Origin of the sequence: Myxococcus sp. AB036A, from assembly GCF_006547355.1 — a bacterium.
In the GTDB taxonomy this organism is placed as follows: domain Bacteria; phylum Myxococcota; class Myxococcia; order Myxococcales; family Myxococcaceae; genus Myxococcus; species Myxococcus virescens.
The window spans coordinates 1-51,335 of record NZ_VHLC01000062.1 but is presented as its reverse complement, the minus strand read 5'-3'; the positions used below and the strand labels follow the sequence as shown (position 1 = coordinate 51,335).

The 51,335-nt window shown below is 66.9% G+C and carries 60 protein-coding genes and 2 pseudogenes; 37 read left to right on the top strand and 25 right to left on the bottom strand.

Annotated elements, in window-relative coordinates; translation table 11 throughout:
• A partial coding sequence (locus FL344_RS38635) for a hypothetical protein (protein ID WP_305021770.1) occupies positions 1-406 on the top strand: 406 nt, incomplete at its 5' end.
• Between the two features lie 48 nt (positions 407-454).
• Here the strand turns inward: FL344_RS38635 and FL344_RS39295 are convergent.
• The gene (locus FL344_RS39295) at positions 455-628 is read right to left on the bottom strand and encodes a hypothetical protein (protein ID WP_228565312.1); all 174 of its coding nucleotides are present in this window, start codon (positions 626-628) and stop codon (positions 455-457) included.
• On the opposite strand from FL344_RS39295, the gene FL344_RS40095 reads away from it, so the two are divergent.
• The gene (locus tag FL344_RS40095; protein ID WP_368667448.1) at positions 565-1,023 is read left to right on the top strand and encodes a hypothetical protein; all 459 of its coding nucleotides are present in this window, start codon (positions 565-567) and stop codon (positions 1,021-1,023) included. The genes FL344_RS39295 and FL344_RS40095 overlap by 64 nt on opposite strands.
• A gap of 75 nt (positions 1,024-1,098) precedes the next feature.
• Here the strand turns inward: FL344_RS40095 and FL344_RS23935 are convergent, their stop codons facing one another.
• Positions 1,099-3,243, bottom strand: coding sequence for a patatin-like phospholipase family protein (locus FL344_RS23935; protein WP_141620138.1), 2,145 nt, complete (start codon positions 3,241-3,243; stop codon positions 1,099-1,101).
• A gap of 509 nt (positions 3,244-3,752) precedes the next feature.
• On the bottom strand, positions 3,753-4,613 hold the full coding sequence (locus tag FL344_RS23930) for a hypothetical protein (protein WP_141620137.1): 861 nt from the start codon (positions 4,611-4,613) through the stop codon (positions 3,753-3,755).
• Between the two features lie 378 nt (positions 4,614-4,991).
• Here FL344_RS23930 and FL344_RS23925 point away from each other — a divergent pair, with 378 nt between their 5' ends.
• From FL344_RS23925 to FL344_RS23915, 3 genes are all read left to right on the top strand, one after another.
• Positions 4,992-6,245, top strand: coding sequence for a hypothetical protein (locus FL344_RS23925; RefSeq protein ID WP_141620136.1), 1,254 nt, complete (start codon positions 4,992-4,994; stop codon positions 6,243-6,245).
• A 72-nt stretch (positions 6,246-6,317) separates the two neighbouring features.
• Positions 6,318-6,623, top strand: coding sequence for a transposase (locus tag FL344_RS40090; protein ID WP_141620135.1), 306 nt, complete (start codon positions 6,318-6,320; stop codon positions 6,621-6,623).
• 340 nt (positions 6,624-6,963) lie between these two features.
• The gene (locus FL344_RS23915; protein ID WP_228565311.1) at positions 6,964-7,131 is read left to right on the top strand and encodes a hypothetical protein; all 168 of its coding nucleotides are present in this window, start codon (positions 6,964-6,966) and stop codon (positions 7,129-7,131) included.
• Between the two features lie 55 nt (positions 7,132-7,186).
• Here FL344_RS23915 and FL344_RS23910 read toward each other — a convergent pair whose 3' ends face one another.
• On the bottom strand, positions 7,187-9,025 hold the full coding sequence (locus FL344_RS23910; RefSeq protein ID WP_141620134.1) for an Ig-like domain-containing protein: 1,839 nt from the start codon (positions 9,023-9,025) through the stop codon (positions 7,187-7,189).
• Positions 9,026-9,392: 367 nt separating this feature from the next.
• Positions 9,393-9,596 (bottom strand): hypothetical protein, encoded by a 204-nt coding sequence (locus FL344_RS38625; protein WP_194863228.1) that lies wholly within the window; start codon positions 9,594-9,596, stop codon positions 9,393-9,395.
• Positions 9,597-9,740: 144 nt separating this feature from the next.
• On the opposite strand from FL344_RS38625, the pseudogene FL344_RS40085 reads away from it, so the two are divergent.
• The 3 genes and pseudogenes from FL344_RS40085 to FL344_RS23890 form a co-directional block, all read left to right on the top strand.
• A pseudogene (locus FL344_RS40085) lies at positions 9,741-9,959 on the top strand (transposase); the annotation flags it as partial.
• Complete coding sequence (locus FL344_RS23895; protein WP_141620131.1) at positions 9,925-10,419, top strand: IS5 family transposase; 495 nt, start codon at positions 9,925-9,927, stop codon at positions 10,417-10,419. The pseudogene FL344_RS40085 and the gene FL344_RS23895, both read left to right, overlap by 35 nt.
• A gap of 445 nt (positions 10,420-10,864) precedes the next feature.
• On the top strand, positions 10,865-11,224 hold the full coding sequence (locus FL344_RS23890) for a YciI family protein (protein ID WP_141593266.1): 360 nt from the start codon (positions 10,865-10,867) through the stop codon (positions 11,222-11,224).
• A 60-nt stretch (positions 11,225-11,284) separates the two neighbouring features.
• On the opposite strand, the gene FL344_RS23885 is transcribed toward FL344_RS23890, so the two are convergent.
• Positions 11,285-11,872 carry an SRPBCC family protein gene (locus FL344_RS23885; RefSeq protein WP_194863226.1) on the bottom strand — a complete coding sequence of 196 codons (588 nt, stop codon included), beginning with the start codon at positions 11,870-11,872 and terminating at the stop codon, positions 11,285-11,287.
• Positions 11,873-12,369: 497 nt separating this feature from the next.
• On the opposite strand from FL344_RS23885, the gene FL344_RS23880 reads away from it, so the two are divergent.
• Entirely contained in the window at positions 12,370-12,663 is a 294-nt protein-coding gene (locus tag FL344_RS23880) for a hypothetical protein (protein WP_228565310.1), read from the top strand.
• A gap of 241 nt (positions 12,664-12,904) precedes the next feature.
• On the opposite strand, the gene FL344_RS23875 is transcribed toward FL344_RS23880, so the two are convergent.
• From FL344_RS23875 to FL344_RS23865, 3 genes and pseudogenes are all read right to left on the bottom strand, one after another.
• Positions 12,905-14,023 carry an aldo/keto reductase gene (locus tag FL344_RS23875; RefSeq protein ID WP_141620129.1) on the bottom strand — a complete coding sequence of 373 codons (1,119 nt, stop codon included), beginning with the start codon at positions 14,021-14,023 and terminating at the stop codon, positions 12,905-12,907.
• 218 nt (positions 14,024-14,241) lie between these two features.
• Positions 14,242-14,613: a hypothetical protein gene (locus FL344_RS39290; protein WP_228565309.1), complete on the bottom strand. Its 372-nt coding sequence runs from the start codon at positions 14,611-14,613 to the stop codon at positions 14,242-14,244.
• Positions 14,614-14,794: 181 nt separating this feature from the next.
• A pseudogene (locus FL344_RS23865) lies at positions 14,795-14,929 on the bottom strand (transposase); the annotation flags it as partial.
• 506 nt (positions 14,930-15,435) lie between these two features.
• Between FL344_RS23865 and FL344_RS23860 the strand changes: the two are divergent.
• The 9 genes from FL344_RS23860 (at position 15,436) to FL344_RS23820 (ending at position 21,854) form a co-directional block, all read left to right on the top strand.
• Positions 15,436-15,675 (top strand): hypothetical protein, encoded by a 240-nt coding sequence (locus FL344_RS23860; protein WP_141620128.1) that lies wholly within the window; start codon positions 15,436-15,438, stop codon positions 15,673-15,675.
• A gap of 87 nt (positions 15,676-15,762) precedes the next feature.
• Entirely contained in the window at positions 15,763-16,428 is a 666-nt protein-coding gene (locus FL344_RS23855) for a hypothetical protein (RefSeq protein WP_141620127.1), read from the top strand.
• A gap of 113 nt (positions 16,429-16,541) precedes the next feature.
• Positions 16,542-16,937 (top strand): hypothetical protein, encoded by a 396-nt coding sequence (locus FL344_RS23850; RefSeq protein ID WP_141620126.1) that lies wholly within the window; start codon positions 16,542-16,544, stop codon positions 16,935-16,937.
• Positions 16,934-18,898 (top strand): DNA cytosine methyltransferase, encoded by a 1,965-nt coding sequence (locus tag FL344_RS23845; protein WP_141620125.1) that lies wholly within the window; start codon positions 16,934-16,936, stop codon positions 18,896-18,898. The genes FL344_RS23850 and FL344_RS23845 overlap by 4 nt, the downstream gene beginning before the upstream one ends.
• Positions 18,895-19,617, top strand: coding sequence for a hypothetical protein (locus FL344_RS23840; RefSeq protein WP_141620124.1), 723 nt, complete (start codon positions 18,895-18,897; stop codon positions 19,615-19,617). Before FL344_RS23845 ends, FL344_RS23840 begins: the two co-directional genes overlap by 4 nt.
• Positions 19,618-19,905: 288 nt before the next feature.
• The gene (locus FL344_RS23835; protein WP_141620123.1) at positions 19,906-21,063 is read left to right on the top strand and encodes a hypothetical protein; all 1,158 of its coding nucleotides are present in this window, start codon (positions 19,906-19,908) and stop codon (positions 21,061-21,063) included.
• 70 nt (positions 21,064-21,133) lie between these two features.
• Positions 21,134-21,463 (top strand): hypothetical protein, encoded by a 330-nt coding sequence (locus tag FL344_RS23830; RefSeq protein WP_228565308.1) that lies wholly within the window; start codon positions 21,134-21,136, stop codon positions 21,461-21,463.
• The gene (locus tag FL344_RS23825) at positions 21,460-21,666 is read left to right on the top strand and encodes a hypothetical protein (protein WP_141620122.1); all 207 of its coding nucleotides are present in this window, start codon (positions 21,460-21,462) and stop codon (positions 21,664-21,666) included. The genes FL344_RS23830 and FL344_RS23825 overlap by 4 nt, the downstream gene beginning before the upstream one ends.
• The gene (locus FL344_RS23820; protein ID WP_141620121.1) at positions 21,663-21,854 is read left to right on the top strand and encodes a hypothetical protein; all 192 of its coding nucleotides are present in this window, start codon (positions 21,663-21,665) and stop codon (positions 21,852-21,854) included. The genes FL344_RS23825 and FL344_RS23820 overlap by 4 nt, the downstream gene beginning before the upstream one ends.
• 61 nt (positions 21,855-21,915) lie before the next feature.
• Here FL344_RS23820 and FL344_RS23815 read toward each other — a convergent pair whose 3' ends face one another.
• From FL344_RS23815 to FL344_RS23805, 3 genes are all read right to left on the bottom strand, one after another.
• Positions 21,916-22,212 carry a hypothetical protein gene (locus FL344_RS23815; RefSeq protein ID WP_141620120.1) on the bottom strand — a complete coding sequence of 99 codons (297 nt, stop codon included), beginning with the start codon at positions 22,210-22,212 and terminating at the stop codon, positions 21,916-21,918.
• Between the two features lie 350 nt (positions 22,213-22,562).
• Entirely contained in the window at positions 22,563-23,540 is a 978-nt protein-coding gene (locus FL344_RS23810; RefSeq protein WP_194863225.1) for a sigma factor, read from the bottom strand.
• Positions 23,537-24,085, bottom strand: coding sequence for a RusA family crossover junction endodeoxyribonuclease (locus FL344_RS23805; RefSeq protein ID WP_141620118.1), 549 nt, complete (start codon positions 24,083-24,085; stop codon positions 23,537-23,539). Before FL344_RS23805 ends, FL344_RS23810 begins: the two co-directional genes overlap by 4 nt.
• A 251-nt stretch (positions 24,086-24,336) precedes the next feature.
• Between FL344_RS23805 and FL344_RS23800 the strand changes: the two genes are divergently transcribed.
• From FL344_RS23800 to FL344_RS23790, 4 genes are all read left to right on the top strand, one after another.
• Positions 24,337-24,681 carry a hypothetical protein gene (locus tag FL344_RS23800; protein ID WP_141620117.1) on the top strand — a complete coding sequence of 115 codons (345 nt, stop codon included), beginning with the start codon at positions 24,337-24,339 and terminating at the stop codon, positions 24,679-24,681.
• A 21-nt stretch (positions 24,682-24,702) separates the two neighbouring features.
• The gene (locus FL344_RS38620; protein ID WP_194863224.1) at positions 24,703-24,915 is read left to right on the top strand and encodes a hypothetical protein; all 213 of its coding nucleotides are present in this window, start codon (positions 24,703-24,705) and stop codon (positions 24,913-24,915) included.
• A 308-nt stretch (positions 24,916-25,223) separates the two neighbouring features.
• A complete protein-coding gene (locus tag FL344_RS23795; RefSeq protein ID WP_141620116.1) occupies positions 25,224-25,853 on the top strand; it encodes a hypothetical protein in 630 nt (209 codons plus the stop codon).
• Between the two features lie 47 nt (positions 25,854-25,900).
• Entirely contained in the window at positions 25,901-26,320 is a 420-nt protein-coding gene (locus tag FL344_RS23790; protein ID WP_141620115.1) for a hypothetical protein, read from the top strand.
• Positions 26,321-26,396: 76 nt separating this feature from the next.
• On the opposite strand, the gene FL344_RS23785 is transcribed toward FL344_RS23790, so the two are convergent.
• The 5 genes from FL344_RS23785 to FL344_RS23765 all read right to left on the bottom strand — a co-directional run bounded on the left by FL344_RS23785 (position 26,397) and on the right by FL344_RS23765 (position 29,166).
• Positions 26,397-27,104 (bottom strand): site-specific DNA-methyltransferase, encoded by a 708-nt coding sequence (locus FL344_RS23785; protein WP_141620114.1) that lies wholly within the window; start codon positions 27,102-27,104, stop codon positions 26,397-26,399.
• Between the two features lie 352 nt (positions 27,105-27,456).
• Positions 27,457-27,630 carry a hypothetical protein gene (locus tag FL344_RS23780; RefSeq protein ID WP_228565307.1) on the bottom strand — a complete coding sequence of 58 codons (174 nt, stop codon included), beginning with the start codon at positions 27,628-27,630 and terminating at the stop codon, positions 27,457-27,459.
• A 56-nt stretch (positions 27,631-27,686) separates the two neighbouring features.
• Positions 27,687-28,211, bottom strand: coding sequence for a TrbC/VirB2 family protein (locus FL344_RS23775; RefSeq protein WP_141620112.1), 525 nt, complete (start codon positions 28,209-28,211; stop codon positions 27,687-27,689).
• 53 nt (positions 28,212-28,264) lie between these two features.
• Positions 28,265-28,732 carry an NlpC/P60 family protein gene (locus tag FL344_RS23770; protein ID WP_141620111.1) on the bottom strand — a complete coding sequence of 156 codons (468 nt, stop codon included), beginning with the start codon at positions 28,730-28,732 and terminating at the stop codon, positions 28,265-28,267.
• A 44-nt stretch (positions 28,733-28,776) separates the two neighbouring features.
• Positions 28,777-29,166 carry a hypothetical protein gene (locus tag FL344_RS23765; RefSeq protein WP_141620110.1) on the bottom strand — a complete coding sequence of 130 codons (390 nt, stop codon included), beginning with the start codon at positions 29,164-29,166 and terminating at the stop codon, positions 28,777-28,779.
• 153 nt (positions 29,167-29,319) lie between these two features.
• On the opposite strand from FL344_RS23765, the gene FL344_RS23760 reads away from it, so the two are divergent.
• The gene (locus tag FL344_RS23760; protein WP_141620109.1) at positions 29,320-30,564 is read left to right on the top strand and encodes a DUF4062 domain-containing protein; all 1,245 of its coding nucleotides are present in this window, start codon (positions 29,320-29,322) and stop codon (positions 30,562-30,564) included.
• A gap of 418 nt (positions 30,565-30,982) precedes the next feature.
• On the opposite strand, the gene FL344_RS38615 is transcribed toward FL344_RS23760, so the two are convergent.
• A complete protein-coding gene (locus FL344_RS38615) occupies positions 30,983-31,246 on the bottom strand; it encodes a hypothetical protein (RefSeq protein WP_194863223.1) in 264 nt (87 codons plus the stop codon).
• A gap of 416 nt (positions 31,247-31,662) precedes the next feature.
• Between FL344_RS38615 and FL344_RS39950 the strand changes: the two genes are divergently transcribed.
• The 7 genes from FL344_RS39950 (at position 31,663) to FL344_RS23730 (ending at position 39,738) form a co-directional block, all read left to right on the top strand.
• Positions 31,663-34,794, top strand: coding sequence for a tetratricopeptide repeat protein (locus tag FL344_RS39950; RefSeq protein ID WP_305021769.1), 3,132 nt, complete (start codon positions 31,663-31,665; stop codon positions 34,792-34,794).
• 247 nt (positions 34,795-35,041) lie between these two features.
• The gene (locus FL344_RS23750) at positions 35,042-35,206 is read left to right on the top strand and encodes a hypothetical protein (RefSeq protein WP_153881184.1); all 165 of its coding nucleotides are present in this window, start codon (positions 35,042-35,044) and stop codon (positions 35,204-35,206) included.
• Between the two features lie 655 nt (positions 35,207-35,861).
• Entirely contained in the window at positions 35,862-36,698 is an 837-nt protein-coding gene (locus FL344_RS23745) for a hypothetical protein (protein WP_141620107.1), read from the top strand.
• A 2-nt stretch (positions 36,699-36,700) separates the two neighbouring features.
• Positions 36,701-37,111: a hypothetical protein gene (locus FL344_RS23740; RefSeq protein WP_141620106.1), complete on the top strand. Its 411-nt coding sequence runs from the start codon at positions 36,701-36,703 to the stop codon at positions 37,109-37,111.
• A gap of 1,561 nt (positions 37,112-38,672) precedes the next feature.
• A complete protein-coding gene (locus FL344_RS39825) occupies positions 38,673-38,804 on the top strand; it encodes a hypothetical protein (RefSeq protein WP_255508243.1) in 132 nt (43 codons plus the stop codon).
• Positions 38,805-38,962: 158 nt separating this feature from the next.
• A complete protein-coding gene (locus FL344_RS23735; protein WP_141620105.1) occupies positions 38,963-39,196 on the top strand; it encodes a hypothetical protein in 234 nt (77 codons plus the stop codon).
• 272 nt (positions 39,197-39,468) lie between these two features.
• The gene (locus tag FL344_RS23730; protein ID WP_141620104.1) at positions 39,469-39,738 is read left to right on the top strand and encodes a SinR family protein; all 270 of its coding nucleotides are present in this window, start codon (positions 39,469-39,471) and stop codon (positions 39,736-39,738) included.
• A 100-nt stretch (positions 39,739-39,838) separates the two neighbouring features.
• On the opposite strand, the gene tmk is transcribed toward FL344_RS23730, so the two are convergent.
• The 7 genes from tmk to FL344_RS23695 form a co-directional block, all read right to left on the bottom strand.
• Positions 39,839-40,531, bottom strand: a complete 693-nt coding sequence (gene tmk / locus FL344_RS23725) for a dTMP kinase (RefSeq protein ID WP_141620103.1) — start codon at positions 40,529-40,531, stop codon at positions 39,839-39,841.
• A 290-nt stretch (positions 40,532-40,821) separates the two neighbouring features.
• The gene (locus FL344_RS23720) at positions 40,822-40,995 is read right to left on the bottom strand and encodes a hypothetical protein (protein ID WP_228565306.1); all 174 of its coding nucleotides are present in this window, start codon (positions 40,993-40,995) and stop codon (positions 40,822-40,824) included.
• A gap of 41 nt (positions 40,996-41,036) precedes the next feature.
• Positions 41,037-41,663 carry a hypothetical protein gene (locus tag FL344_RS23715; protein WP_141620101.1) on the bottom strand — a complete coding sequence of 209 codons (627 nt, stop codon included), beginning with the start codon at positions 41,661-41,663 and terminating at the stop codon, positions 41,037-41,039.
• Positions 41,664-41,711: 48 nt separating this feature from the next.
• Positions 41,712-42,149: a transglycosylase SLT domain-containing protein gene (locus FL344_RS23710; protein WP_194863222.1), complete on the bottom strand. Its 438-nt coding sequence runs from the start codon at positions 42,147-42,149 to the stop codon at positions 41,712-41,714.
• 31 nt (positions 42,150-42,180) lie between these two features.
• Entirely contained in the window at positions 42,181-42,516 is a 336-nt protein-coding gene (locus tag FL344_RS23705; RefSeq protein ID WP_141620099.1) for a hypothetical protein, read from the bottom strand.
• A gap of 35 nt (positions 42,517-42,551) precedes the next feature.
• A complete protein-coding gene (locus FL344_RS23700) occupies positions 42,552-42,926 on the bottom strand; it encodes a hypothetical protein (RefSeq protein WP_228565305.1) in 375 nt (124 codons plus the stop codon).
• Between the two features lie 109 nt (positions 42,927-43,035).
• Positions 43,036-43,467 carry a hypothetical protein gene (locus tag FL344_RS23695; protein WP_141620097.1) on the bottom strand — a complete coding sequence of 144 codons (432 nt, stop codon included), beginning with the start codon at positions 43,465-43,467 and terminating at the stop codon, positions 43,036-43,038.
• A 374-nt stretch (positions 43,468-43,841) separates the two neighbouring features.
• Here FL344_RS23695 and FL344_RS23690 point away from each other — a divergent pair, with 374 nt between their 5' ends.
• From FL344_RS23690 to FL344_RS23660, 7 genes are all read left to right on the top strand, one after another.
• Positions 43,842-44,255: a hypothetical protein gene (locus FL344_RS23690; protein ID WP_194863221.1), complete on the top strand. Its 414-nt coding sequence runs from the start codon at positions 43,842-43,844 to the stop codon at positions 44,253-44,255.
• Positions 44,256-44,438: 183 nt separating this feature from the next.
• On the top strand, positions 44,439-44,945 hold the full coding sequence (locus FL344_RS23685) for a DUF2321 domain-containing protein (RefSeq protein WP_141620095.1): 507 nt from the start codon (positions 44,439-44,441) through the stop codon (positions 44,943-44,945).
• A 33-nt stretch (positions 44,946-44,978) separates the two neighbouring features.
• The gene (locus tag FL344_RS23680) at positions 44,979-45,590 is read left to right on the top strand and encodes a hypothetical protein (RefSeq protein WP_141620094.1); all 612 of its coding nucleotides are present in this window, start codon (positions 44,979-44,981) and stop codon (positions 45,588-45,590) included.
• A complete protein-coding gene (locus tag FL344_RS23675; RefSeq protein ID WP_141620093.1) occupies positions 45,580-47,100 on the top strand; it encodes a terminase family protein in 1,521 nt (506 codons plus the stop codon). The genes FL344_RS23680 and FL344_RS23675 overlap by 11 nt, the downstream gene beginning before the upstream one ends.
• Positions 47,101-47,280: 180 nt before the next feature.
• Positions 47,281-48,645: a PIN domain-containing protein gene (locus FL344_RS23670; protein ID WP_141620092.1), complete on the top strand. Its 1,365-nt coding sequence runs from the start codon at positions 47,281-47,283 to the stop codon at positions 48,643-48,645.
• A 289-nt stretch (positions 48,646-48,934) separates the two neighbouring features.
• A complete protein-coding gene (locus FL344_RS23665; RefSeq protein WP_141620091.1) occupies positions 48,935-50,293 on the top strand; it encodes a phage portal protein in 1,359 nt (452 codons plus the stop codon).
• A gap of 20 nt (positions 50,294-50,313) precedes the next feature.
• Positions 50,314-51,234, top strand: coding sequence for an HK97 family phage prohead protease (locus FL344_RS23660; protein WP_141620090.1), 921 nt, complete (start codon positions 50,314-50,316; stop codon positions 51,232-51,234).
• The last annotated feature ends 101 nt before the right edge of the window (positions 51,235-51,335 follow it).

The following is a 51,335-nucleotide window of genomic DNA, read 5'->3' as shown; positions in this document are numbered from 1 at the left end:
CACCCCGCGTCCCGAGCCCGCCGCCCCCATCGTGGAGCGTGCGCCGGCTCCCGTCGCGCCTCGGACGAGCCCGCCGCAAGCCCTCCAGAAGCCCGTCGTGGAGCCACCGCCGGAAGCTCGCGCCACGAGCCCGGAGGACGAGGAGCTGCTGCTCATCGATGACGCCCACCGTGCCCTCCAGCGAGGCGCCGCCGAGGAGGCCCTCTCGCTGCTGCGAGGACACGCGTCCCGGTTCCAGGCGGGCACGCTCGCGCAGGAGCGGGAGGTGCTCGCCATCGAGGCGTTGGTCCTGCTGGGCCGACGCGCGGAAGCCCAGCAGCGCGCCGAGGACTTCCAGGCGAAGTACCCGACGTCCTCACACCTCGTCCGTCTCCAGAAGCTGCTCCGTCCGCCAGCGCTGGAGTGACGAGGTGTTGGAGGCCCCCCTTGAGCCCATGGGCGCCGCGAATCCGAATCAGTGACCGGACTGGAGCCCCATGTCGCGGCCATTCAACGGCTGCACGGGGCGGTTGTTCGGGTTGAGGTGGGGCAGCCGCTCGAAGGCGGCAATCTGCGAGTCGGACGGTGTACACCGCGACGCACCGCGGGCTCGCCGCCGCGCTGCTCGCGGGGCCGGAGGGGCTGTCACCCCAGGAGCTGTGCTGCACCGACATGCTACTCGAGGTGTTGAAAGGGTTGGCGGCGCGGGCGTCCTCGGCGGGGGCGATTCACACCTGCGCGACGGCGGAGGATCTGCTGAGGCTGGCGAACGCCATCGCGGTCGCCAACGAGCAGGATGCCCCCACCGCGCGCCGGGTGCTGCGCCTGGCGCTCCTCGGCATCCGGCCGGGAGCATCGCTCGGGAGGCCCCGTCAGCGGCCCTCCTCGGCCCCTCCCCTCAAGCCCTCACCCTCAACAGGGCCTCTATCCCGCCTATACGTCCGGTTCAGGCCCAGTTCCGGTGGACGCGACAGGGGACGGACCACGCCCGGCGGGAGCAGGCCTTCTCGCTCGACGGCGAGACATGGGAGACCAACTGGGTGATGGAGCTCACCCGGGTCCACGGCGTCCGTGAACCCGGGTAACGTGATGCAACCGCGGGTGGACAGGCGCTCGCTGTCATTGCTCGGGCGTCACACGCAAGATGCTTTCGGGCATGGGTTCGTCATACGAGAAGAAGTATTGCTTCCTCGCGCGAGGAGGATACGGGATTCCGGTCGTCTTCCCTGACGTCCATTTGTCAATGAGCTCCGTCAGTGCATCCATGCGCTGAATCGCCTCTCTGCGCCAGCGAGGCCACAACGGTTTCGGCGGAACACGGTACCACGCTTGTCGCTCGTCCTCCTGGGACGCTTTCAGCAGCGCTTCGTACTGCCTCAGCAGTTCCTGACGCCAGTTTCCATTTCTCGACGCCTTCGTGTACCGCTCTCGAAGACGAATGAACTCCTCCTCCAGGCGTCCGAGCAAGACGAGCAGACGTACCCAGCGGTGTTCATCGAATGCGAATTCACTCTGTAATCTCTCCGCGGCACGGCCTCCCTTCTCCGCAATGGCCTGGATGGTGCCGACCCCCATGTTCAGATTGAGGCCGCCCTCCCCATCCGACAGACGGACATGCGCGATGCGCTCTCGATAGCTGGGCAGGCGGGCTTGCGTATTGTCACGGTAGTTCTGTGCGGTGTCGAAGATCGCGCCCAGGAACTGGCTCAGCCACTTAAGCGGATAGACATGGGGCACGAGGAGGTATCGCGGCTGTGCCAAAAACACATCATCGTCCCCTCGATGGATGGACGCCTCCCTGGGGCCAGTGATGTTTGTGGGCATCTGCGAGTCCGCCAGATTGATTCCGAACGTGGGGCGCTGAGGCAGCCAGTCATCGAACATGTGGATGGGGAAGTTGCTTGAGATCCCTCCATCACTAAACCAGTTCTCCTGCAGTTCACTCTCTCCGGTGTCAGAGTCTTTCACCCGAAGCACATAGGGCTTCTTTCCTTCACTCAAGGCTGCGCGCTTTTTGAAAGTGTCGTGCTTGATGGTGTAGAGGCGCACCGCTCCCAGCAGCAAAGGGAAGCTGAGGCTCATTCTCGTGGCGACCACGACGGGGAGCGCATTGCCCGCCGGGAAGGGATAGAAGCCTTCGGCTCTCGCCTTCGCCAAGTCGAAGTTCTTGAAGGCGTCCTTGGTTCGCGCACTCTGAGTCCTGTTCAGTTCATACCTGTCCACATCCATCCAGTTTTCGAGGTACCGCACCACCTCCAATGGAAAGAGGCGGCGCATGTCGTCCGTGCGAAAGAGGTATCCTGCATCCAGTTCTTCCGGGTGCACGACGCGACGGCTCGCGGTCTCCGTATCTTCGCTGTGCAACGTATAGGGCTGGCGCTGGCTCAGGTTCGTCGTCACCATGCGAAAGTCGATGCCAACATCCTTGCCCTTGCCATCTTCCTTCTCCCGAAGGTGGCCAAGGGTCAGGACGTCATCGCTCTCGAGCCCCGCGAGCTTCTGGATGTGTTCGTGAAGCCAGGGAGTCAGTGCAGGGTGCTTTGGAGCCCCGTTTCCGGACGCGACATCCATCCCTGTACAAAGCGCGAAGAAGCTTTGATCCTTGTCGCGCACATACTCAACCCCACCCTTGAGGGAATGCCAGAGGCGGAGCCCATTCCGCATCACGCCAGCCAAGGACCAAAGCGAGGACCCCATCGCCAGCGTCTTCATGGGGCGTGAAGCCCAACGTGTCATGGTTGCGACGGGCCAGGCCAGCAGTCCGACTGACTGGCGAACGGCTCTCACGGGCAGGATGCTTCGATGCGCTGCCTCATCAGGTTCCTGAAGAACCTTTCGCGCCAGTTCCACCCATTGAAGTACCCGCCGTCTACCCGAGGAGTCATTGTAGACAGCAATGGCTTCGACAACGGCATTGAACAACCTTCGTGCCTGTGGAGCTGGCTGGAAGAGATGGAGCAGGAACCCTTCTTGTTTGAGCTGCTCCATCATCCCGCCCAGTCCGGCGAACCCCACGTCCGGGCGTGAGTTCTTCTCCCTGCCATATTCGGCGGCTGCCGCCGCGGCGGCTGCGATAGCGCCGGCGGAGGTCCCGCCCAGTGAACGGAAGCGGTACTTCCGCGCCAGTTCCAGGATGGCTGGAGGATAGACGACGCCGCTGGTGACGCCTCCTTTCATGATGAGGTCGCATTCATCAGAAGGGTTCTGAAACGCGACGTTCTCGAAATGGCTTTTGCCTGCAGTGCTGGGTATTGCCAGGGTCATGGTTCCCCCTGAGAGCCCGTCAAGATTCAAACCAGGGCTCCCCTCCAGGAAGTCTTGACACTGAGTTCAGAGCACGCCACCGGGTGTGTTGGCTCGCGGCCTGTCGAGCGCCCAGACCGCTGGGACCAGCAGGTGGCGAATCCCCAGGCATGCGCCGCTCGTTCGGCTCCAGCGCCACGCGTTCGGCCGCCTTTGGGCTCTCATGAGTCGTGCGCAGCCTCCCCTTCATCGTGGTCGAGAGCGACTTTGCAGGCATGCCGGCGGCTACGCCGCCCCTGTCTCATGTCGAGCGATGTTGAGAGCGCTTCAGCGCGAGCCTGGTGCCGCCAGGCGGCAATGCACATCCGTCCAGCGAGCGCCTCGGAGCGGGCGGGTGCCGTGGGCTCGAATGCTGCACCGGCCCCCCGCTCGGTCCGCGCGCTCCAGCCTGGGGCGTCCTGTGGAGGCCCGCACGGCTCCGGAGCTGGATGAGCGCGGACTCGGGGGCGCGTCGTGGTTCACGCTCGACGTCAGTGCCGCACGTCGAGCACGCCCGCGCTCCGGACCTCGTTCAGGTCCACCCGCGCCACCTCGCCGGTGTCGACGTTGTACGCCATGAACAACTGGCCGGCGCGCACGAGGAGCGTGCCTCCATCCTCGCTGATGTGGAGCACATTACTGATGGCCGCAATCTCGATTTCACGGACCTCGTCGTGGTCGAGCGAATACTCATACATGCGGGCGGTGCCGGCGAAGGTGTTGCCCTCGATGAAGTACAGCGTGCGCCGCTTCAGGTTCAATCCTTCGAATTCGCCCGTGCTGCACCAGGTGTTATGGGTCCGCAAGACGCGCTCCTCGCCGGTGCGAAGGTTGAGCCGGCGGTAGGTCCCGGGCCTTGACTCATCGCATACGCGGTTCTCATCGAAGAAGCCTTCACGGTAGTAATACACCGTGTCTCCCACCAGGAACGGAACCAGCATGCCCGTGCGCGGCACGTCCTTCAGCGGAGGGCCAATCTTCCACGGTTGGGTTCCCGTGGGCTCCAGCGTAGCGAGGCGCACGCTTCCGTTCTTTTGTCGCAGCACCGCTCGTGATTCCCCCTGGACCGGGAAGACGCCCGCGGAGTCCTGGAGGCTTCGGTCCAGCACGCGAATGCCCTGGGGGCGTGGGCCGAAGCTCCAGCTCCACCATTCGACATAGGAGTGGTCGCCGGTATGGGTGAGCACGCGGGAGCCGTCCTGCGTGAATTGCTGGGGCTTCTGGGTGCGAAACAGCCCGTTGTCCGTCCACGCCTCGGGCCGGCCCGTGGTGACGCCGATGATGCCGTCAAGGTCTCCCATGATGATGAAGTCGCCGCTCTTGTTCACCCCACCCGGCGTAATGCGGGGCACGGGGATGTCCCGGCCGGACAACCGCACGTGGGTAATCTTGTTTCCGAATTGACTGCTGCTCCCTCAAGCAGGTGCGGAGGAGGTGGCAGCGGGGCTGGTGGGGCTGTGCGAGGGCGCGTTCTCCGACCTCGATGCGCTCGCCCGGCATTTGAAGAAGCAGGACCTGTCGCGGCAGCGGCTGAACCCTCTCACGCGACAACTACCTTGACGCTCACCGCCGGCGCCTGCGCTGATTCGAAGCCTCTTCCGCGTCGCGAGCGGAAGGACCTCACGGGCATCGGCACCCCATGAGCCTGTTTTCACCCGGGCACAACCAGACTCGGGCGCCCGTTTCGAATAGAGCGTCAGGACGTCCGACCTCTCCGCGACAGGTGCCGCATGCCTCTCCCCAGACTTACCCTGCTTTCCGCCGTTCTGCTCACGGGCTGTGCGACCAGCCCCGCCGCGAACCGCACTGAATCGACAGAGTCCAAGCCCGCTCCCGCGGCGTCAGCGCCCGCCGAGCCGCGCACCGTCCGTGAAGCGCTCGCCCGGGAAATCACCGCGCCGTTGCCGCACAAGCCCGTGGAGGCCGAGGGAGTCCTCTTCCGGGGCAAGGTGCTGGCCGCGGGTACGCCGGAGCTGATGAAGCGCCCCAATGGGGTGACAATCCTCACCCTCCCGATTGGGACCTCCGAGCCGGTCACCTGTCTCTTCTACACGAGCGCCATCGATGCCGGCGCCGCGGTGAGGAGCCTGCTCGAGTCACTCCTCGATGACGTCACCGTGGAGCGGGTGCGCGCCACGAACGTCAAGTCCTTCACGGGCAGCCCCGCCATGTACCTGGAAGGTGACTACTCGCGAGGCGCCGCTCCGGCCGTACAGGTGGGTCGCATCAAGGTGATGGTCCACGCGGACCCCGTGCTCCCCAAGACCTGCTTCCACAACGAGCTGGGATACACGAAGACCTTCCTCGACGTCACCGAGTCCATCGCCACGGGCCTCACCTCCACGGCGCCGGAGCAGCCGGTGGCGCCCTACTACAGCGACGTGCAGGTGATGCGGCTGGGCGACATACCCCTCGGATTCCAGTACACGGCGCTCTTCGGCTCCAAGGCGGGCGGGAGCATCCTTGAGGTCAGCACCACGATGGTGCGTCCCGGGGCCCCGGCCCAGCTCCAGTTCCAGGACACCAACATCACAGAGCAGGCGGACATCTCGGGAGTGCTCGTCGCCAAGAGCTATTCCAAGCGGGTCAACGACACGGTCGCCGCGAATGTGCGCCTGCGCCGAGAGCAGAACGGGAGCTACGGCGTCTCGGGTCAGGTGGCCGCCAAGGAGGTGCAGGCTCAGTTCGGGGGCGAACTCATCGGCGAGGTGGGGCTCGCCGCGCGGCTCCGCGAGGGCCTGCTGAAGGGCCAGGGCGACGCGCTCGAGGCCCTGCTGTGGGTGCCTCCCGCCGACGCGTCCGCACCGACGAAGATGGTCATCCGCCCCCGCGAGGAGGCGGGAGCCCGCGCCGCCACGATGGAGCTGGGCCCGATGTCCGTGAAGGTGGAGCTCGACGCCTACGGCTTCCCCCAGCGGACGGAAATCCCCTCGGGAAGCGCCACTGTCGTCCAGGAGCGGCTGTCCCAGACTGGCGAGCCGTAGCGGCAGGCGGACGTCGAACACTAAAGGAGCAACGTCCAGGTTCGACGCGGCCTTGGACTCGAGCGGTTGTGAATGCACCGTGCGATGCTGTGGGCCGTCCCCACCTCATGCACACCCATGAGTCCCTCCCGCACAGCCCACCTCGTCGTTGACCTCGGCTTCGCGTACACGGATGCATTCAAGGCGGAGAGGGTGAAGCGGCTGGTGGGGCCAAGCGCGATGAGCGCGGCTGCATTGGCTCGCCAGGTGGGAGTCTCGCAGCCGACGCTGTCGCAGTGGTTGCGCGAGGCGCGTAGGGTAGCGGCGTCGGTCGGGCTGGTGCCGGCGCCGAGCTTCCTCTGGGCATCCGCGAGGGCGCCAGGACCATTGGAAGTATAGGCCGGATAGGAGCCCAGTTGAGTGCGTCGGGCTGGTGAAGAGGGGCGAAGAAGGGCCGCAGGAGGGTGACACGCGGGCTGTGCGCTGAACGGGAGCCGAGGGCAGTGCCAGGTGCTGTAGAATGGCGCGCCGCCCACCGGGGGCCGTCAGGTATGCCAGCACCCTCCTGCGGCCTCCACACCGAGAGCAGGCGAAGACATCCAGCACGAACGTCCGGCGCAGCAGTCCCCCCAATCCAATCGCGGCGTCGACTCCACCGTCGCAGCCTGGGTCGGGCGCTCTTCCTCCAGCCCCAGCTCCGCCCCCGCTTGAGGGAGTGCCCGGCAATGGAGACCACAAGGTGATTGCGTACCCGTGGTACTCCATCGAGTTGCAGGCCACGTCCGCGGTGCCAGAGTGGAACGGCCAGTGGGTGCGCTCGGCACAGGAGGAGGACATCACCATCGACGCAGAGGGCCGCGTGCACTGGGCCTGGAAGCGTCAGACGGACTTCCATCTGGTGCGCTGAGCGCGGTGCCCGTGAGGCATGGCGAGCGGCACCAGGAAGGCGCCGCTCGCAGGTTTTACTGCGGGCGCACGACGGTGTTGCCCAACAAGGCCCAAGGATTCCCGTTCTCGTCGAGTTGGAACCCAAACAGCCCAAACCCGATGAATTGCTCGGGCTCCCAACCCGTGGCACGGAGCCTGCGAACGTAGCTCCTGCCAGCGTAGCCGTACGTACCCCGCTCACTCCACGCCAACCAGGGCTCGAGGTCTCGGCCGACGACCAGATGGAGCGGGGAGTAGTTCGGCTCGTAGCTGGGTCCGATGAATTCGGACGCGGCCCAGGTCGGCTGTGAATCGGCCAGCGATGCGGACGAGAAACGGATGGCCGCAGTGTGCACAATGGTGCCGGTCCAGGGGTCGATATAGGTGCCATGCTCAGTCCAGGCCATGAGCACGCGATGGTCTTGCTGAATCGCGAGAGCGATGTTGTCCACGGATGAGGGCGCCATGAAGGGGATGGGGGCGCCCACGGGACCCCAGCTTCCGTTCTCGAACGCCTTGACGTGGATGTAACCAGCAGGTGGCCCGAGGTCGATGGCTGCCTCATCCCAGCTCGCGACCACTCGCGTGTCATCCGCTGCGATGGTGACTCGCCGTGCAAGGGTCCTCGGCGCCGGGTTCTCACTGAGGGGCGCACCGAGTGATTGCCACTCTGTGCCTGTCCATCGGAGGACGCGAACCTCGGTTTCGTCTGGGTTGGTACTCTGCCCCACTGTGATGACAGGCCTGCCCTGTGGTGCCAACGTCAGCTTGACCCAGTCGTACTTGGAGGGAGTGTCGATCGGGACTGGGAAGTGGTCCCAACCCGTCCCGGTGAAGCTGGCGACATGGATCTGCTCCAACCCGGTGACGGCTTCCCTCTCGCGCCACTCGGCGACAATCTCGCCGTCCCGTGCACTGAACTGGAACGCAACGAGGTTCGAGGTGCCCTCAATGCTCGTATGAAATGAGGGGACCCGTTGCCATGCATGGCCGTCCCACCGCGCCAGGGCTGGCACTTGGGTGTTCGTCCTGTAATCGAATTGAAGGAACCCGACGACGGGCATTGTCCCGGCAGCGCCACGCTCAAGCAGGAAGGCTGTTGGTATAGGGAGGACGTCGTCCACGAGAAGGAGCTCCGTGACGCTGGCAAAGGGCCCGTAGGTAGCAAAGTGCCGGAAGGCGAAGTCTGGAAGGCTCGGGTCGAGTGGGTTGCCGGCCAGGTCGGTCAGACTCCGCCGAAGGAGCGTCGCAGACAGCTCGACGGGAGGCTGGAGTGGTGATGTCGGCACCAGCTCGAGAACCGTTCCATTTTCCTTGAGGACCGCTTGATGCGCGACCGGCACCGGGATGCCATTCCTGTTGATCAGCTCGGTCGGCTCCGACTGAATCGAACTCGGCAGCAGTGGCTCCGAGAAGACGAACGCCATCGGTGACGACACGGACGGATAGCTGTCTCTGGGGCGCGTGGCGATGAGGGTGGGTGGAGTGCGGTCCACCGTGACGGATGCCTCTCCGGCGTTGATGCTTCGGTTACCGACCACGGTTCGCACGACGAAGGCGAAGCGGCCCTCGGCATGCGTGGCGCAGTCGACCACATGCTGGTACGGCGCCTCCATCATCGTGGGGGCTCCGCCGTTTGTGAGGAGTTCCACGCGCCCCGGCGTGCCGCCCTCAACCGAGACAGAGAGCGTCCACAACCCTTCCCGGCAGAACTCGGGGCCTTCTGTCTGCACGGTGAAGCTCAGCTTGGAATGTGGTGCCTCGGGGTGATGCTTGGGCATCGGCTCGGGCCGGAAGGTGTCGCAGGCGGCGGTGCCCAGTGCCGCGAAGAGCAGTGGTACGGCCCAACGGGCGTGTGTGCTTCGGGGGTTCATGAGGAGCCTTTCAGGGGACACGCCAAACCGTTGCGTCGGGACTCGGCGCGCGCAGCTTGGCCCGAGCCCGCGCTCAGCAGCAACGCCGAGCCGGTTCCCGTCCCCGCGCGCAGAGACCTTTCAGCAGCCCCGTGCCTGACTGAGCCCCTTCGTTCCGCGGGCCGCGCAGACCGTGATGGCGGATGCGCGCGTGTCCCGCCTCTTCCGGCGCGATGTCCTTGAGGACCCGGGAGCGGCGCCAGTCCATGGTGACCCGGGCCAGGAACATCGTGGGCCAGGGTTCATCCAACTGGTTGCGGACCACGTCCGTGGTTCCGGCGTGGAACGGTCAGCGGGTGCGCTCAGCGCAGGAGGAGGACATCACCAGTTACTGCGGGCGCACCACGGCGCTGCCCACCAAGGCCCAGGGGAACATGTTTTCGTCGAGAAGGAACGCCCCGAGGCTCTCTCCTGAAATGAGTTGCTTGGGCTCCCAGACCGTGGCGCGGCGCCTGAGGTAGATGCTCTTCGTGTCGACCGTCGACGAATACTCGGTCCAGGCCAACCAGGGCTCGCGGTCGATGACGCGCATGAGTGAGTCGTACGTGTAGAACGGGCTAGGGGCTGTCCCTGCTCACGTGCTCGAGAGTCGACCCGGCGTGCCGGCTATCTGGCACGTTGGGGCAGAGCCTCAATCGGAGTTGCTGCCTGGCGTTAGGCATGATCAACGCGGGCTGTGCGCCGACATGAACTGAGCGATGCCGAGTGGAGCCGCATCGAGCCCCTGCTGGGCTCCAGGAGCGGTCCTCGCTCGAAGCAAGGGGACCGTGACTTCATCAACGCAGTGGTGTGGCGCGTGAAGACCGGGGTGCAGTGGCGGGACTTGCCCGAGCGGTTCGGTCACTGGAAGACGGTCTACAATCAGTTCCATCGTTGGACGAAGACAAGACGATGGAAAGCCATCTTCAAGGCGCTGCGGGCGGAAAAGGGGGCTCCGAAGCAATGCTTTGGGGCATTCTCGAGGAGGCTTTTCAACGAAAGTTCACGCCGTCACTACGACGGGAGGTAAGCCGCTCCACGTCGCGCTGACGCCCGGCCAGCAGCACGAGTCCACAATGGCCGAAGAGCTCCTGGTGCACGCCGAGGGCGCCGCTTTCATCGCGGATACCGGCTATGACGCCGACCGCATCCGCGCCAACGTCCGAAAGCTCAGGATGAAGTCTGTCATCCATTCGAACCCGAGCCGTAAGCGGGCGTTGCCGTCAGACCGCACCCTGTACCGGTTGTGCTACCGGGTGGAGTGCTTCTTCCACGACCTCAAGCGCTTTCGGGCTGTCGCCACCCGCTCTGACAAGACGACGACCAGCTACCTCGCCGTCCTCCACGTCGCATCCATGCTTCTTTGGCTGCGCTAATCAGGGACAGCTCCTAGGCCCTTCGCGTTGGCTGTCTTCGGGCAACTCCGCCTCCCGGCGTTTCGGAGGACTACGAGCCCGTTGTGCAGTCTCCGCTGCCTCTTCCTGGCGGAATGCTCAACCAACCCCCCGAAGCCGCGGAGTAGCGGTCCGCGTGTTCCACCATTCGCTCATCCATGGCTCGACGGCAGGTCCATTGGAGGGATGGAAGGCCGGTTGAGCGGAATCAGCGGCGGATGCAGGCCACAGGCTCACCCGGCAAAGGCTCCTCGTCCAGGCCGCCGCTGCGGCTGTTGGAGTCAGTGGCGCATGACCTCCTGCGGCGCGCCCCGCACGAGCGCGAGGTGCCTGTGGGCCATCAGCGCAGCGCCGGGCGATGCGGAAACGCTTCAGCTCGCGGGATGGATGGGGGAGGCTCCGGAGTCACCCACAAAAGGAGAGCGTGATGGCGTACATGCTGTTGGTCATGGAGGAGGGCGGGCGTAAACGGAGCCGAACGGCGGAGCAGGGGCGTCGCGAGATGGAGCGGATGGTGCGTTTCGTCGAGGACCTCAAGGCTCGCGGAATATGGAAGGCCAGCGACTCGCTTCGGTCCGCGTCGGAAGGGGTGCGGCTCGAGGTCCGCGGCGGCCAACGCACCCTCCGCGATGGGCCGTTCACGGAGAGCAAGGAGATTGTCGGAGGCTTCGTCCTCTTCGAGTGCGATACCCGGGCAGAGGCGCTAGCGATCGCGAACGAGTGTCCCGCGGCCGAGTGGGCGACGGTCGAGTTGCGTGAGGTTGGCGTCTGCTACGAAGAGGACTGAAACGCAGCCATTCCCAGTGTGGAGCGCGGCCCGCGGGACCGGGGACGACGACCTGCTCGGCTACTTCGCAGGGTCGCCCACCAGCGCGTCGTTCGGAGCAGCCTGTGCCGCCGTCTTCGCCTCGGCCTCGGCGAGGTTCTTCAAGGTAGCGAGCCCTTCCTCGAAGCTTGAGCCCACCATCTTGTCCATGTCCATGAACACGGAGACCGCCTTGTTCAGGAAGCCGTTCTGGCCGGACATCACCCAGGTGACAGTGGTGCCGTTCCCGGCCCGCTCGAAGCGGAAGACCGTTCCATTGGTGGCCTTGAACGGCTTGATGAACTCAAGTTCGAGCTGGAGTTGCTCCGGCGGGTTGAGCGAGACGATCGTCATCTTGCCCTCGTTGGCATTGTCACTGCTGACCCAGGCAATCGAGTGGCCCACCGTGGCGGGAGTGCCCGCGTAGTTGTCCTTCCGGGTGGAGTCGGGCTTCAGGAACGGCGACCAGGTCCCCACCTTGTGGAAGTCGGCCACGAGCGCGAACACCACGCTCGGCGGCGCGCTCATCGTGGTGGAGCGCTCGACTTTGAACGTGGACGGGCGGGTCGCGACGAAGGCGATGAACGCGAGGAGGACAACGGCGACACCGAACAGAATCTTCATGAGCATGTGGGACTCCCCATTTCGACTTGGTTTGCTGCTGCGTCGAACGAGCGCTGGAAAGATCGACATGTCGAAGGTCTTTTTTTCCGGAGTGCTCTAAACACCTGAGATTTCAAGGGGTTCCTGAAGCTCTGCCCTCCTCCGCCCGTAGAAAGGGGGGCTCGGCCGCCATGATTCAACACGCCATCGGCGAGCTGGGGGCTGAGGTCGTGGAAATGGAGCAGCACGCTGCGCCTCCTTGGGGCGGGCTGCTGCGCAAAAGCTTCGCGCTCGACGCGTTTTCGTGCGGCAGGTTCAAAGGCCAACGCGGGCCTGTGCGTAAGAGCGGGCTTGCCCGGCGCAGAGCAAGCTGTATGGGGCGCGCCCCTCAATGACCAAGTACTCCTCCCGCGCACTGCTCCCGTTGTTGCTGTGTCTTCTGTTCTCCACCGCCTGTTCTTCCGAGGCGCCCACGGGGCCGCAGGGCCTGCAAGGCCTGGTGGGCGATACCGGAACTCTTCTCCGTGCAGATGGGCGTCACGGGAAATGAAAGCGTCACCTGCGGCGCCATCTTCTCGACCCTGGCCGTCCGTCTGACCCGGCCGCTCACGACGCCGGGGCAGACCTTCACCCTTCCGTCATCCAGGGCGTCGATCTACCTGTACGCGGATCGCAGCTCCAGCCGGTGCTTGAGCTGGACAGGCACCGTCACGTGGCATTCCGACGTTCCTGCCTGGCGCGTCAGCGTCAACGCGACCTGCTCGGAGACGGGGAAGGGCCACATCCAAGTCGTGGGCACGTATAGCGGCGACGCCTGAGTCGCTCACGGCCGCGCACGACTGGCCCCCTGCGGGCTTGGAGGCCAGTCGTTTCAGGGCTTCCCCCTGACGCTGTCCTTGTCGGTGAACGGGGCCAATCGCTCAGGGCCGTGGCATGGCGGACCCGCGCGCTTCGCTCGGCCCCGAAGCCTGGGCTTCCGGGGCCGCGGCGGCGATGTCATTGACGGATGCCGCGCCGGAGGAGCACGGGAAGTGCACCGCCGGCATCGCTGCTCGCTGCCTACCGGGCCTGGAGCGGTCCACGAAACCCGCTCGGCTCCGCGCTCACAGTGGTGTTGCCCGCGAGCATGCCCCTCGTGAAGAAGGGGTTCTCGAAGAACACGTACGGATTGAAGAGCTCGGGGCGGCTCGCGACCTCCAGCCTCGTGGAGAGCTCGGGCGGCAGGTTGAAGTCCAGCACGTGGAGGTTGTCCTCCAACTGCTCCAGCCTGCTCGCGCCGATAATGGTGGACACGACGCCTGGACGCGTCGCCACCCAGTTGAGCGCGACCTGGGCGGGCGAGCGCTCTACCTCTTTCGCCACCGCGACGAGCGCCTCGACGATGGCCCAGGGGCGCTCCTGCAGGAACTTGTCCGCCACGGGGTTTCCGCTGGCCAGCAATGCATGGGCGCGCCCGTCACCCTTCGGCCGGGTTCCCTCGCGAGTGTACCTTCCGGTGAGGAGGCCCCCGGCCAGGGGGCTCCAAGGCGTGAGGGCGGCCCCCATCGCCAGCGCGGCGGGCAGGTGCTCGCGCTCAATGTTGCGCTCCGCGAGCGAGTACTCCAGTTGCAGCGCGGCGACCTTTTCCCAGCCGTTGCGCTCCGCCAGGGTTTGCGCGCGCGCGAAGTACCATGCCGGCACGTCGGAGAAGCCGACGTAGCGCACCTTGCCCTCGCGCACGAGGCCGGTCAGCGTCCCCATCACTTCCTCCACGGGCGTCAGGCCGTCCCAGACGTGGAGCCAGTACACGTCCACGTAGTCCGTCTTGAGGCGGCGCAGAGAGCCTTCGAGTGCGGAGTGGATGTGCTTTCGGCTGTTCCCGCCCGCATTCGGATCCCCCGGAGACAGGTTGGCGGAGAACTTGGTGGCGATGACCGCCCGCTGCCTGCCGCCATGCTGCGTGAAGTAGTCGCCGATGATGCGCTCGCTGGCGCCGGAGGTGTACGCATCCGCTGTATCAATGAAGTTGCCGCCCGCTTCCAGATAGCGTGTCAGCAGCCGGTGCGCGTCCTCGCCGCTCATGCCCCAGCCCCAGTCGGTACCGAAGTTCATGGTGCCCAACGCGAGTGGGCTTACCCGAAGGCCCGTCTGCCCGAGCAGGTGGTACTTCGCCAGAGAATCAATGATTCGCGTCGACATGGTGGTGCTCTCCATCCGTGGTGATGGGGCATGCTCCCCATCGCCCTGCTACGGATAGAAGAGCGCCCCCATGAAGGCAGCCCGCTTCTTGCGCCTGATTGATGGGGCTGTTTTCCCCCAGAGGGTCACGATTGGGCAGACCGCGCAGGTGACGGTGGCCCATACGCTGGGCGGGGTTGGCCGTGGGGCGCCTTGAGTGACACGATTAGAGCGTCATCTCAGTCACCGTACCTCTGCATGAGGCGCGTATCCGTCTCGAACCACTCAACTACCACGGCGGCGAGCCGCTGCGCGCCATCCGTCCCTTCCTGGAGGGCACGGCGCCCCGGCCCTTCGTGCTCGCGATGACGGCGGCGGGGCAGAGCGCGCTCAACGTGCCGAGGCTGGACACCGTCGTCATTGATGACATGCGCTTCACGAATCTGGTGGAGCGCGGCCGCAACGTCCTCACCCGCGTGCACCTGGGCAACAACGAACTCTTGCAGATGGCGGGGCGCGTGCACGGTCGGGTAGATGACGGGCGCGTCTTCATCCTGAGCGACCGGCCGCTGCCTTTCGCTGCGCTGCGGCCCACCGAGCCCGAGTTCCAACTCGCGGGCGAGCCGGAGCGGGTGGCGCTCACCGCAGCGGCCCTGGGCGTGCGGGCGGATGAGTTGGATTTGCCCGTGCCGCTGGACCGCAATGCCTATCGCCGGGCGCTCACGAAGTTGCAGGCGCGCGGCATCGTGGACGCGACTGGACGCACTCGTGCCGCCCGCGACGCGTCAGTCGCTTCTGGCGCCACCGGTAGAGCGTCTGCTCGGCGACGCCGTGCTTCCGGGCCACCTCCACCACGCTGACCCCAGGCGCCTCCGCCTCCCTCAGGATGCGGACCATCTGCTCCTCGGTAAACCTGCTCTTCCTCACGACCGACCTACCTCCTGGCCGCGAGGACGCTCTCACTCTTCAACGGGTCCTAAAATTGGGGAGCAGACCACCGGCCCGAAGCTCCTGAGCCTCAAGTCCATCAACAACGTGCTCACGGTGCTGCACAAGCGACCATCGAGATGATCATGCGGTACGCCCACCTCGCGCCGGAGGCCCGGGAGAGCGCGGTACAGCAGCTCGACCGACCCCTGCCCCAGCGCGCCACGCCGCACGGGCAGAGACGCCGGAGGGGCACACTGAGGACACATGAGGCACCGAGGCCAAAGAAAAAGCCCAGCAACCTCGCGGCTGCTGGGCTTCACTCAGTGGAGGCGGCGGGAATCGAAGCCGCATCCGCTGAGGGAGGCGCCCCCCAGGAGGGCCATTCCTCCTCTGAAACGGCCTCTGAATGCGGCGAGGATGACGAAGGAGAGTCAACCAGCCGTAGTAGCGTAGTCCGCCCCCTCTCTCCCCTCTCTGTCGAGGTCGCCGAGTACCGGCGCAAGGTGCCGCCCCAGGAGGGCTGCCGCGCCTGCGCGGGAAGCATCAAGCGCGTCCAGCAGGCGTGCCTCTATCACTCCATCGGTGCCGCGGTTGCCGAGGTGCGCGAGCTGCGCGCCCGCCTCGCGAGACACCCGTCCAGCACTCAGGACCCGAACGGACTGCTCCATGCCTGGGAGCAGCACCGCGAGCGCGAGCTGGCTGACGACAAGGCGAATGGGCGCGCGACGAGCGCGACGGACTGACACGCGGTCCGTCGCGCCGTCCTGACCCGGCACGGAACCCCAGACCGGGCCCCATGCAGTGCCAACCCCCAACGCCTGGAGTCCACCTTGAAGCGTTTCACGCTGCTGTTGCTGTGCACCCTCTCCGTCGTCGGCTGCTCTGGCCCCGAGCACTACGAGCGCGGCGTTCGTCCCATCACCCCGCGCGCACCGACGTTCCAACCGCACCAGGACGCGCCCCACCGCGTTGGACAGCCGGGGCACAGTGGCCACCCGGGCGTCCAGCGAGGCACTGACCGGCGTCACTTCCAGCCGCGCCGTGACGGCCAGCCCCAGATGATGGCCAGCGACAACGACAGTGCACGCGCCATCCGCCTGTTGCTGTCTGAGGACGCGCCGCCCGCCTACGACGGGCTCGCCGACTCGGCGCACCAGCGCTGCTGGCAAGACGTCCTCGGCATCTTCCGGCAGGACTCGCGGCTCTTCACGCTGTCGAGTGAGGAAGTGCGCTGCATCCGGCTGCTCGCCTACTACCACTGTGGCGCCCGGCACCTTGAGGCGGCGGAGTCTGGGCAACCTGGATTCCTCGACGCATTCCCGGGCCGATACGACTCAGACAAATTCGAGGCCGCCACCATGGACCGGGCGGCGCGGAAGGTCTGCGGCGGCCGAGACCGCAAGTACATGACGGACCGGGCCCTGGACGTGTCCCACGCCGCAAGGCGCTACGGCGATGACGTCCTCGGGTGGCGCCGTCCGAGCGCCCCCAACTAGCAGCCCCCGCCGGGCGCGAGTGCCTCCCCTGCACCGCCCAGCGACGCGTCGCCCCGCCCCGCTGGCCAGTCGCGCCAGCGGGGCCCCACGCCACCACCACACCGGAGACTCACATGCTGGTAGCCAGCAAGCTCAATCTTCAGGACGGACTTCGCCCCATTGCCCCCCAGCGCCCCGGGAAGCAGTTGGCCCCTGTCGGCGCGTTCGGCGCGTACAACTGGCGGCACCTGACGACGCGCCAGCGCGACGTGTTCAAACGCCCGCGCACCATGGCCACGCTGCTGGAGCTGGTCCGCGAGCGCCCCCGCGGTAGCTGCACCATGTGCTGGCGCGACATGTCCCGCATCCTGGCCGGCCGCGACGAAGCTGCCTGCGCGCGGCGTGATGGTGGCGGCTCCCCGTACTGCCAGTTGTACGTCCGCGCCTGCATGGCTGAAGTCGCTGAGCGCTGCGAGGCCGCGAAGGCCTCCCTCCTCGCCGAACTGGAAGCGGCAGGCGGTCTCCAGTGAGCACCACACATCACGAGTTCACCGTCGGCTACCTGTTCTGCGGCAGCGGGCCGGGCGCCATGGGCCACGACATGGCCACCGTCGAAGTGGCGGGCAGCACCGCCTCCTGGCGCAACCTGGGCGGCGTCGACTTCGACGAAGGGTGCTGCAAGGACTACACGTACCTGACGGGGGCGCCGTCCCTCTGTGCGGACATCGCCACGCTGGCGCCTGAGAAGCTGCGCAAGTTCTGGGGACCGCGCGCGCCGGACATGACGAAGTGGAGCCCTCCGTGCAAGGGCGCCTCGAAGCTGCTGCCGGCTGAGATGGCCGCGACGCAGAAGTACCAGGACATGAACCAGCTCATGTTCCATGCGGCGAAGCTGGTGCTCGCGGCGTACCCGGACCGGGACAACCGGCCGCGCCTCATCGTCGTGGAGAACGTGCCCAGCTTCCGCACGCGGTGCCGGGAGGTGCTTGGAAAGACGATTCGCCTGCTGCGTGAGGCGGGCTACGAGGTGAACGTCACCACGCACGACCTCGGCCAGGAGGGCGGGCTGGCGCAGTCGCGCGAGCGCTTCACCCTGTCTGCCCGGGACTCGCGCCGTTGCCCGGTGCAGGTGGCGCTGCCTCCCTACCAGGGCCTGCGCGGCGTGGGCGAGGTGCTGGCCCCGCTGCCGTGGCCGGATGACCCGCGCGCGGGCCGCATGCACCGGCTCCCCCGGGTGAGCTGGCTCAACGCCGTGCGCCTGGCGCTCATCCCCCCGGGCGGCGACTGGCGGGACTTGCCGAAGCGCGGGCACGTGGTGGAGACACTTCAGGCGCGCGAGCTGTGGCCGACGGGCATGGACACGGCTGGCTTCCGCGCGCTGGTGGAGGAGCAACTCGGCAACCCCGTCGAGGCCTCGCAGAAGCGGCGCGAGGTCCACCGCAGGCATCCCGTCCAGGCATGGGCGGCACCGTCGCCCACCGTGTCCGGACCGGGCGGGGCCGGGCTGTGCGCCGTCGAGGACCCGCGCCCGCTGGAGTCGCTGGCGATGGGGGCGGAGAACCCTGCTCGCCACACCAACAAGTACGCGGTGCAGGGCTGGGCCAATGCCGCGCGGACGGTGACAGGGGCCCAGCAGATGGGGAGCGGCGGGCCGGCCGTCGCCGACGCCCGCGCGGTGGAAGCCCTGGCGATGCGCAAGGATGCCCGGCCAGGCGCCGCTGGCGTGCTGCACTGGACGCGGCCCTCGGCCACCGTCATCGCCACGTCCTGGGTCTCGGGGGGCAGCTCGCCGGTGTCGGTGGCCGACCCGCGCGCGCTTGAGCTGCTCGGCCTGGGGCAGACGGCGGCTGGAGCTGGCAGCTACGCCGGCCGACCGGGCCTGCTCGGCGTCGGCGACTGGCGGGCTCCGAGCCCCACCGTGACGGGTAAGGCCACGGTGAGCGGAGGCAACGCCCAGGCCTCGGTGGCGGACGAGCGAGTGGAACGCCTGGGCCTGGGGTGCCACTGCCGCAACGGCAGCTACGGCGTCATCGGTTGGGACACCACCGCCGGAACCATTACCGGTGTCATGCAGCTCGACAACGGCGAGTGCTCGGTGGCGGACCCGCGTCTGCCCCACCCGCGCGTCGTCATCGACATCCACTTGGCGCTCCAGCTCCTGGCCGAAGGCTGGGAGCCGCCGAAGGGGACTCTGGCTCCGGCCATCCTCTCCCCGGTGTCGGGCTGTTGGCACCGGCCCCTCACCACGCTGGAGCTGGCCGTCCTCCAGGGCCTGCCGCACGTCCACCGCGGCGCGCCGCTGGTGCTGGCGGGCAACAGCGACAGCGTGTGGCGGGAGCACATCGGCAACGCCATCCCCGTGGGCGGCGCTCTGGCCTGGGGGCGGGTGCTGCTGGAGTCCCTGCTCCGCTCCGAGCTCGGCGAGGGCTGGTCGCTTCGCGGCGACTACTGGTTCGACGCGCCGGCGCCGAGCGAGGGGTACGCGGCATGAGCACCATGCCCCTTGGAGGCCCGTACCGCTACACGCGCGCCGGGCGCGGCGTGTTCCACCTCCCGCTCGAGCGGCCCTGGACCTGGGCGCTCACTCACCACGGCATGTGGTCGGTGTTCGTCACGGACACGGAGCCCGCCCGCCATGGCGGCCCACCTCGCCGGCATCCCCTGCACCCGCCCGCCGAGTTGCTCGGCTGTTGGCTGGCCATCTACGCGACGCGCGACTACGACGCCGACGCGGTCCGGTGGCTGCGCGAGGCGCACGGCCTGGAGGCCCCCGCCGGCGACGTGCTGCCGGCCGGTGCCTACGTCGCCGTGGCTCGATTGGCCGAGGTGTCCACGGTAGGGAACGACTACCGGGCGTTCGGCCGCGATGCATGGTGGGCGCCGCCCCGCGCGCCGTACTGCCGCGGGACCATCGCGTGGTGGCTGGAGGAGCCACAGCCCCTGGAGCCGCTGGTCGCGGCCCCTGCCAAGCGCCTGACGCCAGTGGACCCGGGGTTGGTGCCGGAGCTGCGCGAGCGAATGCGTCTCGCACGTGACGGCATCTGGCGCCCGGAGGTGTACGCGGCACCAGCTGCACCGCCCTTCACAGCCCCGGACCGTGAGCGGCCACCTGCGCCAGCTCCTTCGCCCCCGCCCAGGCCGCGTGTCGTGGACGACCGGCCGGTCCCGCCGATGCTCGCCAACCCCGAGCAATTCGGGCTCTTCCCATGAGCCTCTGCCTGCGCATGCGCGCAACCACGTGCGCTGAGTGCGGCGCCGTCCAACTCGGAGACGTCGTCACCGACGAGGGCCTACTCACCTTCCACGGAGCCACCGCCGCGGGACTCGCCATCCGAGCGCGCCACCCCGGCCCGTGGCCCACCTGCCGCCATGGCTACGGCTGGCGCGCGGACTGCCGAAGCCGCCCTGTACCTCCGGCGTGCTGCGTCCACCCCCCCCTGCGCCCTGGCGCCCCCCTCTACCAACACCCCGTCCGACACCCACGAGGAGCCATAGCCCATGGACGCCCGCGGTCTTCCCTGGTTCAAGTTCCGAAGCTCGGCCCCCGAGGAGTACGCGGTGCATGCCCTGTGCGCCCAGCTCGGCGCCGAGGCCGACGCCTACCTCTATCGTCTCTGGGCCTACTGCGGCCGAGAGCGCATCGACGGCCGCTTCGCCGGGCCCGGAGCGGCCCTGGCAGTGGAGCGCGCCGTACGCTGGCGCGGGCGCCGCAACAAGCTCGTGGACGCACTGCTCGCCGTGGGCCTGCTGCTCCTGGAGGGCGAGTCCCTCGTGGTGGCCAAGTGGATGGAGGAACAGGGCGCCTACGTAAGAAAGGTGCTCAACGACCGCGCGAAGCCGGACGGGAGGACGCACGACGGCAACGAAGACCCCGCCAATCTCCCGCCGGAATCCCCCCAAACTCCCGCGCGGGAGGACGGCGGGGAGAAGGGAGAAGGGAGAAGGAAGAAGAAGTCTCCAGGACGAAAGGCGGAGAAGACTACGCCGCCTGGGCGCGTCACCGAGGCGCCCCAGCCACCGCCCCTCCGGACTCCCGCCAACGCTCCGCGAGGGATTGCAGCGGGAGAAACTGGGGAGGAGTCCCTGCCGGACGGCGTCAACCGGGTGTGCCTGGAGGTCAAGGGCGTGCCCTACGAGTGGCGCCCCGGGCGGGATGACCCCGCCGCTCGCGAGCTGCTTTCCCGCGGGAGCGTCGCGGAGGTGCTGCGCCGCTGGGAGCACGGCCTCCGGGCCCACTATCGGCAGCGCTGCGACACCCTCTCCGACTTGGTGAAGCGATGGGAAGCCAACGCCACCCCCGAGCACCGCAACGACGCGGGGCAGGCGCCCAGCTGCGCGCGCAGGGCCGACGCCGCCGTGGGTCGCGGCGAAGTCCAGGCGGCGCCGCTGCCGGACACCCCGGCCGGCCGCGCCTGGGGACAGGTGCTGGACGTCATGCGCCGGGACGGATTCGGCTACGGCGCAGAGCAGCTCGCCGCCTGGGCCCAGCCGATGAGCACTAACGGCCGCGAGCTGCTCGTGGAGCTGGCCGACAGCTACGCCATGCGGTGGCTCGCGGAGGACGGCTACGAGGCCGCGTTCAAGGAGCGCGCCCACGCCCTCGGCATCACCCTCCGCTTCGTCGTCGCGCAGCCCGCCCCGGCCCTCGCCTCGTAGCCCTCCCCTTCCGGCCGGCGTGTGCGCGCCACGTCGGCCCTCTCATCACGCGCGCATGGAGGCAGCCCACATGATGTTGCAGGTCTTGGAGAGACTCGCGCAGTGCGTTGCGGTGAAAGAAGCGCAGGCCAAGCAGTCCTATGAGCAGTTCCGCGCGGCACTCGGGAACGTGGCCCTGCCGCCGTGGGAGGAACTACCCGGCATCGCCAAGCGAACGTGGCTCGCCGCGACGCATGCGGCGGACCAGCGTGCCGACATCGCCGAGGGCATTACGAACCTGCTGCGCGCCGAGCGCGACGACGCGCGACAGGAGAGCGCCAGCCTGCGCGAGTCGCTGGAGGCCGCGCGGCGCGAGCTCCACCTGCTGCGCGAGCATGCGCCTGCGGAGGGCTCGGCGTGATGGCGCCCCGGCGCTGTCCCGGGTGCGGCGTGGAGCTGGTGCCGGGTGACGACGGCAGGCTGGAGTGCCGGAGCGGGCAGCACCCGGACGAGGAGCTCCCGCGCATCTACTGGCCGGGGCGGAACGGCCGCGTGGTCCCGGGCTGCCGGGACTCGGCCGCCGTGCGAAGGGTCTGGGAAGACGACGAGGAGAGGCGTGCGTGAGCCAGCTCATACACATCGTGGCCTGGGCGGTGGTGATGACGGGGACCCTCTGCATCCTCGCCGCCTGCATCTGGCTGTCCGTGATGGCCCTGCGCGTGGTGCTGGCGTGGGCCGGATGGTGGCCGGCATTCCTCGCCTTCTACGCGCAGCGGCGGCGGACGCATCGCCGCGAGGTGCCGCGCCGATGAACCGCACCCGCCGACGCCGACCGCCTGAAGTCGGCACCGCCACGCGCCGCGCGAAGGAACACTAACGAGGCGGGTTCCCGGTCCACATCGCCCTGGAAATCTCGCCCAACAAGTCGCAAAGCTGCTCGGCAATGGCGGACTGCCGCCTCTGGTCGAATGACTCGGCCTTGAGCATGTCCTCACGCAGGGCTCGAAAGATATCGAGCCACTCCCCCTCCAGGTGTTCCTCCACGAGCGGCTGAGTCAGGTACGCCTCTGCCGCTCGATGAAGCCGGTTTCCCAGGGGGGCATGGTCCCTGGCAAGCAACCTCACGGAGTTGCCGAGCTTCTCCCAAATCCTTCCAAGCTTTGCGTCCACGCCTGCTCCGATGGTGTTGGTCAGTCAGGCACAACAGCATACGCGGCGCAGTCGGGCCTATCATCCACACCGGGCGCAGTTCACCGCCCACACCTTCCTGACGCGGCCCCGGACGGACTTTTCCCCGCGCAGGGTGAGGTGCCCCTCACGCGGGGGCACGAGGGCGCCGCACCGGCACCTCCCTGCCCGGAGGTTCGGCCGGCGCCCAGCGCCTGCCCATCGGCACGCCGCCTCGATGTGGCGCATGCCCGTTGCGGCCTCGTACCAGCACTGCTCCCCACGGAGGATGCGCCCGCCGCACCCTGCCGCAGTGCAGGTGCCCGGCTTCTTCGCTGTGATGATGGGCACGGCTACGCCCCCTCCGCCAGCAGCGCCAACTGCCCAGGCTGGCCACGTCGAGCAGGCTGGGCATGCCGAGCCGAGGCAACGCGCAGGCGGCGCAACTCGCCACGCATCGGCAGAGCGGTGGGAGCAGGGCACTCGACACCGAGTTCCGCGCGCAGCTTCGCCAGCCCCGCCTCGCGCAGGCTCCGCACCTGGGCCTGTGTCATGCGCAGCTCCACGGCCAGCGTCCTCTCCGTGGCCTCCTGTCCCTCGGGCCGGCCCAGGCCCATGCTGGCCTGCACCACCTGGCGCTCCAGCCGAGGCAGGCCGTACAGCGCCCACAGGACGCGCTCGCGCTGGGCCACCAGCGCCAGGCGCTCGGCCGTGCTGTCCACCAGAGACAACAGTACCTCCGTGCGCGCCGCCAGTCCGCGACACCCTCTGTCGCTGGAGGCGTCCCGCGACTCGGCGCCAGCGTCACAGGAGGACAGCACCTCCTCGAGCGACAGGGGCTTGGCCACGGCCCCCTCGCCCAGGGCCCGCGCCGTCTCCGCGTCCAGTCCCTGGCGACGCAGCACGGACGAAACCTCCACACCCTCGGCCGCCGCCATCTTCTTCGCGCGCTTCACCGCCTTGCGCGCGTGGTCCGTCAGGTGGACGGGGCTTGACCAGGTGAGCGCCGACGCCTGCATCGCCTGACGCCCAAGCTTCATCGCCCAGGCGGGATAGGCGCTGCGCCCCACCCCCGCCGCCCCGGGCCTGAAGGGGTGCGCGCGCTGGCGCTTCAGCACCGCCAGCAGCCCCTCCTGCACCAGGTCCTCCACGGGCACCCGCCACGCTCGCGCCACGTGCCGGGCCACGCGCACCAGGTGCGGACGCACCAACTCGGCGAGGCGGGACTCCACGCGCCGCGCTTCGAGGCTGCCGGCGGGCACCTCCAGCAGCCGGTGCAGCAACGCCTCCATCTCCACCGCGGCGGACAGCTGCGCGTCCTGGGCCTTCACGCCACACCCCCACGGCGGACGGCAGGCGTCACCCGCAGGAGCCGCAGCTTCTTCGCGGCCCGGTTGCGCGCCAGCGTCGCCCGCCTCTTCCGGGCCTGCTCGGCGCGGCGCACCCGCTCGGCCTCCACCTCCGCGGGCGTCGCCCACTCCTGGCCTTCCAGCACGAGCTCAACCCGGGCCGCCTTGCCGTGCGCCCCGTCCGCGAAGGCCACGTCCCGGTAGCGCCGCACCTGGTTGTCATTCAGGTACGCGACCAACTCCAACGCGTCCTCCAGCACCTTCAGCCGGTTGCCGAGGTCGGAGAGCTGACGCGTGGGCGGGAACAGCGTGGCCGACAGCACCACGTCCCCCTTCAAGGCGCGCTGCCCCAAGTGGGACGCTTTCACGCGCGCCTTGTACGCCTTACCCTCGTCACTGGGGTGCGGCGTGGCGCCTCTGTCGCTGCGCCAGTAGCGGTTGCCCGAAGGCGGCCAGGGCAACGAGAGGCGCACCACCGCGAGAGGAGGAGCGGGCGTGGTGCTGGAGGGCTGAGGTGTGGAGTGCATCGTCCGGGCTCCAACCCCGAACGCGCGCGCGCAAGGGGCGGTATACTGGTGGTCCCCAGCGGCGCTTTCCCGGTGTCCCTGGCACTCGCGGGCTCGGCCGTCCTCACCGGCCGAGCCCGTCCTCTTTCCAACCACCAGCAGAAGGGGCGGCCCATAGCGCATGCGCTAGCGATGGTTCGCATTCCGCGGCCTCATTCGAGGAGCCGAAACCGGAACCTGGACGCGGCGCACGCGGCAGGTAGAAGAACGCCGTGCCCAGCCACGACAAGACGAGGACACGCCCTGAGCGTCGCAGGGCCCCGGCCGGCAGCACCGTCCGCCTTGAGGGACTGCACGTCTCCCACGCTGCATGGGCCCGCCTGGAGGCACTCGTCGCGCAGCTCGTCCGCGCGGGCATCCCCCGCGCGCACCGGAGCGGCGCCCTGGACATGCTCGTCCTCCACCCCGAGGTGGCTGCCCTGGTGCTGGCCGGCGGCTGCCGCGTCTCCTGGTGCGCCACCTGCGGCGCTTGGCTGCCCACAGCCCGGGACTCCCACAGCCACCAGGACGCGCAGCCCGAGCACGTGGTGCAGGGATTCCTCGTACCGCCCGCCTGATGCGCACCCCTTCTACAGGGCATGCGTCGAGACCGACCGCCCGCCCAGACTGCCGAGCAACTCCGCCGCAAGCGCGTGAGGGACGACTACGCCCGCTCCCTGCGCCAGCTCCGCGGCGAACCCGAGGCACCCGCCCCGGCGCCCACGTACCCTGACGGGAAGTGCTGGTGCGGCGGGCCTCTGCTGCTGGTCAGGCGCGGGCTCATCTGCGGCCTGGGCAGGCACGACGATTGAGGTTCCGTGTTGCGGCAGTCACCAGGCGCGGCTTTCCGCCTGCCGTCATCACACCCGCCGGGCATGGTGCTCCGGCGGGGCTGTTCTTGCTGCGTTGACGTCCAGCGCCGCCCGCGCAGGAGGGATGCCCCTCCTTCCCGCGCAGGAGGGATGCCCCTCCTTCCCGCGCGGGCGTGGTGCCGGGGTGTGCCGGCCCGGCACCATTCCTCTTTGGTGCAAACCCTCCCAAAGCAGCAAAGCAGGATTGTCATGACTTGATGGCTTGTCCTATATGGACTCTAAATCCTGATTTCGGACGGGAGGGGTCCATGACAGCAGCTCGGCTGGGACGCGTCGCAGCGCTCGGCATGGCCATCGGCTGCGCCGGGGCGCCTGGACCGAGTGGCACGCGGGACTATTGGCGTTCAGGCCCCCACGTCTACGTGCGAGGCCCCTGGGAAGCCATCACCCCGTCTTCCGACGTGGACGAGGTCATCGACCAACTTTGCCCTGCTGTCATGGAGCTGCCGCGTGCGATGGAGCGCGATTACGGGCAGGAGTATTGCGGCGCCATCTACTCACTCGGAGACGGCGTCTACTACGCCAGCGCAGCCTCACCATTGGGAGAGCCCGTGCCCATTGGCCCCGCGAAGCTGAAGAAGTGCATCCCTCCGCGCTACGTCGTCGACGACAGAGGCCGGGCGATTGTGCTCGGGGACTTCCACAGCCACCCATGGTCCCCCTCGCCGATGTCGGAAACGGACCGACTGAAAGCGATGCAAATCTGGAGCATCCGCATCCAGTTCGACCGCGCCTGCACCATCACCAAGCTGGTGCCGAATCTCGGCAGCGAGCAACCCGGAGAGGTCTACCTCCGACAACGCAAGCGATGGAAGCTGGTGGGTATCATCAAGCACGAGGACAAGCGCCTCGGGGTCGTCACCGCGGTGGATGACTGAGGGATGAGCGTGACGACATCCGGAATCGTGGCCCGCACGGAGGCCCCATGAAGCGCGTTCTGCTGCCCCTTCTCTGCATGCTCCCGGCATGCGCCCTGTTCCAGAAGCCGCCGCGCCCAGTCCACGCCCCACCGGAAGAGGCTGCGACCGTCGAAATCCCGCTCGCGTTTCCGACCGAGGGGCGACAGGTCATCAGCGGCACAACCCTGCGCGCCATCCAGCTCGCCATGGACGACTTCCTGCCCTGGGACCGGAAGCTGCCCAGCGACGCCACGCCGCTCTACGAGTGCCTCAACCGCCGCGAGTCCTACGAGGTCGTAACGGCACCCGCCTCAGATGGCGTCGTGCTCGTCAGCATCATCCCGAACCCGGATGCATGCGACATCGCCACGGCCCCCATCCTGGACGTGGGTGCCACCTATGCGGTTGATGTGAAAGGCTGGCGCATCCTCGCGGTGCGGCTGTAGTCACACGAGGAGTCGCCGCCGAGGATGCCGACATGGCCCGGCGGGGCAGCCACGCGCAGCCGCCCCACCGGATGCGTCACGCGACCCGGGGCTGTCCCTCGCGCAGCGCCTGCTCCAGCCGGCGGGCCGCCGCCTCGCAGTAGCGCTCCTCGAGCTCCACGCCCACCGCGCGCCGCCCGAGCTGCTGCGCGGCGACAAGGGCGGAGCCGCTTCCCGCGAACGGGTCCAGCACCAGGCCGCCCGCCGGGCACGAGCGCTCAATGAGCAGGCGCAGCAGTGAGACCGGCTTTTCGGTCGGGTGCGCCCGCTTCGGCGGGGGCACAGGTGCGAAGCCCGCGAGCACGGCCCCCAGGCGCTTCCCCAGCAGCGGCCGACGCTTGGCGCCCACCGCGTGGAGGACGACCTCATAGTCTGGGGCGTACGAGCCGGTGCAGTCACCCACGCCACCACGGTTCTTCCACCAAACGAGCGCCCCCTTCAGCTTGAGGTGGGCGGAAACGGTGTCCGCGAAGTCGGGCCAGCTCGCCCAGTGACAGAAGACGAGGGCATGCGCGTCTGCCGCAAGGCTGGGCCCAGCAGCAGTCAGCGCCTGGCGCAGCACCCGCATCCCCTGGCGCGAGGCATCGGCACGGATGGCGGCGCGCTGCCCCTTCCCCTCGTACGCCATCCCGTAGGGCGGGTCGGTGAGCAGCAGGTCCACGGACGCGGACGGTAGGTCCACGAGCTGGTCGCGGCAGTCGGCGAGGTACAGGGTGGTGAGGGCGTTCTCGTAGTAGGGCTTCACGTGTCCTTTCTCGACGCGGCGCCCCCTGCCATGCACGGCGGATGCCGCTCGGCGACGGCGCCATGAACTGGCCGCACACGGCGGCCAGGCCACCCTCCCGAAATGGCAATTTGTAGCATTTTCCGCATGCCCAGCGCCGCAATCCCAGACGCGATCACAACAGTAATCAGGGAGCATGAATAACTCACAGCCAGCTACACTCCCCCCGATTCTCCTCGTGTCGGCATGGGCCACCATCCTCGCAATTCCCGTCAGCATCGTACTGTTCGTGTTTCAGTACAGCCACCCGCCGGAATGCCAGACAGAAACGAGAACCCCGCCCGCCCTGCGACAGGACGGACGGGGTTCTCACCTACCAGCCGAACGTGTACCGGACCCCAGCGCCGGCCATGGACTCCTGCCGGGTGGCCCGCCCGAACGCGAACAGGCCCAGGCGCTCGGTGAGCCGCGCTCCAGCTTCGACGTGTGCGTAGAGCCCGGCGAGTGACGAGGCACCTACCTGCGCGTCCAAGTAGCCCGACCTCACCGGCACATCGGAGAGGACACGGGAGAGCCCCGCAGACACCTCCGCCCGCGGCGCGTCTAAGGGCGCGCCAGCACCGGGGCCAAGCCCGAGCTGGTGACGGCGTGCGCGGCGGCCAGGGCAGCCGCATCCGTGGACTGCGCCGCCTTCGCCGCCGCCTTCTGCTCGCCGTGGATGGCGCTGAAGGACAGCTTCACCACCGCCTGCTCATGCGGCTTGAGCGCGCGCCATCCGTTGGCCCGCATCCACTCGTCCACCACCTGGAGCCCACGGGCGGCCTTGTCCCAGCCGTTGTCCGCCGGGTTCTCCGCAGCGATGTCCTCCACCACGTTGTAGGCGTGGTACGCGGCCAAGGCCACCCGCCGCTTGCGCCGCTCGCTGAGCCAGTCGCCGCCCCAGAAGAGAGCGACGCCAGTGCCGATGCCTCCGAGCACGGTGGCGATGCCGGAGGGCGTGAACACGGACGCGAGGATGGTATCGAGGATGCCGCTCGCCGAGGCCCCCGTGGCCTGGGCCAGCGCCACCGGGGCCGTGAAGAGGACGCCGAGGGCGGCGGAGAGCATGAGGGTCTTGCGGTGCTTCATGGGTGCTCCTGGGGACTGCGAGTTGACAGCCCCCAGGAGAAGAGGCGCTCACCTCACGAGGTGAACGGCAGGCGGAAGACACCCTCCATCCGGCGGGGCCAGTAGTCGAGGCTGCCGAAGGCCTTCACCTTGGCATCGTCGCGGGCCGCGTCCGCCAGGGTGAGCGTCGAGGAGCCACCGCCCGAGGCACCCACCACGACGTCGAGGGCCCAGCTCACCACCACCATCACGTGCTCCGGCTTCGTCGGCTCGCCCAGCCGGTGGTACAGCACTAGGTCGCCGGGGCGGACGAGGTCGCCCAGCTTCAGGCGAGCGCACTCCGTCCAGAGGCGGCCCGTGTGATGCGTCGCGCGCCAGTCGGGCCCACCGACCTCACGCAAGGCCCACGTCACCAAGCCGGAGCAGTCGAAGACACGCTGGCCCGTGGAGGGGTCGCGCTCCCCCTTCCCGTTCCAGCGGTAGGGGGCATGCATCTGCGACAAGACGAGGGAGAGGAAGGCGGCGCGCTGCGAGCTGGACATGAAGACTCCCGAGGGCGATGGGTTGCCCCCGGGAGAAGCGGCGCTCACGGCCGCGTGCGGCTTGCGTCCTGGGCGGCCACGACGTTCGCCGCGTGCTGCATCTGTCGAGCACCGCGCTCCCCCATGAGGAGGTGCGTGTCGCTCGACGCGCGGGCGAGCTGGGGGCGGGCCTCCGCCTGCCAGGACTCCAGCGCCTTGAGACGCAGGTCCACCTGCTTCAGCAGGGAGTCGTGTTCCCCGACGCGGCGCAGCTCCGCCTTGATGTCGCGCACGCCGTCCGCCACCGTGCCCAGGCGTTCCACCAGCAGCGGCACCTGCTCCACAGCGGACTCATGCTTCGCCTGGCGCCGGGAGAGAAGCCCCTGGAGGAGGGGGACGAGGAACTGGCTCACCGCCAGCGCAATGACGGCGGTTTCCATAGTGGGGGAGTTCATGTGCCGCCAGAAGGGGTGCCGAGGCACTGACAGCGATGTCAATAGCTCTCGTAAGCATCAGCCCTCCCGGCCGCACATCCCCCCTCACATACTCAAGCAAGGGCCCGAAATGCACCTAGACACTAGCAAACATGGATTAAACTGGAGGTCGACATGATCGACACCCCTGCCAATCCTCCTTCCACAGGCGACACCCAACCGGCCATTCAGCGCCCCCGGATAAAGTACCAAGTTTTCATCAGCTCAACATACGCAGACCTACACAAGGAAAGAGAAAAAGTCGTCTGGGCGGTGCTTGAAGCACGCCACATCCCTGCAGGGATGGAGAACTTCACCGCGACCGATGAGCGCGGATGGAAGACGATTAAGCGAGTTATCGATGACACCGACTACTATGTCCTTGTCCTTGCCGGCCTGTATGGGTCCGTAGACTCCACAACCGGCATCAGCTGGACTCAGCGAGAGTACGAATATGCCACCTCGAAGGGCATTCCAGTTCTCGCGTTCATACGCGAAACGCCCTCGACTCCTGGCAATGCGATTGAGACCGACCCCAAAAAGCGAAAACAACTCGCATCCTTCATCGAAAAAGTAAGGAGCAACCACCTCTACAAGACATGGAAAGAAGCCAACGACCTAGCCGCAGCGGTGGCAAGTTCTCTCCGCAATATGATTCAGGACGACGCGGACGACAACAAGCCTCGCCCAGGCTGGATTCGAGGCAACAGCATCCCATCAATTGGGAGCTTTGACGAACTTGCACGCCTCTCCGCTGAAAACTCCCGCCTTAGAGAAAAATTAGCCGCAGCCCAATCAGCCTCAACCCCAAAGCCAGTTCTGCAGCTCTCACACCCGGGAACAGGAGACATCATCCCCTCGAAAAACTCCCGAAAGCACTCACTAACAAAGCACGTGCCCCTCCACAATCTGACACCATCTCCTCTAGCGGACCAACGTAACAGAACGGTCTGGATGCGCCTATCCGTCAGCAACCTCGGCTCGGCACCAGCCCGCAATGTCGTTGTAGACATAAGCTTCAACCCCGCCCAGGACGTCCATCTCCATCTAAACCAACTCCTCACACCTGAAGCCGAAAGGGAATTCAGAAACAGCGTAAGCAACCCATCAAACCACTGCTACATCGACAGAAAAACAAAAAACTCAATTCGCCAACGCATCAAATTAATCGCCCCAGGCTCAATCGAGCCACTCGTTTTGTTTGGTGCCGAAACAACCACAGAGCCAGTACCGCGCACGACATTCCGCATGGAAGTGTCATACAAAATCGTTACCGAGGACGGCACGTTCATTTCAGGAAAGTTCGACGTTGATTCGACTTGGGGGGAAGAAGTGCAAGTCTCAACACTTCCATACACCTTGCACATCCCTCATATTTAGGCGCGAAAGCAATCCTGCCCAACCTTCTCCCGCCCAAGTCGCACCTGCGGGGTTCCGTAGCGATACGCCACGGGTAGATCCAGTCTGACCTCAACGGCCGACACTGGCGATGCGCGAGGAACGGGTCAAAGCACGACCTAGGCACGGGTACGCAACACAGACTGCCAGCATCGCACCATGTGCGACACACCCCACCTGCAACGCCATCGCCCCAGTTGCAAGCACCCGGGGTGGAAAACTGGAGAAGCCGCCTGAAAACTTGATTGCTCGGCGCGGTACAATCTCGCGCTGCGGAATTTCCCGGGATTTCTCCGAGGAAGTACTGTGAGGGTAGCCCCCTATTTTCCTGGGCCTTACGCGTTCCTAGCGGGCCGCTGGCGCCCCTTCTACGGGGGCATGACACCCCCTGCCCTCTCGGTCATCGAAACGGATCTCCGCGGTCACCCGCTGTTCCGTGCTCAGGCCCGGGGCTCCGGTTGCGGGCTCGTCGCGGACAAGTCCCCCGGACAGCCGACGCGTGGTCCAGCCCCTCCACCACGAGGTTGTGCTGACGCACCAGCCAGTACAAGCGGAACAGGTGGGTGATGGACTTGAGCCCCAAACCGCGCGCTGCCGTCTTGAGGCCGAGCGCTTCCAGGTGCTGTTTCAGCGCCTCACGTGTCACGAGGGCGGCGAGTGCCACGACACGAAGCGGCCCTGCCTTAGAGTCCTTCGCAGTGGCGCTGTTGGTAAGTCTCACCGTTGTGCTCGCACGCCCAGGCAGCTCGGCAGCCCCAGGCCAGCTCTTCGGAAGCGTTCAGGAGACTTTGTTGCTGGTGCGGCACCTCCGCCAGACGTGCCGTTCAGCCGTCTGCACGTGAGCCCGCCAAACGCTGGCGCAGAGCTAAAGAAGGCGAAGTGACTAATTTTCATTGAGCCCTCGACGCAGCTCAGGGCGGTGGCGAGGAGGAGAGGGCACTGTGAGGTGTTATGTTCCGCAACCCCCGCAAGTCACAGAAGACGGCCGAACGGGCGTCTCGCACCTCCCCTGACGCAACCTCTCCTGACAAAGAGCACGTCCCCTCTGGCCCTTGGGAAGCTCTATGGAGAGTCCTTTGGATGCCGTCGTGGGGCAAGCAGCGCCCCCGGCGCCTCAAAGCCTACCGCATTCTGCTCGTGGCGGCGGGCCTCAGCGCGTTCGTAACGTGGCAGTGGAAGGACTTCTCCAAGCTGGCGCCGGTGCAGTGGGGGATTCAGCTTATCGCGAAGACGATGGTCCGCGAATCTCCTCCGGCTCCTAGGGCATTCAGGGTCGCAGTGGCCAAGTTGGAGCGGGATGACAAAGACGAACTCTGGTACGTCATTCAGGGCAACTTGGATGAGGAACCGTACCTTGAGGTGAAGCCCGTGCGCTTCATCATTCCCAAGGGCAATGAGGCTGCCGGCCATGAGGCTGCACGAAATTACCTCCGCAGAATGCACGCAGACGTCCTCATCTGGGGCAGCGTCAGGGGGAGCGGCCCAGAGGCAGTCCCTCAGCTCTACCTGACATGGGCAGAGAGCCCACGGGAGATGAAGCGGGAGGCGGCAAGGCCCAAGGGTTACGAGCGGGAGAGAGGCCAGCGTCTTCCGGAGTTGTTCTGGGACGACCTGTCGACGGTGCTGCGCCTAGCTGTCCTCACACAGGCATCGAGCGAATTCTCGAACGAAGGGCGATACCTCGCCGACAAGCTCCCGGACTTCACCGATAAGGTGCGACACCTCCTTCGCACGCACGGCGCCACCTGGGATGAGCAAGACCGGGCCGCTACAGGAGGCGTCCTCGCTGATGCTCTTCGAGTCCTGGGCTCGCAGAATGGGCAGGATGACCCCCTCCGAGAATCCATCGCCCTTTACGGTGAAGGACTGAAGACATGGACGCAACGCGAATCGCCCAATCAATGGGCTGAGACGCAGCACAACCTGGGCCGCGCGCTTTCGACGCTTGGCGAGAGGGAGTCGGGAACGGAACGCCTTGAGGAGGCGGTGGCGGCCTTCCGGGCGGCCCTGGAGGAGCGAACGCGCGAGCGAGTGCCGCTGGAATGGGCCGCAACGCAGCACTATCTGGGCATCGCGCTTTTGACACTTGGGGAGCGGGAATCGGGGACGGAGCGCCATGAGGAGGCGGTGGCGGCCTTCCAGGCGGCCCTGGAGGAGCGAACGCGCGAGCGGGTGCCGCTGGCATGGGCCGCGACGCAAAACAACCTGGGCAACGCGCTCTGGAGGCTTGGGGAGCGGGAGTCGGGGACGAAGCGCATCAAGGAGGCGGTGGCGGCCTACCGGGCGGCCCTGGAGGAGCGAACGCGCGAGCGAGTGCCGCTGGAATGGGCCGCGACGCAGAACAACCTGGGCAACGTGCTCCGGATGCTTGGGGCGCGGGAGTTGGGGACGAAGCGCCTTAAGGAGGCGGTGGCGGCCTACCAGGAGGCCCTGAAGGAGCGAAAGCGCGAGCGGGTGCCGCTAGAATGGGCCGCGACGCAGAACAACCTGGGCAATGCGCTCTGGACGCTTGGGGCGCGGGAGGCGGGGACGAAGCGCCTTGAGGAGGCGGTAGCGGCCTACCGGGCGGCCCTGGAAGAGCGAAAGCGCGAGCGAGTGCCGCTGGAATGGGCCGCGACGCAGAGCAACCTGGGCAACGTGCTTTTGGCGCTTGGGGCGCGGGAGGCGGGGACGAAGCACCTTGAGGAGGCGGTGGCGGCCTTCCGGGCGGCCCTGAAGGAGCGAACGCGGGAGCGGGTGCCGCTGGATTGGGCGATGACGCAGGACAGCCTGGGCACCGCGCTCTGGGCGCTTGGGGCGCGGGAGTCGGGGACGGAGCGCCTTGAGGAGGCAGTGGCGGCCTTCCGGGCGGCCCTGGAGGAGCGGACGCGCGAGCGGGGGCCGCTGGACTGGGCCGCGACGCAGGACAACCTGGGCACCGCGCTTATGGCGCTTGGGGCTCGGGAGTCGGGGACGGAGCGCCTCGAGGAGGCAGTGACAGCCTTCCGGGCGGCCCTGGAGGAATACACGCGCGAGCGAGTGCCGCTGGAATGGGCCGCGACGCAGAACAACCTGGGCATCGCGCTTTTGACGATTGGGAAGCGGGAGGCGGGGACGAAGCGCCTTGAGGAGGCGGTAGCGGCCTACCGGGCGGCCTTGGAGGAGTACACGCGCGAGCAGGTGCCGCTGGATTGGGCCGCGACGCAGAACAACCTGGGCAACGCGCTCTGGGCGATTGGGGAGCGGAAGTCGGGGACGGAGCGCCTCGAGGAGGCGGTAGCGGCCTACCGGGCGGCCCTGGAGGAATACACGCGCGAGCGGGTGCCGCTGGCATGGGCCGCGACGCAGAACAACCTGGGCACCGCACTCTGGACGCTTGGGGCGCGGGAGGCGGGGACGAAGCGCCTCGAGGAGGCGGTAGCGGCCTACCGGGCGGCCCTGGAGGAGTACACGCGCGAGCGGGTGCCGCTGGCATGGGCCGCGACGCAGAACAACCTGGGCAACGCGCTCACGTCGCTTGGGGAGCGGGAGGCGGGGACGGAGCGATTCGAGGAGGCGGTGGCGGCCTACCGGGCGGCCTTGGAGGAGTACACGCGCGAGCAGGTGCCGCTGGACTGGGCCGCGACGCAGAACAACCTGGGCACCGCGCTCAGGGCGCTTGGGGAGCGGAAGTCAGGGACGGAGCGCCTCGAGGAGGCGGTAGCGGCCTACCGGGCGGCCCTGGAGGAGGGAACGCGCGAGCGGGTGCCGCTGGCATGGGCCGCGACGCAGAACAACCTGGGCAACGCGCTCGCGTCGATTGGGGAGCGGGAGTCGGGGACGGAGCGATTCGAGGAGGCGGTGGCGGCCTACCGGGCGGCCCTGGAGGAGTACACGCGCGAGCGAGTGCCGCTGGATTGGGCGATGACGCAGAACAACCTGGGCACCGCGCTCGCGTCGATTGGGGAGCGGGAGTCGGGGACGGAGCGATTCGAGGAGGCGGTGGCGGCCTACCGGGCGGCCCTAGAGGAGCGAAAGCGTGAGCGAGTGCCGCTGGACTGGGCGATGACGCAGAGCAACCTGGGCAACGTGCTCTTGATGCTGGGAATCAGGACCAAGGACGCAGCACTCATCTGCGACGCCCTATCGGCAGCCAACGATGTACGGGCAGCAGCGCCTGATAGGAGTACCAACTTGGCCCGCCAAGCGCTCACCGTACTCAGCCCTGACGCAGTCAAGGAATGCTCTGGGTGAGCCGCAGGCACGGATACTACCTGAGAGAGCCAAGCCTATTCTCTCGCGCCAAGTGCCCCTCGCGGGCAGTGAGCCCGGCCCACGACTCCCAACAAAAGCGGCGACGCACGTGAGTGCCCGCGGGCCAGCCCCTCTCCTTGCTACTCGGCGGGCACCGCCCGCGCCGCCGCTGACCTGTCGTAGTGGAGGCGGGCCTTCGGCGCGGCTTTCTCGCCTGCCCCCGGCACCTTCTCCATCGCGAGGCCCCATGAGCGCTGTTCAGCCCCCACCGGCGGCCGTGCTATGGGAGGTCGAGCAGTACCGCGTCGTCAAGGACCGCCCGGACCATCACCAGGAGGCCAGGGACGCGTTCGGCGACCATTCCCCCCGGAGGGAGTGGCTGGACTTGCGCGCCATGGATGGAATGAACTGAGGCGCCTGCTCCAGCGCATCATGGGGACGCTGTCACGGCAGGGCGGCTAGAAGTGGCCGCCCCGCCGGTGTCGTCACGCAGCCTCGCCCTGCCCCTCGCGCTGCGCCTGTTCCAGCGCCGGGCAGCGGCCTCGGAGTACCGCTCCTCGAGCTCCACGCCCATGGCGCGGGGGCCCAGCAACTGCGCGGCGACACTGGTGGCGCCTTGCTGCTCACAGTCTGGGACGCCCTCGCCCACCAGGAAGCGCAGCCCGCAAACATGGTGCAGGGATTCATGGTGCCGCCGCCTTGGGCTGAGCCTGGTTCCCGGCTCAGCCCAGCAGTTGAAGGCACGCGACGTGAAGCCCTAGCGCACCTCCAGCAAGGCGGATGCTGGTCTCCCCGCTGAGACACCACCCGCTGCTCCGCCCCGGTAATCCCAAGGGGATAGACGCGCCTGCCCAGGCTTGGGTTCTGCACCGAAAGAGCGGCCACCTCTTCTCGGAGCACGCATGAATCCAATACCCCCGCGAAACGGGCCTTCCTTCGAAGAACTACCCGAGTTTCCCACCGGCACGGCCCCACGCCGCCCTGTGGACACGCCCCACATGCGAAACTCCATCACGTCACTTGGAGCGCACATGGGTGCCACGGCTCTTCAAGAAGTCGCTCCCCGCGTGGAGTCCCCGCTGTCGGCCCTCAAGGCTGAATCGCCAGAGGCAGAACAGGGCCAGAAAGGACTCCTCAGTCGTATCGGCTCCGCCGTCGCGGGAGGGCTCCGGCGCGCGGGAGACGCCGTCGGAGGCCTCGTGACGGGAGTGAAGGACGCTGTTGTGGGAGTCGTGCGCAACGGTGCGGAGGCGGCGCAGACGCTTTCACGTGGCCTAGGCCAGGTGTTCACCGGGCGATTCCGTGAGGGCTTTGGCGAGATCGGGCGCGGCCTGGTGCAGGTCGTCCAGACGCCCATCGACGCGGTGCTCATGTTGGGGGGCCGGACCATCAGCGCCGTCCAGACACTTCTCGGTGTGGAGCCCGTGCGCCGTAGGCTGACAGGAGAGGAGGAAGCCGTCCTCCGGCAGGTCTACGGTGACAGCCTCGACTACTCGCGAATCAGCATCAAGGAGGGCAACGCTGGACTCCTGACTGCATCGGGCCGCCCGTTCGTCCATGGGGACACCATCTACATCCCCTCGAAGCACCTCCCGCTTGAAATGGACACCCTCATCCACGAAGCCGCGCACGTGTGGCAGTTCCAGCACGGAGGTAGCGACTACATGAGCGAGGCCCTCTTCGCTCAGTTCTTCGGCGACGGATACAACCTCGGCAAGGCACTCAAAGAGGGCAAGTCCTGGAGCCAGCTCAACCCAGAGCAACAGGCCGAGTTGCTTGAGCAGGGCTACCTCGCAGGCTTCTTCAAGACTCCACCGGGGCGGCTCTACGTCAATGGCGTCGACTACACCGCGCAGCTCGAGGCGGCCGTGCGCGAAGTCCAGGCCGGCCGGGGGGCACCGTAGCCATGAGACTGAATCGACTTCTGCAGCTCGCGGCGGTGACCGTCCTTGCAACCGTTGTGGGGGCCTGCGAGCCCCCCATTCACATAATACTGGCCTCCTCGGACGAGCGGCTTCCTTCGCCCGAGTTCGTTATCAGCGAGCCGTCGCAACCAGTCGAAGAGCCGCGCTATGGATACGTCAGCGTAAGGGACCTCGACGGCACCCGCATGTGGGAACTCCGCAAGCTCCCTCCCAACTTTGAGGTATCCCCAGCGAGGCTCAGCTACGGTGTCCTTCCGGAGGGGTTCGAGGAATTGGAGTCTCCACAACCGCTCGTCCCCGGCCGCACCTACAGCATCGGCGTTTCCGGCGAGGGACGCGGAGGGTTTCACTTCCACGTCAGTCACGACGGGACACTCCGCGAAGCTAAGTGACACCGGATCCCGAGAGCAGCCGGTGGGGGCCCTGCCGCACTCGGGCGACGTTGGTAGGGCCCCATTCTGGGGTGTTGCCGCACTCGGGCGACGTTGGCAGGGCCCCATTCTGGGGCGTTGCCGCAGCGTCCTGGGGTGTTGCCGCACTCGGGCGACGTTGGTAGGGCCCCATTCTGGGGTGTTGCCGCAGCGTCCTGGATGTTGCCGCAACCAGGTGCCCCTGATGCAGGCCCCATTCTGGGGTGTTGCCGCAGCGTCCTGGGGTGTTGCCGCAGCGTCCTGGGGTGTTGCCGCAGCGTCCTGGGGTGTTGCCGCAGCGTCCTGGGGTGTTGCCGCAGCGTCCTGGGGTGTTGCCGCACTCGGGCGACGTTGGTAGGGCCTCATTCTGGGGTGTTGCCGCAGCGTCCTGGATGTTGCCGCAACCTGGTGCCCCTGATGCAGGCCTCATTCTGGGGTGTTGCCGCACTCGGGCGACGCTGGCAGGGCCCCATTCTGGGGTGTTGCCGCACTCGGGCGACGTTGGCAGGGCCCCATTCTGGGGTGTTGCCGCAGCGTCCTGGGGCGTTGCTGCACTCCGAATGGCTGGAGAATCTTCCCCAGCATTCTCGTCTGGTGACCTCCACCACACGAACTGCCCCTTGAGCCACCTGCCACCAGATACGTCAAGTCCTCGCAGTGGCACAGCAAGGAGCGCGTCATTCACTACGCGCGGGAGCAGCAAGGGCAAGAGCCAAGTGGCCGCCCTTGCGCCTCCCGCAACATTGCTACGGCTTGCTCACGTACAGCCGGTACACCGCCCATACGAACGGGATAAGAGCGGCAGCGCCGCCAAGTCCCCAGTGGACGATGACCTTCCAAGAGCTGTTATCCATCGTGGTCACCTCTCCCTTTCTCTGGAGCAGGTGCAGCAGCACACGGATTGCGAGTCGCGTTGGCGCCACTGCACTTCTCCAGCGATTTCGTCCTGCCTCGTTGACCCGAGCATTCCTACCAGCCCCCACATCATGGGCAAAAAAACCACAATCCCTCCGCCGGTAAGGGCATCTGCGTTCAAACGGTCGGAGAGTTGCGTTCGAACGCAACAGATGTACTTTCAGTTTTGCGAGTCGCGTTGGTGCTACTGCACTTCCGCGTGCGAAAGACGCCCACATAGCCGTGGGCGTCTTTTGCGTTTCTGCCCTACGACCACCATCGTTGGCACACCGCAGAGGTGCGTCGACTTTCCGGCCGCCCCCTACGAGCACCTACACACTTCTAGCGATTCGCCCCCGTCCTCCGTCATCAATCTATGGGGCAGCAGGCCAGCGGCAAATTTTCGCAGGGCCAGCTAGGAGCCGAGACGCTCCTCGGTGAACCCAACCACCGAATTTTCCTGGCCTAGGGAGACCGAAGGTACTTGGGCGCCTGCCAGCTTCGTTCTCCTCGATGACGTCCATGGGGAGGTGGACGTGGCCCTGCGCGCGCATCTTCGACGGCCAGACCGCTCCGCGCCGCACGTCCGGTACTCCCCCCACTGCAGCGCACACACGCTGACGCCCCTTTTCGTCCGCACGGAGGCACCGTGCGTCGAGACATCCCCCCAGCCCAGACCGCCGAGCAGCTCCGCGCCAAGCGCGTGCGTAACGACTTCGCCCGCGCCAGGCAACAGGCCGCGCTCGCCGTGCACCACCAGCACCAAGTGCACCGCGGTTGACAGGGTCCGCTCGCCACACCGGACGAAGGCGGACACCGCCCGCGCCGCCGTTGACCTGTCGTGGTGGCGGCGGGCCTTCGGCGCGGCTTTCTCGCCTGCCCAACCACCACTCCCCCGGGCATTCCGCCCGGGGGGCCTTTCTCCGCCGCGAGGCAGCCATGAGCGCTGAGCAGCATCTTCAGCAGGCCCCACCGCCGGCTGTGCTCTGGGAGGCCGAGCAGTACCGCGTCATCAAGGATGGCCCGGACCACCACATGGAGGCCTGGGATGCGTTCGGCGACCACTCCCCGTGGTGGGAGCGGCTGGACTTGGCGGCCATGGATGCCGAGGAACTGAGGCGCCTGCTCCGGCGCCTCATGGGCACGCTGTCACGGCAGGGCGGCCAGAAGTAGCCACCCTGCCGGGTGCGTCACGCCGCATCACCGTGGCCCTCGCGCAGCGCCTCTCCAGCCGGCGGGCCGCAGCCTCGCAGTAGCGCTCCTCGAGTTCCGCACCCACGGCGCGGCGAGCCCTTTCCCGCACGGCGGATGCCGCCCGGAAGCCATGGGGTCTATCGACCCCTCCCCACAGGGCAATTCCGTTGCTAGGCAACGCATGGAATGCCTCCAAGCACCCACTGAACGTGGTTACAGGGGCATCCCGCTTCTATCAGGAGACAACACCGATGGCAGTAATGATGATCAGCTACGACTTATCGAAGCCCGGCCGCAACTACGAAGGACTCTACGCAGCCATCAAGTCCTATCGAAACTGGGCGCACCCCGTAGAATCTGTCTGGCTGATAGAGACGCCCAACAACGCGGCTCAAGTCCGCGACCACTTGGCGCAGTACATGGATGCCAACGATGCGCTGGTGGTACTCATGGCCGCACGCGAGTGGGCAACAAAGGGCGTCACGACCGACGTGGTCACGTGGCTTCAAGGCCGCATGTAGTACGAAAACCTTACCCCTAAGAATGCGGCCCGCTCCAGGACATCGGAGCGAGCCGTTGAACTTCAGCCTCTACGAGGGCACAGGGCGCCCGGCGCGGCAGCTACCGGACCTTCGCGGCGGCCATCCAGAGGTCGCCGTTCGTCAGCGGGCGACCCGGGGCATCCGAAGGGACAACAGGCCGCCCAGCCAGGGGGCCCGAGTAGAGGTGCTCCAGAATCGCAGCGGTGATGTCCTCGGGCTTCATCGTGCCCGGGATCCGCGCGAGCTTCGGGTAGTCCAGCGCGCGGAAGATACGGGCGGACTCACGCAACCCAGTCTCCTGCTCGAAGTCGTTCTCCTTGTCGCCGCGCTTGCGGATGCGCTCAATCCCGAGCTGGGGCTCCACATCCAACAGCACGAGGAGGTCCGGCTTCGGTGCAAACGCCTCGTTCTGCCGGATGAGCTCGGCAGGGTCCATCCCGCGCGCGCCCTGGTAGGCGGCCGTCGAGAAGTAGTAGCGGTCGACGATGACCACCATCCCCGCATCAAGCGACGGGTTGATGAGGTTGGCGACGTGCTCCCGCCGGTCCCGCATGAACAGGTCCAGCTCTTCGGCGGCGGACAGGCGGCCGGACGTCGCGGACTCGCGGAGCTTGCGGCCCCACGGGCCGTTCGTCGGCTCCTTCGTGGAGACCACGCGGTGGCCTCCGGACCGCAACGCCGCCTCAAGCCGGCCGGCCTGCGTCGTCTTGCCCGCGCCATCAATGCCCTCGATGGCAACGAGGACACCTTGTCTTGTTTCAGTGCTCGCCACGTGCGCACCGTCACCCGTTTCTGGGGGGAGTGTCAAAGGTTTGGCCCGAGTACGACCACCAGCGAGCACATGCACTTCATGGCGTGCGACGCAAGCGGGCACTACCCGGAAGGTAGGGACTCATTCGGGCTTGCCACAGCAAGTCCGGGTGATTTTCGCCCCTACCTGGGAACAACATCGGTTGACCCGAATTACGTTCACAGGGACGCATACCGGCCCAGCCGCAGGTCCCCAAGGCCCCGTCACGCTACCAGCAGCTGCGCGACGGGGCCTTGGTCCGAAGGCGCCGTCTACCAGCCGAACGTGTACCGGAGCCCTGCCCCAGCCATGCGCTGGTGCTTGGTCGCCTGGCCGAACATGAACAGGCCCAGGTTCTCCGCCACCCTCGCCCCGACCTCTCCGCGCACGTAGCCGCCGGTGAGCGAGGACACGCCCGCTTGCGCCTCGACGTAGCCGGTCCTCACCGGGACATCAGCGAGCACCTTGGAGAGCCCCGCGGATACCTCTACCCGCGGGGCGTCTGAGGGAACGCGGCACGCTCCAGCGTCGGCGACGCCGTGCTTGCCGCGCCGAGCGCCAGGGCGGCGCTGATGACGTCCTCGGCGGTGGTGGTGACGATGCCCCTGCTCGCCTTCATCCGGTCGAGGGCGTCCTCGATGAGGCCACTCAGGAACTCCCCCAGCTTGCCCGGCGCAAGCTTGAGCACCTCCTGGAGCTCGCGCAGCCCGTGCCCGCCCAGGCTCTCCTTCAGCCGAGTCATCGCCTCGGCCTTGAGCTGCTGGAACTCCTCCTGGGTGAGGACGCCGTCAGCGGCGGCAGCCTCAAGCCTGGGCTTCATCGTCACGTCGACGTGGCGCACAACGGACAGCGCGACGGTGGCGGACCGCTCGCCCACGGCCGCGAGCTTCGACACCTCGGCCTGCGCCTTGAGCTTGTTCGTCAGGCCCGTCAGCCCGGCCACGAGCAGGGCCGCTAGGGCAGTGGCCACAATCGGCACCACCTGCACAGCGGTGCTCATGAGGATGGAGGTCAGCGTCGGCTCCGGCGCGGCGGCCCCCTGTGCCAGGGCAGTCGGTGCGCCGAGCACGACGATGAGCGCGGCAGGCGTGCGGATGAACGTCATGGACTTCATGGGTGCTCCTGGGGACTGCGAGAGGACAGCCCCCAGGAGAAGAGGCGCTCAGGCCGCGAACTCCGCGTGCCGCCGCAGGACGTCGGTGGCGTAGTCCCGCCCGGTGGTGACGCTGTCCACGGCGGCCTGGCGCTGCGCATCCGTGGCATCGGCGGGGAGGCGCGCCAGCACGGAGCGCACCCGGCCCAGGCCCGCGTTGTAGGAGGCAAGGGCACCGGCCACGTAGCCGTTGAGCGAGTCCAGGTTGCGGCGAAGGAGACGGCAGCCGTAGTGCACGTTGAACGCCGGGTCCTGCCACAACGGGCGGCCCAGGTCGTCCACGGCGCCGACGAATCTCTTGTGGGCGCGGTCATCAATCTGCATCAGGCCGCGCCCGTGCCCGTGGTCTCCCGTGCCTGCGGGTCCCTTTGGGGTGAGCGCGTCGCCGCCGAGGGACTCGCGGTCCAGCAGAGCGAGCACCAGCAGCGGGTCGAGGCGGTATAGCAAGGCGAGGGGCTCCACAACGGAGCGCCAGCGTTCAATGCGAGGAGGGACCGGCATAATGACTCCCGAGGGCGAAGGGTTGCCCCCGGGAGAAGCGGCGCTCAGGACTCGTAGGCAGCCGCGATGGCCGGGAAGACGCGCGCAGCGGCGAGCCAGCCGGCACGGAGCACTCGCGGAACGGCGGCAACAGGGCCCCCGTCACAGCAGAGCGCCCGTCCGTCACCGCCCCATGGGACAGGTACATGCGCTCGGCCGTGTCGAGGTGCGCAGCGTTGGCGGTGGCGAGGGCTCGCTCCGCGGCGGTCACGAGCTCCGGCGCGGGCGAGTAGGCGGGGGCGGACGGCTTCGATTGGGCAGGTGCGTGCGACATGGGGCACTCCTTCGGTGGTGCTACGGGTGAAAGGCTTATGGGCGCGAGCGGACCGCGTCCTGGGCGGCCACGACGTTCGCCGCGTGCTGCATCTGGCGGGCGCTGCGCTCGCCCATGAGGAGGTGCGTGTCACTCGACGCGCGGGCGAGCTGGGGGCGGGCCTCCGCCTGCCACGACTCCAGCGCCTTGATGCGCAGGTCCTGCTGCCTGAGCAGGGACTCGTGTTCGCTCACCCGGCGTAGCTCCGCCTTGATATCCCGCACATCGGCAGCCACCGTGCCCAGGCGCTCCACCAGCAGCGGCACCTGCTCCACGGCGGCCTCGTGCTTCGCTTGGCGCCGGGAGAGCAGCCCTTGGAGGAGCGGGACAAGGAGCTGGCTCACCGCCAGGGCGATGACGGCGGTTTCCATGGTGGGGGAGCTCATGCGCCGTCAGAAGGGGCGGCACGGAACGGAAGCCGCGGACAGCCACAGCCCAGCGGACGTCCGCCCAGGCGGCATCGAGGCGGACGCTGCACCCTCACGGTGCATCCCCGCCGAAGAGGTCATCGCACTGGCCCGAGGCAACGCAGGACGGGTCCTCACACTTCGGGCAGGAGGGGCGCGGCTTCCGCATGAGGTCGGCAAGCTGCGGGAGGGTGATGAACGGGTCGCGAGGCCCAGGCGGCGTCGGCAGCGTCGGGAAGGCCGCCCGGAGAAACGCCACCGCCGCCCCGTCAGCTGGCGTCACGACCTCGACGCGGCGCCACAGGATGCGGAGCGCGCGCTCCACGTTGGCGCGCTCGACTGCCGCATCCGCCTGGGCGACCTTGCACGCCTGCGCATGCTCCTGCGCAACAACCAACGCCTCGTGCATCGCGAAGCGAACCCGCGCGGCGGCATGTAGGCGGCGGCAGACGACGACGAGCACCACGACAAGGACGAAGGCGACGACAGCGAGCAGGACGGTCATGCCCGCGAGAAGGGGCGCGCTCGGCACCGTTGGTGTCGCCCCTGTCCCCAGGGAACACCGACCCGCACATGTAGGACATGCCAGGAGATACAGTGTGACTGAACGCGCGTACGGGCACCCCGGGGTGGGAAACCGGGGAGGTGGGCTCAAAACTGGATTGCTCGGCGGCCCACAATCCGGACGCGCGAATTCTTCGGGATTTTTCCGAGGGGAATCTGTCAGACGACCCCCGTTTTTTGGGAGCCCTAGCGTTCCTGGTGGCCCGCTGTCGCGCGCTGTCGGTGTGGACGGCCGGCCCGGGCGTCCGCGTACTCGCGGCGCAGGGCGGGCCGCTGGCGCCCTTTCTGGGGGCATGCCCCCAATCACCCCCAGCGATGTTGCCCACGCCCTCCGCGGCCAGCCCGACTTCACAGCCGAGCCAGGCGTGGGCGTGGTGCTCCTCCACCCTGATCGACGGCTCCGCCCGCACCGTGCGCCTCGACATGGCGCGAGCACTGGACGCCTATGCCGCAGGCCCGGGAGCGCTCGTTGCCCTCGCCGAGCGGGAGGAACTGTGGCGCATGCTCGCGACGACGAAGGACGCGGTGCCCGTCGAGGTCGCTCGCCGCTGCGCAGTCCTCGCGGCCATGGGGACGCGCGCCGACTGCGCAGACCTCGTGTGGCGAATGGGCATCGTCCTGCCGGTCGACCACCACGAGCGGCCCGCGTTGTGCGAGGCGGGGCTCAGCATCGGTCGCCTCGCGCTCCCCACCGACGATGCGCCGGTTGCCGCTCCTGGACAGACATGACCGCTTCTCCCACCCCTCAGCGCATCGAGTCCTACCTGAATTGCGTCACTGACCTCCGGCCCCAGCACCAGGAAAGCGGCAACATACACAGTGAAGCGACTCGCTCGCCCCTCTTGCGGTACTGATGTGCTGGTCGAGTACACTCCCCGAGGCGGTCAGGGCTGACCGACTTGGGGGATATGAATGTACTTTGGCGGCAATTCGGGCGGCGATGACTCTGGATATGACGTCGCGCAGATCTGCGACAACGGCCACGTGATCAATTCATGGTCAACACGGCACCCTCAAACCAACAAGAAGTTCTGCACCGATTGTGGCGCCGCCACACGCACGAAGTGCGCCCAGTGCAATACTCCAATCCAGGGCAAGTACTACGCGACCGGCCTTGTCGACACGACTCAGCAGAAGGTTCCTTCCTATTGCCGTGAGTGCGGTGCCCACTACCCTTGGACAATGGCTCGGATAAAGGCAGCGCACGACTTGGTCGACGCCACGGACACGCCGGATGCCGACAAAGCAGCCCTGAAGGAAAGCGCAGCTGCGCTGCTTGCCACCTCACCACAGTCTCAAGTTGCGGCCAGCCGTTGGAAAAAGTTCTTCGCCGGCACGGGAAAACAAGTAGCGGACGTTGGTCGACAGCTACTGGTGGATGTCGCCAGCGAGGCGGTCAAAAAGACCATCTGGTCCTAACTTGAGTGATGGAGGACACCCCTTCTCGGAGGGGTGTCCTCTCCTCGTGGCTATGACCCGAAGTCCCCACCCGCCGGCCCGCCGCCGAAGAGGAAGCGCGGCCGGCCGCCGAAGTGGAACGGGCCTGCCTCGACGCTGACCTTCGACATACACCGCGATGTGGTGGCGAACCTCCGCAAGGGGGCCACGAAGCGCATGGCCGCCGCGCTTGCTGGCACCACCGAGGTCCGCCTGCAGGGGTGGTTGCGCCGGGGCCGTGAGGCCATCGAACAGGGCAAGCGCAGCCGCTACACGGAGCTGGTCCAGGACGTGGAGAAGGCGGAGGCCGAGTACCAGATGGGCCTCGTCGAGTTGTCCACTGCGGCCATCGGCGACAAGTCGATGAACGACAAAGTAATTCGGTGGCGCCTGTCCGTGGCGTCCCCGAAGGACTTCACCGTGCCGCGCGAGGCACCGGTTGCCGCGGGCAACGGGCTGGGGCCGCTTTTCGAGTTGGTGACGCCGGAGCAGGCGCGGAGCCGCCTCGACGAGAAGCTGGCCCGGTTCCTCGAGGAGCACGACAAGGAGGAGGCGGACGCGGCCGAGCCACCTCCGAGCAAGGACTCGGAGGAAGACGCAGACGACGAGGACGGCGATGGTAGCTAGCGCCTCCATCCTGGAGGCCGGTGAGAAGCTGCTCGAAGGCATCCCCGTTCTCACCTCCGAGCGGAACGGCCGGTTCTCGCTGCTCCAGCGGATAGCCCTCCGCGCTCGCAAGGTGAAGGGCAGCGTCGCGGGCTTCGCGGACCTGCTGGGCCTGACGGCGCAGGAGCTGGTCACCCTCTACTACGAGCCCATCTACTCCCTGCGCCCGGTGCAGGTGCCTCCCAGCACCTACCGGACGTTCTTCTTCATGGGGGGCCGTGGCACCGGCAAGACCTATGGGGGAGCGAGCGCGGTCATCGAGGAGGCGCGTGCGGACCCAGAGGCCCGCATCCTCATCGTCGGGCCCACCTACTCCGAAATCGTGAAGAACCAGCTGGAGGGCCCGTCCGGCATCCTCTCGCTGAGCGCCCCCTGGTTCTATCCGAAGTACGAGAAGGCAAAGCGCCGTCTCGTGTGGCCCAACGGCGCCCAGGCGACGTGGCTGCCTGCGAAGAACGCCGACAAGTTCCGCGGGCACCAGTACACCTTCATCTGGGCCGACGAGCCGGTGGCGTGGAAGGGCGATGCCATCGCCGTCTACAAGGAGTGCCGCGCAGTCCTCCGCCTGCGCACCACGCGAATGCGGCGCGAGGGCCTCTCCGCCCGCATGTTCATCACCACGACGCCGGCACCGACGCCGCTCTTCGTGGAGATGCTCTCCGACCGCGAGGGCCTGGTGCTCGCGCGCAGCTCCACGCTGGAGAACAGCGACAACCTCGACCCGGCCTACGTCCGCTACGCGCGGCGGATGATGCACACGACGGAGGGCCGCCGGGAGTTCCTGGGCGAGCTCACCTTCTCCATGGACCCGGCCCTCTACCGCCGGGTCAACTGGAAAGCGACGCGCGTCAAGCGGAAGGACGCGCCCACGGAATACGACTACATCGTCGTGTCCGTCGACCCCGCCACGGGGGAGAAGAAGAACAGCGACCTCCACGGCCTCGTCGTGGTGGGCGTGCGCCGGGAGAAGGACGGGCTCGACCACGTCTACGTGCTCGCGGACCTCTCCCTCCAGTCCCCCGAGCCCAGCGCCTGGGCCAAGAAGGCGGTGGATGCGCTCCGGGCCTGGGAGCCGGCCGCCGCGAAGGACAGCCGCGGCCGTCCGAAGGCGTGGATCTTCGCCGAGTCGAACACCGGCGGCTCCATGGTCAAGGCGACCATCCGCACCGTCGCCAAGGTGAAGGTGAAAACGGAGCGCGCCCGGCAGTCCAAGGCCGAGCGCGCAGCCCCGGTGTCCGCGCTCGCCGAGGCGGGGCTGGTGCACATGGTGGGCACACACGACAAGCTGGAGAAGCAACTCGCCCGCTTCACCGGCCAGGAGGGCGGGCACGGCCGCGACGACCGCGCCGACGCCTTCGCGTGGCCCATCTTCAAGTACGTCGTTCCCAAGCGAAAGAACGCCGGAGCTGCGGAGCGGGCCGCAGCGGCGACAGAGCGCGCCACCCCGGCAGATGACGATGACCATGACTAGATACCACTTCTGCTGCTGCGGAAACGTTGCCCTGTGATTTTCTATCGCAGCATTAAGAAACCTCTCCACCGCAGAGGTGGTCACGTCCGAGCGCTCCGCGTCAGCCGCTTCTCATCGGTCTTACCAACTGACATACTTCCCAGGCAACGTTTCCCCCATCTACCGCAGCCCACGTCACACATGGCTCTCGACAAGAAGAACCCAGGCTACAACATCCTAATTCTCGACTCCGTATACAAGGACCCAGAATCAGTATTCTCTTTTCAACCTAAAACCCTTGGCGAAATAAAATCAACAGCACTAATAATACTAGACACAAACGTCCTCCTGCTCCCATACAAAACAGGAAAGGACAGCCTTGGACAAATCAAAAAAGTCTACCAGCATCTGGCACAAGAAAAGCGCCTCATCATCCCTGGACAGGTAGCAAGGGAGTTCGCAAAAAACAGGACCGAGCGGCTGAAAGATCTCTACCAACAAATCAGTCGCAAGAAGCTCTCCCTCACGGAATCATCCTACCCTCTCCTCGAGAGCTCCGAGAATTACAAAACACTAAGAAAAGCAGAGGCCAGTCTGGCACCCTGCATTGCCGAACACACGAAAGCCATCGACAGTCTCCTAAAGGAACTAAAGGACTGGAACTGGGACGACCCGGTAAGCAAGATATATCAAGACATCTTCAAAACCGGCATAATTCGGGATCTCGCCTCGGCAGACAAAGAATCCATAGCAACAGAACTGGAGTACCGGCAGATTCACTCACTCCCACCGGGATACAAAGACCAATCGAAGCCAGACGACGGCGTCGGCGACTTGCTAATCTGGAACACCATCCTGGCGGCAGGAAAATCACACAACAATGACGCCATTTTCGTGTCAGCAGATCGAAAGTCCGACTGGTGGGTAAGGACTGAATCGAGCGCCCTATATCCACGCTTCGAACTCGTCGAAGAGTACCGACAGGCAACGAACGGGAAGAGCATCCACATTATCGACCTCGCAACCTTACTCGACATGTTCGGCGCAACAAAAGAGGCCGTAACCGAAATCAAGAACAAAGAAGCAACAAGTCGGGCTGCATCAACAGCAAACACCACTGCCACTAATTCCAAAATTCTCCATCAACTCGCATTGGCAGAAGCACTAAGGACCACCAAAAGCAACCACACGGTAATTAAGGACTGGCTCGCCGCCCGATCCATGCCCGGCACAAAAGTGTACGTCCATGTTCCCAAGAGGGCAGATGCCCTCTTCATGGTCAATGAACCAAGCAGCGTAACGAGAGCGGTTGCCGTCAAGTACATCGACGGCACCATCCCGATACGCGGAATTAGAGACACCATCAAAGAGGCGGAAGAATCAATACTGGATGGCGATGTCGGCGTTGGAGAGGTCGTTCTCGCATTCAGCGACATCGACGTGCTGTTAGAATCCGAATCTCGCATAAAACGACTAACATCCGACTCACTCGTCCAAATCACCTTGGGCGTAATCATAGATGGCGAATTTCGCAGATGGGTCGATGAAATGTATTCGGCACCCTGACAAGGGCTACACTCCAGGGTGCGGCCCAGGTATTCCCCAGCGTGCAAGAAGCAACAGCAGAGACGCCCGCGCAACAAAGCGTCTATTTTTCCGAACCGAGCCGCAGGCTCGTACCCCGCCCCTCCACAATACAAATCCAGGGGCACGAAGTTCAGAGGGAATAGGACTCGTGACCGTCAGCCCGACAGCAGGCAATGTGTTCGCTAGGTTCGTCTGCCCCCTCGATGCAGCATGCAGTTTGTTGCCCGTAAATCGCCCCGAGTAGCAAACGGCACCCCTTCTACGGGGGATGGCCACCTCACTTGCCCGCCGCATACTGAAAGCCCTGGGCGTGCTGCCCACGCACCATGGCCCCCTCGTCCACGCCCTCCCCGTCTTCTCGTTCGCCCCGCGGCGCGGGAGCCGGGAGGTGCTGGTCGCATACCGGGAGAACGGCTGGCTCAGGGCTGTCATCGACACCGTCGCCGATGCCGTCGCGACGCCCCGCTGGAAGGCGTACCGCCGCGTTGCCTCGCGTGGGGCAAAGCGATGGGACCCGCGGTGGAAGTCGCTCGACCGCGACGAACGGCGGAAAGCGATTGAAGAGGCCAGCAAGGAGGGGGACCTGGTCGAGCTTCCTCATCATGAGGTGCTCCGCCTGCTCGACGCCCCACACCCCGAGTTCCCTGGACGGGAAGTGCGCAAGTTGATGCAGGTCCACCTGGACCTGGTGGGCGAGACGTTTCTATGGCTCCGACTCGGAGACGACGGGCGGCCGGTCGGCTGGGAGGTCATCCCTCCGCATTGCGTGCACCAGACACCTCAGCCCGGCCGTGACTACTTCGCCGTCAGCTACAACCAATTCCACGGCTTCGTGCCCGCCCAGAACTTGCTCTGGCTCAAGCACCTCGACCCAGAGAACCCGGCCGGCCGCGGCACTGGGCGAGGGACGGCGCTGGGCGATCAGCTCGACACGATGGAGGCTCTGGACCAGGCCACGCGCGCCACGTTTGAGCGCGGTGGGCTTCCGACGGCCATCGTTGGCCTCGATTCCAAGCGGGACGACTTCGAGGGGGAGGAAGCGGCCGACGACTTGGAGAAGCGCTACAAGGCGGAATTCAACGGGCCGGCCAACGCGGGCAAAGTGTGGTTCGCCCCGGGCGGCGTGACGCTGGCGCAAGTCGCGGTCAACTACCGCGAGCTTCAAGCGGAGGAGCTGGCGAAGTCGCTGCGCGGCTACGTGCGGCAGGTTTACAACGTGCCGCCGGAGCTGGTGGGCGACACCAGTTCCAGCAACCGGAGCACGTCCGAGGCGGCCAAGTACCACCTAGCCGAGTACGCCGTAGCACCGCGGCTGGAGTTTCTTCTGGCCTGGTTCCGGCACCGACTCGTGCCCCTCGTCGATGCGGACGTTATTCTCGACTACGAGGACCCGCGCCCGCAGGAACTCGACAGGATTTTCCGGGCAATGACTACCCCGATAACGGAAGCCTTCACCTTCAACGAGCAGCGAGAGTTCGCAGGCTACGAGCCCCTGCCGGAGTTGGACGGCACGCGGCCGGCGCCTCTGCCGGGTCAAGGCGCGGGCGGCAACAACACCGCGAGCGCCTCCGCCAACGCGACTCCGGAACCGCCTCGGGACCGGTCCGGTGAAGAGGGCCGCGTGTAGGGCCGCCCCTTCTCAGGGGAATGAAAACCTTCCGCAAGCTGCTGGAGTCGACGCCTGCCGGGGGCGGTGCGCCCCCGGTGTTTCGCATCACCTCGACGAACCTGGACCGGCACCAGGACCGGGTGCTGGCCATCAAATCAGTAGGTGACGAGCTGCGCGTCCCCCTGCTCTGGCAGCACGACCGCTGGGGACCGGGCATCGGCGTGGCCAGGTGCTTCCGGGAAGCGGGCAACTGGGTCATGGAGCCGCTGTTCGACGAGGTCGACGAGCTCTCCCGCACCATCGCCGCGAAGGTGAAGGCCGGCACGCTCAGCGCGTGCAGCATCGGCTTTCGCCCGAGTCCGGAAGCCGAGCCCGTCCCGAACAAGGAGGGCGGCTACGACTTCCCGCTCGTGGACCTGCTCGAAGTCTCCATCGTGAACATCCCCGCGAACCAGGACGCGATGCGCGTGCGCTCCTTCGAGGGCGAGGACTCCCCCTCCTCCCAGGACGCGTGGAAGGCGTATCGACAGGCGCAGACCTCCTTCCGCACGAAGGTCGAGGCATCCATCGAGCAACTGAAGGCGGACCTCAAGCGGCTGCTCAAGATCGCCGAGGAGGAAGAGGACAAGGAGGACGAGGAGGAGACCGCCTCCGACGACGACGACGAGACCGCATCCGAGGAGGAGGACGAGGAGGACAAGGAAGAGGACGAGGAGGACAAGGAAGAGGACGAGGAGGACAAGGAAGAGGACGAGGAGGACAAGGAAGAGGACGAGGAGACCACCTCTGACGACGACGACGAAACCGCGTCCGCAGAGGAAGACGACGAGGACCTGGACGAGGAGGAGGCGAAGAAGTTGCGCGCCACTCTGGTCAAAGGCGGCTTCACGCTCGCTCAGGCCAAGGCGCTCGCGCCCCGGGACCTGCGCGGCATGGCCCGACTGATGCGCCGCCCGTAACGCCACCCCTTCTCTGCTCTTGCTAGCCGTTCACGCCTGCCGTTGGAGACCCCATGAAAACCAAGAAGAAGACGAACACCGCCGCTCCCCGTCCCCCGGCC

What these genes read in the sequence shown, in the direction of transcription:
- FL344_RS23685 (WP_141620095.1), top strand. Translation starts at nt 44,439, where the DNA reads ATGTACTTTGGCGGCAATTCGGGCGGCGATGACTCTGGATATGACGTC.
- FL344_RS23750 (WP_153881184.1), top strand. Translation starts at nt 35,042, where the DNA reads ATGAGCGCTGTTCAGCCCCCACCGGCGGCCGTGCTATGGGAGGTCGAG.
- FL344_RS23775 (WP_141620112.1), bottom strand. Translation starts at nt 28,211, where the DNA reads ATGAAGCACCGCAAGACCCTCATGCTCTCCGCCGCCCTCGGCGTCCTC.
- FL344_RS23835 (WP_141620123.1), top strand. Translation starts at nt 19,906, where the DNA reads ATGGACGCCCGCGGTCTTCCCTGGTTCAAGTTCCGAAGCTCGGCCCCC.
- FL344_RS23770 (WP_141620111.1), bottom strand. Translation starts at nt 28,732, where the DNA reads ATGTCCAGCTCGCAGCGCGCCGCCTTCCTCTCCCTCGTCTTGTCGCAG.
- FL344_RS23700 (WP_228565305.1), bottom strand. Translation starts at nt 42,926, where the DNA reads ATGGAAACCGCCGTCATCGCCCTGGCGGTGAGCCAGCTCCTTGTCCCG.
- FL344_RS23735 (WP_141620105.1), top strand. Translation starts at nt 38,963, where the DNA reads ATGAGCGCTGAGCAGCATCTTCAGCAGGCCCCACCGCCGGCTGTGCTC.
- FL344_RS23715 (WP_141620101.1), bottom strand. Translation starts at nt 41,663, where the DNA reads ATGAAGTCCATGACGTTCATCCGCACGCCTGCCGCGCTCATCGTCGTG.
- FL344_RS23730 (WP_141620104.1), top strand. Translation starts at nt 39,469, where the DNA reads ATGGCAGTAATGATGATCAGCTACGACTTATCGAAGCCCGGCCGCAAC.
- FL344_RS23695 (WP_141620097.1), bottom strand. Translation starts at nt 43,467, where the DNA reads ATGACCGTCCTGCTCGCTGTCGTCGCCTTCGTCCTTGTCGTGGTGCTC.
- FL344_RS23830 (WP_228565308.1), top strand. Translation starts at nt 21,134, where the DNA reads ATGATGTTGCAGGTCTTGGAGAGACTCGCGCAGTGCGTTGCGGTGAAA.
- FL344_RS23690 (WP_194863221.1), top strand. Translation starts at nt 43,842, where the DNA reads ATGTTGCCCACGCCCTCCGCGGCCAGCCCGACTTCACAGCCGAGCCAG.
- FL344_RS23790 (WP_141620115.1), top strand. Translation starts at nt 25,901, where the DNA reads ATGAAGCGCGTTCTGCTGCCCCTTCTCTGCATGCTCCCGGCATGCGCC.
- FL344_RS23925 (WP_141620136.1), top strand. Translation starts at nt 4,992, where the DNA reads ATGCCTCTCCCCAGACTTACCCTGCTTTCCGCCGTTCTGCTCACGGGC.
- FL344_RS23910 (WP_141620134.1), bottom strand. Translation starts at nt 9,025, where the DNA reads ATGAACCCCCGAAGCACACACGCCCGTTGGGCCGTACCACTGCTCTTC.
- FL344_RS39950 (WP_305021769.1), top strand. Translation starts at nt 31,663, where the DNA reads ATGCCGTCGTGGGGCAAGCAGCGCCCCCGGCGCCTCAAAGCCTACCGC.
- FL344_RS38625 (WP_194863228.1), bottom strand. Translation starts at nt 9,596, where the DNA reads ATGCGCGTCATCGACCGCGAGCCCTGGTTGGCCTGGACCGAGTATTCG.
- FL344_RS23805 (WP_141620118.1), bottom strand. Translation starts at nt 24,085, where the DNA reads ATGCACTCCACACCTCAGCCCTCCAGCACCACGCCCGCTCCTCCTCTC.
- FL344_RS23675 (WP_141620093.1), top strand. Translation starts at nt 45,580, where the DNA reads ATGGTAGCTAGCGCCTCCATCCTGGAGGCCGGTGAGAAGCTGCTCGAA.
- FL344_RS23665 (WP_141620091.1), top strand. Translation starts at nt 48,935, where the DNA reads ATGGCCACCTCACTTGCCCGCCGCATACTGAAAGCCCTGGGCGTGCTG.
- FL344_RS23850 (WP_141620126.1), top strand. Translation starts at nt 16,542, where the DNA reads ATGCTGGTAGCCAGCAAGCTCAATCTTCAGGACGGACTTCGCCCCATT.
- FL344_RS23885 (WP_194863226.1), bottom strand. Translation starts at nt 11,872, where the DNA reads ATGCTCATGAAGATTCTGTTCGGTGTCGCCGTTGTCCTCCTCGCGTTC.
- FL344_RS23765 (WP_141620110.1), bottom strand. Translation starts at nt 29,166, where the DNA reads ATGAACTCCCCCACTATGGAAACCGCCGTCATTGCGCTGGCGGTGAGC.
- FL344_RS23705 (WP_141620099.1), bottom strand. Translation starts at nt 42,516, where the DNA reads ATGTCGCACGCACCTGCCCAATCGAAGCCGTCCGCCCCCGCCTACTCG.
- FL344_RS23795 (WP_141620116.1), top strand. Translation starts at nt 25,224, where the DNA reads ATGACAGCAGCTCGGCTGGGACGCGTCGCAGCGCTCGGCATGGCCATC.
- FL344_RS40090 (WP_141620135.1), top strand. Translation starts at nt 6,318, where the DNA reads ATGCACCGTGCGATGCTGTGGGCCGTCCCCACCTCATGCACACCCATG.
- FL344_RS23935 (WP_141620138.1), bottom strand. Translation starts at nt 3,243, where the DNA reads ATGACCCTGGCAATACCCAGCACTGCAGGCAAAAGCCATTTCGAGAAC.
- FL344_RS23760 (WP_141620109.1), top strand. Translation starts at nt 29,320, where the DNA reads ATGATCGACACCCCTGCCAATCCTCCTTCCACAGGCGACACCCAACCG.
- FL344_RS23840 (WP_141620124.1), top strand. Translation starts at nt 18,895, where the DNA reads ATGAGCACCATGCCCCTTGGAGGCCCGTACCGCTACACGCGCGCCGGG.
- FL344_RS23740 (WP_141620106.1), top strand. Translation starts at nt 36,701, where the DNA reads ATGAGACTGAATCGACTTCTGCAGCTCGCGGCGGTGACCGTCCTTGCA.
- FL344_RS23875 (WP_141620129.1), bottom strand. Translation starts at nt 14,023, where the DNA reads ATGTCGACGCGAATCATTGATTCTCTGGCGAAGTACCACCTGCTCGGG.
- FL344_RS23670 (WP_141620092.1), top strand. Translation starts at nt 47,281, where the DNA reads ATGGCTCTCGACAAGAAGAACCCAGGCTACAACATCCTAATTCTCGAC.
- FL344_RS38620 (WP_194863224.1), top strand. Translation starts at nt 24,703, where the DNA reads ATGCGTCGAGACCGACCGCCCGCCCAGACTGCCGAGCAACTCCGCCGC.
- FL344_RS23890 (WP_141593266.1), top strand. Translation starts at nt 10,865, where the DNA reads ATGGCGTACATGCTGTTGGTCATGGAGGAGGGCGGGCGTAAACGGAGC.
- FL344_RS23660 (WP_141620090.1), top strand. Translation starts at nt 50,314, where the DNA reads ATGAAAACCTTCCGCAAGCTGCTGGAGTCGACGCCTGCCGGGGGCGGT.